The organism is Subtercola boreus, from assembly GCF_003399635.1.
GTDB lineage: Bacteria > Actinomycetota > Actinomycetes > Actinomycetales > Microbacteriaceae > Subtercola > Subtercola boreus_B.
The window spans coordinates 1-56,376 of sequence record NZ_NBXB01000037.1 but is presented as its reverse complement, the minus strand read 5'-3'; the positions used below and the strand labels follow the sequence as shown (position 1 = coordinate 56,376).

At 63.0% G+C, this 56,376-nt stretch carries 57 protein-coding genes and 2 pseudogenes (1 of these 59 only partly in view); 37 read left to right on the top strand and 22 right to left on the bottom strand.

The window, feature by feature from the left end; translation table 11 throughout:
- Together eda and B7R22_RS14335 are read right to left on the bottom strand one after the other, a co-directional pair.
- Positions 1–465, bottom strand: the 5' portion of a protein-coding gene (eda, locus tag B7R22_RS14340) for a bifunctional 4-hydroxy-2-oxoglutarate aldolase/2-dehydro-3-deoxy-phosphogluconate aldolase (protein WP_116412388.1). Its footprint begins 183 nt before the window's first position; only the first 465 of its 648 coding nucleotides appear in the window; it begins with the start codon at positions 463–465; the stop codon falls past the left edge of the window.
- Positions 462–1,076: a glucose-6-phosphate isomerase family protein gene (locus B7R22_RS14335; RefSeq protein ID WP_172582417.1), complete on the bottom strand. Its 615-nt coding sequence runs from the start codon at positions 1,074–1,076 to the stop codon at positions 462–464. The genes eda and B7R22_RS14335 overlap by 4 nt, the downstream gene beginning before the upstream one ends.
- A 157-nt stretch (positions 1,077–1,233) precedes the next feature.
- Here B7R22_RS14335 and B7R22_RS14330 point away from each other — a divergent pair, with 157 nt between their 5' ends.
- From B7R22_RS14330 to B7R22_RS14290, 8 genes are all read left to right on the top strand, one after another.
- Positions 1,234–1,968, top strand: coding sequence for an SDR family NAD(P)-dependent oxidoreductase (locus tag B7R22_RS14330; RefSeq protein WP_116412386.1), 735 nt, complete (start codon positions 1,234–1,236; stop codon positions 1,966–1,968).
- Between the two features lie 50 nt (positions 1,969–2,018).
- Positions 2,019–3,512: a xylulokinase gene (gene xylB / locus B7R22_RS14325; RefSeq protein WP_116412385.1), complete on the top strand. Its 1,494-nt coding sequence runs from the start codon at positions 2,019–2,021 to the stop codon at positions 3,510–3,512.
- Between the two features lie 5 nt (positions 3,513–3,517).
- Positions 3,518–4,462, top strand: a complete 945-nt coding sequence (locus B7R22_RS14320) for a phosphotriesterase family protein (protein WP_116412402.1) — start codon at positions 3,518–3,520, stop codon at positions 4,460–4,462.
- Between the two features lie 50 nt (positions 4,463–4,512).
- Entirely contained in the window at positions 4,513–5,529 is a 1,017-nt protein-coding gene (locus B7R22_RS14315; RefSeq protein ID WP_116412384.1) for a zinc-dependent alcohol dehydrogenase family protein, read from the top strand.
- 826 nt (positions 5,530–6,355) lie between these two features.
- Positions 6,356–6,991 (top strand): hypothetical protein, encoded by a 636-nt coding sequence (locus B7R22_RS14305; RefSeq protein ID WP_253259093.1) that lies wholly within the window; start codon positions 6,356–6,358, stop codon positions 6,989–6,991.
- Between the two features lie 103 nt (positions 6,992–7,094).
- Positions 7,095–7,499 (top strand): S26 family signal peptidase, encoded by a 405-nt coding sequence (locus B7R22_RS14300; RefSeq protein ID WP_367379197.1) that lies wholly within the window; start codon positions 7,095–7,097, stop codon positions 7,497–7,499.
- Entirely contained in the window at positions 7,496–7,918 is a 423-nt protein-coding gene (locus B7R22_RS14295; RefSeq protein ID WP_116412381.1) for a hypothetical protein, read from the top strand. The genes B7R22_RS14300 and B7R22_RS14295 overlap by 4 nt, the downstream gene beginning before the upstream one ends.
- Positions 7,919–7,929: 11 nt before the next feature.
- A complete protein-coding gene (locus tag B7R22_RS14290; RefSeq protein ID WP_116412380.1) occupies positions 7,930–8,370 on the top strand; it encodes a hypothetical protein in 441 nt (146 codons plus the stop codon).
- Positions 8,371–8,577: 207 nt separating this feature from the next.
- Here B7R22_RS14290 and B7R22_RS14285 read toward each other — a convergent pair whose 3' ends face one another.
- Positions 8,578–9,747 carry a sensor histidine kinase gene (locus B7R22_RS14285; RefSeq protein WP_116412379.1) on the bottom strand — a complete coding sequence of 390 codons (1,170 nt, stop codon included), beginning with the start codon at positions 9,745–9,747 and terminating at the stop codon, positions 8,578–8,580.
- Positions 9,734–10,474 carry a response regulator transcription factor gene (locus tag B7R22_RS14280; RefSeq protein ID WP_116412378.1) on the bottom strand — a complete coding sequence of 247 codons (741 nt, stop codon included), beginning with the start codon at positions 10,472–10,474 and terminating at the stop codon, positions 9,734–9,736. Before B7R22_RS14280 ends, B7R22_RS14285 begins: the two co-directional genes overlap by 14 nt.
- Before the next feature lie 111 nt (positions 10,475–10,585).
- Between B7R22_RS14280 and B7R22_RS14275 the strand changes: the two genes are divergently transcribed.
- Positions 10,586–11,170 carry a sigma-70 family RNA polymerase sigma factor gene (locus B7R22_RS14275; protein ID WP_116412377.1) on the top strand — a complete coding sequence of 195 codons (585 nt, stop codon included), beginning with the start codon at positions 10,586–10,588 and terminating at the stop codon, positions 11,168–11,170.
- 236 nt (positions 11,171–11,406) lie between these two features.
- On the opposite strand, the gene B7R22_RS14270 is transcribed toward B7R22_RS14275, so the two are convergent.
- The 7 genes from B7R22_RS14270 to B7R22_RS14240 all read right to left on the bottom strand — a co-directional run bounded on the left by B7R22_RS14270 (position 11,407) and on the right by B7R22_RS14240 (position 20,242).
- The gene (locus B7R22_RS14270) at positions 11,407–11,814 is read right to left on the bottom strand and encodes a RidA family protein (protein WP_116412376.1); all 408 of its coding nucleotides are present in this window, start codon (positions 11,812–11,814) and stop codon (positions 11,407–11,409) included.
- A gap of 237 nt (positions 11,815–12,051) precedes the next feature.
- Positions 12,052–13,524 carry a mannitol dehydrogenase family protein gene (locus B7R22_RS14265; RefSeq protein ID WP_116412375.1) on the bottom strand — a complete coding sequence of 491 codons (1,473 nt, stop codon included), beginning with the start codon at positions 13,522–13,524 and terminating at the stop codon, positions 12,052–12,054.
- A gap of 14 nt (positions 13,525–13,538) precedes the next feature.
- Positions 13,539–13,715 (bottom strand): twin-arginine translocase TatA/TatE family subunit, encoded by a 177-nt coding sequence (locus B7R22_RS20460; protein WP_253259096.1) that lies wholly within the window; start codon positions 13,713–13,715, stop codon positions 13,539–13,541.
- A 106-nt stretch (positions 13,716–13,821) separates the two neighbouring features.
- Complete coding sequence (locus tag B7R22_RS19885; RefSeq protein WP_116412373.1) at positions 13,822–15,828, bottom strand: hypothetical protein; 2,007 nt, start codon at positions 15,826–15,828, stop codon at positions 13,822–13,824.
- 70 nt (positions 15,829–15,898) lie between these two features.
- Entirely contained in the window at positions 15,899–17,380 is a 1,482-nt protein-coding gene (locus tag B7R22_RS14250; protein WP_116412372.1) for an FGGY-family carbohydrate kinase, read from the bottom strand.
- Entirely contained in the window at positions 17,377–18,897 is a 1,521-nt protein-coding gene (locus B7R22_RS14245; RefSeq protein WP_253259092.1) for a fucose isomerase, read from the bottom strand. The genes B7R22_RS14250 and B7R22_RS14245 overlap by 4 nt, the downstream gene beginning before the upstream one ends.
- Positions 18,898–19,210: 313 nt before the next feature.
- A complete protein-coding gene (locus B7R22_RS14240) occupies positions 19,211–20,242 on the bottom strand; it encodes a LacI family DNA-binding transcriptional regulator (protein WP_253259091.1) in 1,032 nt (343 codons plus the stop codon).
- 208 nt (positions 20,243–20,450) lie between these two features.
- On the opposite strand from B7R22_RS14240, the gene B7R22_RS14235 reads away from it, so the two are divergent.
- The 5 genes from B7R22_RS14235 (at position 20,451) to B7R22_RS14215 (ending at position 25,397) form a co-directional block, all read left to right on the top strand.
- Positions 20,451–21,488 (top strand): glycoside hydrolase family 172 protein, encoded by a 1,038-nt coding sequence (locus B7R22_RS14235; RefSeq protein ID WP_253259090.1) that lies wholly within the window; start codon positions 20,451–20,453, stop codon positions 21,486–21,488.
- A 242-nt stretch (positions 21,489–21,730) separates the two neighbouring features.
- Entirely contained in the window at positions 21,731–23,056 is a 1,326-nt protein-coding gene (locus B7R22_RS14230; RefSeq protein ID WP_216363469.1) for an ABC transporter substrate-binding protein, read from the top strand.
- Positions 23,056–24,057, top strand: coding sequence for a carbohydrate ABC transporter permease (locus B7R22_RS14225; protein WP_216363468.1), 1,002 nt, complete (start codon positions 23,056–23,058; stop codon positions 24,055–24,057). Before B7R22_RS14230 ends, B7R22_RS14225 begins: the two co-directional genes overlap by 1 nt.
- A gap of 16 nt (positions 24,058–24,073) precedes the next feature.
- The gene (locus B7R22_RS14220; RefSeq protein WP_116412368.1) at positions 24,074–24,985 is read left to right on the top strand and encodes a carbohydrate ABC transporter permease; all 912 of its coding nucleotides are present in this window, start codon (positions 24,074–24,076) and stop codon (positions 24,983–24,985) included.
- 4 nt (positions 24,986–24,989) lie between these two features.
- Positions 24,990–25,397 carry an RbsD/FucU family protein gene (locus tag B7R22_RS14215; protein ID WP_116412367.1) on the top strand — a complete coding sequence of 136 codons (408 nt, stop codon included), beginning with the start codon at positions 24,990–24,992 and terminating at the stop codon, positions 25,395–25,397.
- A 666-nt stretch (positions 25,398–26,063) separates the two neighbouring features.
- Here the strand turns inward: B7R22_RS14215 and B7R22_RS14210 are convergent.
- Positions 26,064–26,693: a TetR/AcrR family transcriptional regulator gene (locus B7R22_RS14210; protein WP_116412366.1), complete on the bottom strand. Its 630-nt coding sequence runs from the start codon at positions 26,691–26,693 to the stop codon at positions 26,064–26,066.
- Positions 26,694–26,775: 82 nt separating this feature from the next.
- On the opposite strand from B7R22_RS14210, the gene B7R22_RS14205 reads away from it, so the two are divergent.
- The 3 genes and pseudogenes from B7R22_RS14205 to B7R22_RS14195 all read left to right on the top strand — a co-directional run bounded on the left by B7R22_RS14205 (position 26,776) and on the right by B7R22_RS14195 (position 28,856).
- Positions 26,776–27,525: an SDR family NAD(P)-dependent oxidoreductase gene (locus B7R22_RS14205; protein ID WP_116412365.1), complete on the top strand. Its 750-nt coding sequence runs from the start codon at positions 26,776–26,778 to the stop codon at positions 27,523–27,525.
- A 130-nt stretch (positions 27,526–27,655) separates the two neighbouring features.
- A pseudogene (locus tag B7R22_RS14200) lies at positions 27,656–28,216 on the top strand (DeoR/GlpR family DNA-binding transcription regulator); the annotation flags it as partial.
- Between the two features lie 256 nt (positions 28,217–28,472).
- The gene (locus tag B7R22_RS14195) at positions 28,473–28,856 is read left to right on the top strand and encodes a VOC family protein (protein ID WP_116412363.1); all 384 of its coding nucleotides are present in this window, start codon (positions 28,473–28,475) and stop codon (positions 28,854–28,856) included.
- A 154-nt stretch (positions 28,857–29,010) separates the two neighbouring features.
- On the opposite strand, the gene B7R22_RS14190 is transcribed toward B7R22_RS14195, so the two are convergent.
- A complete protein-coding gene (locus B7R22_RS14190) occupies positions 29,011–29,646 on the bottom strand; it encodes a TetR/AcrR family transcriptional regulator (protein WP_116412362.1) in 636 nt (211 codons plus the stop codon).
- 143 nt (positions 29,647–29,789) lie between these two features.
- Between B7R22_RS14190 and B7R22_RS14185 the strand changes: the two genes are divergently transcribed.
- From B7R22_RS14185 to B7R22_RS14170, 4 genes are all read left to right on the top strand, one after another.
- Positions 29,790–32,363: a beta-glucosidase family protein gene (locus tag B7R22_RS14185; protein WP_116412361.1), complete on the top strand. Its 2,574-nt coding sequence runs from the start codon at positions 29,790–29,792 to the stop codon at positions 32,361–32,363.
- Between the two features lie 91 nt (positions 32,364–32,454).
- Entirely contained in the window at positions 32,455–33,765 is a 1,311-nt protein-coding gene (locus B7R22_RS14180) for an ABC transporter substrate-binding protein (protein ID WP_116412360.1), read from the top strand.
- Positions 33,765–34,754 carry a carbohydrate ABC transporter permease gene (locus B7R22_RS14175; protein ID WP_116412359.1) on the top strand — a complete coding sequence of 330 codons (990 nt, stop codon included), beginning with the start codon at positions 33,765–33,767 and terminating at the stop codon, positions 34,752–34,754. The genes B7R22_RS14180 and B7R22_RS14175 overlap by 1 nt, the downstream gene beginning before the upstream one ends.
- On the top strand, positions 34,747–35,586 hold the full coding sequence (locus B7R22_RS14170; RefSeq protein WP_253259089.1) for a carbohydrate ABC transporter permease: 840 nt from the start codon (positions 34,747–34,749) through the stop codon (positions 35,584–35,586). The genes B7R22_RS14175 and B7R22_RS14170 overlap by 8 nt, the downstream gene beginning before the upstream one ends.
- Before the next feature lie 220 nt (positions 35,587–35,806).
- Here the strand turns inward: B7R22_RS14170 and B7R22_RS14165 are convergent.
- From B7R22_RS14165 to B7R22_RS14155, 3 genes and pseudogenes are all read right to left on the bottom strand, one after another.
- Positions 35,807–36,217 (bottom strand): annotated as a pseudogene (locus tag B7R22_RS14165) (IS30 family transposase); the annotation flags it as partial.
- 540 nt (positions 36,218–36,757) lie between these two features.
- Positions 36,758–37,480 (bottom strand): SDR family NAD(P)-dependent oxidoreductase, encoded by a 723-nt coding sequence (locus B7R22_RS14160; protein ID WP_253259094.1) that lies wholly within the window; start codon positions 37,478–37,480, stop codon positions 36,758–36,760.
- 173 nt (positions 37,481–37,653) lie between these two features.
- Entirely contained in the window at positions 37,654–38,517 is an 864-nt protein-coding gene (locus B7R22_RS14155; RefSeq protein ID WP_253259088.1) for an oxidoreductase, read from the bottom strand.
- A gap of 95 nt (positions 38,518–38,612) precedes the next feature.
- Here B7R22_RS14155 and B7R22_RS14150 point away from each other — a divergent pair, with 95 nt between their 5' ends.
- Entirely contained in the window at positions 38,613–39,176 is a 564-nt protein-coding gene (locus tag B7R22_RS14150) for a TetR family transcriptional regulator (protein WP_116412357.1), read from the top strand.
- Positions 39,177–39,217: 41 nt separating this feature from the next.
- On the opposite strand, the gene B7R22_RS14145 is transcribed toward B7R22_RS14150, so the two are convergent.
- A complete protein-coding gene (locus B7R22_RS14145; protein WP_116412356.1) occupies positions 39,218–40,570 on the bottom strand; it encodes an amidohydrolase family protein in 1,353 nt (450 codons plus the stop codon).
- A gap of 148 nt (positions 40,571–40,718) precedes the next feature.
- On the opposite strand from B7R22_RS14145, the gene B7R22_RS14140 reads away from it, so the two are divergent.
- Positions 40,719–41,105, top strand: coding sequence for a winged helix-turn-helix transcriptional regulator (locus tag B7R22_RS14140; RefSeq protein WP_253259087.1), 387 nt, complete (start codon positions 40,719–40,721; stop codon positions 41,103–41,105).
- Between the two features lies 1 nt (position 41,106).
- On the opposite strand, the gene B7R22_RS14135 is transcribed toward B7R22_RS14140, so the two are convergent.
- Positions 41,107–41,982, bottom strand: a complete 876-nt coding sequence (locus tag B7R22_RS14135; RefSeq protein WP_116412355.1) for an SDR family NAD(P)-dependent oxidoreductase — start codon at positions 41,980–41,982, stop codon at positions 41,107–41,109.
- 95 nt (positions 41,983–42,077) lie between these two features.
- On the opposite strand from B7R22_RS14135, the gene B7R22_RS14130 reads away from it, so the two are divergent.
- The 3 genes from B7R22_RS14130 to B7R22_RS14120 are packed head-to-tail and all read left to right on the top strand — an operon-like array spanning position 42,078 to position 43,737.
- Positions 42,078–42,653 carry a TetR family transcriptional regulator gene (locus tag B7R22_RS14130; RefSeq protein WP_116412354.1) on the top strand — a complete coding sequence of 192 codons (576 nt, stop codon included), beginning with the start codon at positions 42,078–42,080 and terminating at the stop codon, positions 42,651–42,653.
- Positions 42,654–42,697: 44 nt separating this feature from the next.
- Complete coding sequence (locus B7R22_RS14125; protein ID WP_116412353.1) at positions 42,698–43,123, top strand: SRPBCC family protein; 426 nt, start codon at positions 42,698–42,700, stop codon at positions 43,121–43,123.
- The gene (locus tag B7R22_RS14120) at positions 43,120–43,737 is read left to right on the top strand and encodes an NAD(P)-dependent oxidoreductase (RefSeq protein WP_116412352.1); all 618 of its coding nucleotides are present in this window, start codon (positions 43,120–43,122) and stop codon (positions 43,735–43,737) included. The genes B7R22_RS14125 and B7R22_RS14120 overlap by 4 nt, the downstream gene beginning before the upstream one ends.
- Positions 43,738–43,785: 48 nt before the next feature.
- Here the strand turns inward: B7R22_RS14120 and B7R22_RS14115 are convergent, their stop codons facing one another.
- Complete coding sequence (locus tag B7R22_RS14115; RefSeq protein WP_116412351.1) at positions 43,786–44,385, bottom strand: nitroreductase family protein; 600 nt, start codon at positions 44,383–44,385, stop codon at positions 43,786–43,788.
- A gap of 167 nt (positions 44,386–44,552) precedes the next feature.
- Positions 44,553–45,191, bottom strand: coding sequence for an HD domain-containing protein (locus B7R22_RS14110; RefSeq protein ID WP_116412350.1), 639 nt, complete (start codon positions 45,189–45,191; stop codon positions 44,553–44,555).
- Positions 45,192–45,310: 119 nt separating this feature from the next.
- Between B7R22_RS14110 and B7R22_RS14105 the strand changes: the two genes are divergently transcribed.
- The 3 genes from B7R22_RS14105 (at position 45,311) to B7R22_RS14095 (ending at position 47,980) form a co-directional block, all read left to right on the top strand.
- Complete coding sequence (locus tag B7R22_RS14105) at positions 45,311–46,294, top strand: GlxA family transcriptional regulator (RefSeq protein WP_116412349.1); 984 nt, start codon at positions 45,311–45,313, stop codon at positions 46,292–46,294.
- A gap of 116 nt (positions 46,295–46,410) precedes the next feature.
- On the top strand, positions 46,411–46,998 hold the full coding sequence (locus B7R22_RS14100) for a TetR/AcrR family transcriptional regulator (RefSeq protein ID WP_116412348.1): 588 nt from the start codon (positions 46,411–46,413) through the stop codon (positions 46,996–46,998).
- A 142-nt stretch (positions 46,999–47,140) separates the two neighbouring features.
- Positions 47,141–47,980 carry an alpha/beta fold hydrolase gene (locus B7R22_RS14095; RefSeq protein WP_116412347.1) on the top strand — a complete coding sequence of 280 codons (840 nt, stop codon included), beginning with the start codon at positions 47,141–47,143 and terminating at the stop codon, positions 47,978–47,980.
- A gap of 10 nt (positions 47,981–47,990) precedes the next feature.
- Here B7R22_RS14095 and B7R22_RS14090 read toward each other — a convergent pair whose 3' ends face one another.
- The gene (locus B7R22_RS14090; RefSeq protein WP_116412346.1) at positions 47,991–48,575 is read right to left on the bottom strand and encodes a TetR family transcriptional regulator; all 585 of its coding nucleotides are present in this window, start codon (positions 48,573–48,575) and stop codon (positions 47,991–47,993) included.
- Positions 48,576–48,674: 99 nt separating this feature from the next.
- Here B7R22_RS14090 and B7R22_RS14085 point away from each other — a divergent pair, with 99 nt between their 5' ends.
- Together B7R22_RS14085 and B7R22_RS14080 are read left to right on the top strand one after the other, a co-directional pair.
- The gene (locus tag B7R22_RS14085; RefSeq protein WP_116412345.1) at positions 48,675–49,586 is read left to right on the top strand and encodes an alpha/beta fold hydrolase; all 912 of its coding nucleotides are present in this window, start codon (positions 48,675–48,677) and stop codon (positions 49,584–49,586) included.
- On the top strand, positions 49,583–50,626 hold the full coding sequence (locus B7R22_RS14080; protein ID WP_116412344.1) for a potassium-tellurite ethidium and proflavin transporter: 1,044 nt from the start codon (positions 49,583–49,585) through the stop codon (positions 50,624–50,626). The genes B7R22_RS14085 and B7R22_RS14080 overlap by 4 nt, the downstream gene beginning before the upstream one ends.
- A 7-nt stretch (positions 50,627–50,633) precedes the next feature.
- Here the strand turns inward: B7R22_RS14080 and B7R22_RS14075 are convergent, their stop codons facing one another.
- Entirely contained in the window at positions 50,634–51,224 is a 591-nt protein-coding gene (locus B7R22_RS14075; protein WP_116412343.1) for a TetR/AcrR family transcriptional regulator, read from the bottom strand.
- Positions 51,225–51,309: 85 nt separating this feature from the next.
- Between B7R22_RS14075 and B7R22_RS14070 the strand changes: the two genes are divergently transcribed.
- The 6 genes from B7R22_RS14070 to B7R22_RS14045 all read left to right on the top strand — a co-directional run bounded on the left by B7R22_RS14070 (position 51,310) and on the right by B7R22_RS14045 (position 56,085).
- Positions 51,310–52,065, top strand: coding sequence for an SDR family NAD(P)-dependent oxidoreductase (locus B7R22_RS14070; protein WP_116412342.1), 756 nt, complete (start codon positions 51,310–51,312; stop codon positions 52,063–52,065).
- Positions 52,062–52,838, top strand: a complete 777-nt coding sequence (locus tag B7R22_RS14065) for a DUF998 domain-containing protein (RefSeq protein WP_116412341.1) — start codon at positions 52,062–52,064, stop codon at positions 52,836–52,838. Before B7R22_RS14070 ends, B7R22_RS14065 begins: the two co-directional genes overlap by 4 nt.
- A complete protein-coding gene (locus tag B7R22_RS14060; RefSeq protein WP_116412340.1) occupies positions 52,835–53,809 on the top strand; it encodes a quinone oxidoreductase family protein in 975 nt (324 codons plus the stop codon). Before B7R22_RS14065 ends, B7R22_RS14060 begins: the two co-directional genes overlap by 4 nt.
- Positions 53,810–54,186: 377 nt before the next feature.
- On the top strand, positions 54,187–55,140 hold the full coding sequence (locus tag B7R22_RS14055; RefSeq protein ID WP_116412339.1) for an alpha/beta hydrolase: 954 nt from the start codon (positions 54,187–54,189) through the stop codon (positions 55,138–55,140).
- A gap of 38 nt (positions 55,141–55,178) precedes the next feature.
- Complete coding sequence (locus B7R22_RS14050) at positions 55,179–55,610, top strand: ester cyclase (protein WP_116412338.1); 432 nt, start codon at positions 55,179–55,181, stop codon at positions 55,608–55,610.
- Positions 55,611–55,623: 13 nt separating this feature from the next.
- Positions 55,624–56,085, top strand: coding sequence for a DUF302 domain-containing protein (locus B7R22_RS14045; RefSeq protein ID WP_116412337.1), 462 nt, complete (start codon positions 55,624–55,626; stop codon positions 56,083–56,085).
- Positions 56,086–56,376 lie beyond the last annotated feature (291 nt).

The following is a 56,376-nucleotide window of genomic DNA, read 5'->3' as shown; positions in this document are numbered from 1 at the left end:
AATGCCAATTGCGGCGAACGGGGCGGCGAAGGCCGAGATGACGGCGACGCCGCCCGACTGCTCGGCGGGGAAGAACTTTAGATGGGTATGGCCCAGCTCGACGGCCGCGAGGATCTCGGTCGGGCTGATGGCGCCAGGCACGAACGGCAGATCGGCGCCGGATGCCGCGGCGGAGAGAGCAGGCGTAAATCCCGGTGAGACGCCGAAGTGGGCCCCTGCCTCGACGGCGTCTTCGACCTGGGCGGGGGTGAGGAGTGTGCCCGCGCCGACCAGGAACCCGGGTACCTCTGCGTGGATTGCCTGAATGGCCTCGAGCGCGGCGGGTGTGCGCAGCGTGACCTCCGCGACGGGCAGACCGGCGGCGCTCAGGCAGTGGGCGAGCTCGACGCCCCGCGCAACATCCGTGATCTCGACGACCGGAACGATGCGCGCGAGGGTCAGCCGTTCGAGGGCGGTGCCGGTCACGACTGCTCCCTGCGGTAGCCCCGGTGCCGGGGGTTGGGAATGGTCGTCCAGCCCGATTGCGCGTCTGCGACAACGAGCGTCTTCATGCCTCCTGCTTCGGCGATGATCGCGTAGTTCTGTCCCGCGTCGGCGGCGTAGCAGAAAAGGGTAACGAAGGGTTCGTCCCCGACGTTTACGCTGCGGTGGACCCATTGGCCGGGTACGTTCACCGCTTTGCCGGGGGTGAGCTCCACTGCCTCTGTGCCTCCCTCGACGGTGTCGAGGAGCATGACACCGCGACCGCTCAGGCAGTAGTACAACTCGGCCCGGTCGGATGTTGCGTGCAGGTGGCCCCGGGTGACGGCGAACTCATCGCCGTAGGAGCCGGGGAGAACCGTGCTGGTTCCGACGATCAGGGCTCCTGGGCCGTCTTGGTACCTCTGCTCGTCGACCGAGTAGACAAGGCTGGTCTCGCCGTTGGACACCGCGTCACGCCACGCCTGCTCATCCAGATACACCCCCTGCATGTCACCGACGACTTTCTCGTAGTGGCGTGTGGCACCACTGAGCTCGCCTGACGTGAAGATCTCCAGCAGAGTGGGTTGGTCGATGGGAACGTCTGGTGGCGTCATGGGGTCTCCTCGTCGAGTGTAGGTAGTCATACTACAAGCATGGTGCCATCAACGGTCGTAATTGCGATACCAACGGATGAGATTTGCATTTTCCTGCGGTTGGTGACCGGATTGATGTAGTTTTACTAGGTACGCCGTTCGAGAATGAGGAATCACCGTGGATACAACTCGTTTTACAGACAGCCGCGTAGCCATTACCGGCGGCGCAGGCGGAATCGGGCAGGCGATCGCGCGCCGCCTCATCGCAGAGGGTGCTGAGGTCTACGCCCTCGACCGCCGCGGTCTCGACAAGCTACCGGAGGGCGTCGCGGGAATCGAGATGGATCTGGGCTCGCCCGCGTCAGTCGCTGCGGTTGTTGCCGGCCTCTATGCCGACGACGATCGCCCAGTGCACCTCGTGAACAGTGCAGGCATCGTCGAAGACGATGTCGCCGCCATCGACATGCCAATCGAACAGTTCGACGCCGTCATCGGAGTGAATCTGCGCGGGGTCTTCATCACCTGCCAGGCGTTCGGTCGGGAGCTCATCGCCCGGGGCGGCGGCGCCATCGTGAACATCGCATCGATGTCCGGAAACGCCGTCGTGAATTTTCCGCAGAAGCAGAGTGCCTACAACACCTCGAAGGCCGCCGTTACGGCTCTCACCAAGTCGCTTGCGGTCGAATGGGGCACCTCGGGCGTGCGTCTCAATGCGCTCTCACCCGGTTATGTCGACACCCCGCTTAACCACCTCAAAGCCGACATGCACGACATCTGGAAACGCGACGTGGTCGTGGGCCGCTTCGCCACGCCCGATGAGGTCGCGGCATCGGTCGCTTTTCTGCTCAGCGACGACGCGAAATACTACATCGGGGCCGAACTGCTGATGGATGGTGGCTACTCGCTGCGCTGAGCGGCCGTAGACCACCGCTCAGCGAGCGGCGAACTTCAAAGGAGAAGCATATGATCATCTCTCACGACCTCGGAACGACGGGTAACAAAGCGACGCTCGTCTCGAACGACGCTCGCCTCATCGCCGCCGTCTCGGTGAACTATGGCGCCGACTTCGGGCCGGGCGGCCGTGCCCAGCAGAACCCGCACGACTGGTGGAACGCCATGACGGAGGCCAACCGTACGCTGCTCGAGAAAGGCGGCATCACGAGCGCCGACGTCGACGCGATCTCGTTCTCGGGGCAGATGATGGGTGTCGTTCCTATGGATGCCGCGGGCGACGTCGTTCGTCCGGCCATCATCTGGGCTGACACCCGATCAGGAACACAGTGCGACACCCTCATCGAGCGGATCGGGATGGAGCGTGCCTATGCCATCACTGGGCACAGGCTCAACCCGACCTACTCTCTCTCGAAGGTGATGTGGCTGCGCGACACCGAACCTGAAGCATTCGCGCGCATCGACACCGTGATGCAGGCGAAGGACTACCTCGCCTACCGTCTCACCGGGGTGCGGGTCACCGACCCCTCTGACGCGTCAAGCACCAACGCCTATGACCAGGCAGCCAGTGCCTGGTCGACCGAGCTCATTGAGGCCGCCGAACTTGATCCCTCGCTCTTCCCCGAGATCGTCGAATCGACGACCGTCATAGGAACGGTGACGGCCGACGCCGCCCGGCAGACGGGGCTCGCTGCCGGCACCCCGGTCGTGATCGGCGGCGGAGACGGACCGATGGCAGCCCTTGGAGCCGGCATCATCGATGCGTCCTCCGGTGCCTATGCCTACCTCGGTTCATCCTCGTGGGTGTCAATAAGTGCCGATGCTCCGCTGCACGACCCGCTGATGCGATCGATGACTTTCAATCACGTCATTCCTGGTCGATTCGTGCCCACGGCGACCATGCAGGCCGGAGGGGCTTCGCTCTCGTGGGTGACCTCCCTGCTGGCGCCCGGGCAGAACGACCGCTACAAGGAACTGCTCGGAGCGGCCGCCTCAGCCGCGGCATCCGAAGACGGGCTCTTCTTTCTTCCCCACCTGCTGGGGGAGAGGTCTCCGTACTGGAACCCGGCCGCCCGAGCTGCGTTTGTTGGTCTGCTGATGCACCACGGTCGGGGCAACATGACACGCGCCGTGCTGGAGGGAGTGGCCTTCAACCTTCACACGGGGCTTCGTGCGTTCGTGGAGAACGGCACTTCCATTCCCTCGATCGATGCCATCGGCGGGGCTGCCAACTCAGGTTTGCTTCTCGACATTTTTGCTGACGTGTGGGGGGTACCGGTCAGCGCCAGGGACCTTGTCGATGAAGCCAATGCGATCGGAGCCGCCGTGGTCGCAGGAGTCGGTGTGGGCATCTTCGAAGGGTTCGACACCGCGTCGAAGTTCTCGAACCGCGCCGAACGCCGGGTGCCCGATCCCGCACGCCACGCCCGGTACGGGTCGGAGTACAGCACGTTCCTCGACGCCTACCGGCGCCTCGAGCCCTGGTTTGACGAACTGGCCAGGTGACGTCGATGAGCGTCATCCGCACAGTACTGGGTGACATCGACCCGGCATCCCTCGGAGTTCTCGACTACCACGAACACCTCTTTCAGACGTCGCCCCTGTTGCCCGGCGACGAACTCGACGACGAGAAGCGGTCCGGCGGCGAGGCCGGGATGCTCGTCGAAGGGGGGGTGCAGGCGATCATCGATGCGACCCCGACCGGTCTCGGCCGCGATGCCGAGGCGACGGCGCGCATCAGCGAGGCGACCGGATTGACCGTGGTGCACACAACTGGGGCGCACCATGGGGGCCACTACCGTTCCGGCGACGCGCTGCTCGAGATGAACGTGCGTCAGCTCATCGACCTGTTCACGATCGACGTGGCCAGCGGCTTCCGCCTCTCCGACGGAGCGCCGGCCAAGAGTCCCGGCGGAGCGCCTGTGCGGGCCGGACTCGTGAAAGCGGGCATCCGGTACTGGTCAATCGGAACCTTTGAGAGGCGCGTGATCGAGGCGGCTGCGGCCACCAGCCTCAACACCGGGTGCGCCGTGATGGTGCACCTCGATTTCGGCTCAGCAACGCATGAGGTACTGGACCTGATCGCAGCCGAAGGTGTCCAGCCCGACCGTGTCGTGTTGGCGCACGCTGACCGCAACCTCGACTCTGGCCTTCACAACGAGCTCGCCGCTCGGGGTGCCTACCTCGGCTACGACGGGATGGCCCGGCACCGTGATGCGCCCGACAGTGCGATTCTCGAGTGCCTGCTGCGGGTGGTCAAGGGCGGTGGTGCGGCCCGCCTCCTGGTCGGCGGTGATGTCGCCCGCCGAACGCGCTACATCGCTTATGGCGGAATGCCTGGGCTCTCTTATCTGCCCCTGCGCTTTCTTCCCCGACTGTCGGACGGACTCGACCCGGCGGACTACGAACTCGTGACGCGCTCGAACGGTGCGCGCCTGCTGACACTGCGTTCTTAGGCCGAACTTCGCGCCCCACCCCTTCCCGCGCTGCTCACCGAAAGGCACCTATGAAAGCCATCGTCTACAGTCAGCCCGGCAGCTTCGGACTGTCCGAGATCCCCACCCCGACGCCCGGCCCGCTCGACGTGCTGCTGCGCGTTATCGTCGCGGGTGTCTGCGGAACTGACCTGCACCTGCACGATGGGGAGTTCGGGCCTACCTATCCACTCATTCCCGGGCACGAGATTGTCGGCGAGGTTGTCGAACGCGGTGAGGATGTCGCGTCGCTCGACATCGGCGACCGGGTCACCCTCGACAACACGGCCGCCTGTGGGCACTGCGATGAGTGTCGCCGCGCTCGTCCGGCGTTCTGCCGCAAGCTGCTCGCACAGGGTGTCAACGCGCCGGGAGGCTTCGCGGAGTACGTCGTCGCATCGGCCGACCGATGCTGGGTGGTCAACGACCTCGACCCGGAGGTGGCCGTCTTCGCAGAGCCGATCGCGTGCGTCGTGCACGGCCTCGACGTGCTGGCCGTGACTCCCGGAGCGGACGTGCTGCTGTTCGGAGCCGGTCCCACCGGTCTGCTGCTCGCGCAGCTGCTGAAGTCGACGGGGGCCGGCAGGGTGACGATCGCGGCACCCACCGAAGCCAAACTCGAGCTGGCTGCTGAACACGGTGTCGATGTCACCGTACGAATCGAGCGTGGCTCTGACTTCGTCGAAGACCTGCGTGCGCGGACGGGCGGGGTCGGCTACGACATCGTTGTCGACGCCACGGGGGCTATCCCGGTGTTGGAGCATGCCATCGACCTGACACGCACTGGGGGAACGTTCTTCGTCTACGGCATGACGGCAGAGTCGGCGATACTCCCGATCGCTCCCTACGAAGTGTTCCGGCGCGAACTGACCATCAAGGGCTCGTTCGCGCAGCAGTTCTCGTTCGATCGTGCGGTCAACGCCCTTCGGAGCGGCCGAGTCGACACAGCGGGGATGATCACGCATCGCTTCACCCTCGAAGAATATGCCGAGGCCCTTTCGGCCGTGGGCTTGAGTGACTGCATCAAGGCCGTGATTCGTCCCTCCTAGTCACTTGGGCAGGTCGTCAGAGAGGAATGTCACGGAGATGCGTAGAACGGAGCATTGTGTCAGGGATGGGTCGCCATGCCCCATCTGGGTGGGGGAGGGTGTGCATGCAGAGCATGGCCGCATCAGGCGCAGTCTCTAGCGGAACGCCTTCACCGAAGGTGGCCACATCATCGGCGCGGCGGTGTTGCCCGGCTCTCCGGGCGCCTCGCACGATCTCGAGTTTCTCCGCGATCACCTTCGGGTCGCTGATTGGCCGGCCGAAACGGGTGCCGGCTGCCTGGGCGATGGCGATGCCGGCGTTGACGCCTTCGGCGATGAGTTCCCCAACCTGTTCCTTCGAAGAATGAGCTGTCTCAGAAACCTTCAGGTGTTCAGGTAGGGATCGGATCTATTCCGGGAGGATGAGGTTCCTGGTTGGCGAAAATAGAAGGGTGTGGCCGGGCTGCCGCGTTGTCTGGGCCATGAGTATCGTGGGCAGGTTCTTAGCCCGCCGAAGGGTTGCGTACCCGGACGTATTGGGTTACGAGCTCTCGGTAATTGTCGCGATCTTGTTGGTGATGATGTTGGCGATGTGGGTGACGCTTCGTACTCGTTGCGGGTGAGGCCAAGGTGGTCCGCGAATCCGGTGCTAGGAACGGAGGAGTTCGTACGAGCAGAGGTACACGGTGGGTGGGGGCGTCCCCCAAAACAGGGGTGTTGCGTTGAATGTGCTTCTTCTTCATAATGAAGGAGCTTGCCGATAAAGTAGATACCCGCCGGGTGTTCTCAGGCGCAACACACCAGCTTCTTTCATCCTTGGGGATTTCCTATGTCTAGTCACGCGTCCATGCCGAAGAACAAACGCCGCCGTTTCGCACCTGTCGCCCTCGGCGCCGGAGTGCTCGGGGCCGTCCTGCTTTCCCTGAGCCTCACGGGCACGATGTCCGGGTTCGTTGCGAGCATCACGAACTCGACCAACACCGCCGCGACCGGCGCTCTCGTGATGCAGGAGCAGAACTCCGGCGCCACGGTCACCTGCCTCAGCACTGATGGCGGTACGGTGTCGACGAACGCGGCGACGTGCGCGACGATCAACAAGTTCGGCGGCAGCACGACCATGACGCCGGGCAACACCGTCACCACGCCGATCACGATCAAGAACATCGGAACGGTCGCCGCGACCACGTTCACCCTCACGCCCGGGGCTACCTGCACCCAGACGAACTCGGGTACCCAGAACGGTACGGCTGCGGATCTCTGCGCGAAGATGAACGTCGTGATCACCTCCGGCGCGACAACTGTCTTCAGCGGTACCCTCGCGTCGCTCGCCGGCGCAGCGCCCGCTGCGTTCACGATGCCTACCGCGCCCGCTGCCGGCGTCTCGGTTCCTTTCTCGTTCGCCGTCACTCTCGCGTCGACCGCAGGCAACTCGTACCAGGGCCTGCAGGCTTCCCTCCCGCTGACCTGGGCCTTCAGCAGCTAACACTCCCGGAGTCCTCCTCACGATCGCGGGCTGCCTCCGATGGGGCGGCCCGCGATATTTCGTTTCATCAGCAGAACAACCATCAGCCGAAGGAAGTGATCCCGTGACGTCCACCCGAACGAATAGGAAGGGTTCTCATTCCGGGCCCCGCCAGTGGTTCCCGAACCAGCCCCCGCTCCCACGCCCCGTCCGAGTGCTTCTCATCGCCGCAGCAATACTGTTGGCTGTGCTCCTTCTTGCGGCGCTGGTATTCTTCATCACCGGCGGTCGCTGGTTCGTGGTGCAAACCCCCTCGATGGGCGAAACGGCGCCCGTCGGCACCCTCATCCTCACCACCCCCACGAACGGGCAGGTCGCGGTCGGTGACATCATCACCTTCCGCCCCCCAACGTCGCCGGGAGAGGTCTACACGCACGGGATCATCGCCATCAGCGCGGACGGCGCGATCAGCACCCGCGGCGACATCAACGGCGCAACCGACCCCTGGCAACTGCGGGCTGGTTCGTGAAAGCGGTCCCGATCGTCACGATCGGGACCCTGCTCATCCTCCGCCCCCTGATCGGTCTCGTGGTCCTCAGCACCACCGCAGACACCACCGGCGCGGACGCGACCGTCGTGTCCACCGGGATCCTCCCGATCAGGGTGGCAGCCGTCGGCGGGAACCACGCCGATCTGATCTCGGGGCAAGCCGGGACCCTCACCGTCCCGACCCTTGTCGATACCAGCCAGTACCACCTTTCCTCCGCCCTGAACCTATCCGTGATCGGCTGGGTCATCCTGATCGCGGTCTGTGCGATACCGCTGCTCTGGACGATCATCGTGGGTCTACCCGCAGACCCCGAAGACAACACTGCATTAACAACAACACCCTTGCTGGACGGCGCCCGACGAAACGAAACATCTCCGTCATCGCAGCGCTTGCTCTGATCCTGGCCGGGTTGTTCTGGGCGACAGCCTCCACCCCGGGAACGAGCTCCGCGTACATCGCGAAGGTCACGAACAACACCGACACTGCAGCGACGGCGGCGAACTTCACCTATACCGGCGCGTACGGCGTCGACAAGGGCAACGCGCTCTTCCAATACCCGCTCACCGAAGCCGCCAACGCGACAGCAGCTGCGGACATCTCCGGAAATAACGCCATCGGCACCTACCAGGGCTCCATGACGGCCAGCAGCACCACTCCAATCGCGTGCCCCCGCGACACCGGCACCTCGTACGTACTGAACGGCACCACCAGCTACCTCACCACCCCTACCCAGGTCACCAGCCCGGCAAGGTTCACCCTCGAGTCCCGGTTCAAAACGTCCCTCGAGAGAAACGGCTTGCGCCTTAAGCTGCAGACTCCGAATCCCCACGCCGCGCCGAACCAGAGGTGAATCGACTGAGGTATATTTACGCTGTAAAAAGCGAGACCCTCAGCCGGCCAAATCACGTCGGGCGGGCGGGCGGGTTCAGTCAACCATCTTCACCGATAGTCGTTGGAGCTCGGACTGCCCTCGAGAGCCGAGCCTGAAGAGCCGCTGATCAAACCTTGCCGTGCAGTCGACGCGTGCCGTGGAGGGATTGGTTTCCGGTGCTCGGCGTCACGCGGCCGTCGGTAGCGAGAGGTCGAATCGGCACCCGCCGGGCACGTTCCGAACGCACACTGTTCCGTTGTGTGCCTCGGCGATTCCCCGCACGATCGCCAATCCCAGGCCGGCTCCACTGGAATGCTGCCCGGTACGTGAGGTGGCATCTCCGCCTGCCGATGTTCGTGAGGCTGCGGTGGTGCGCGCGCCTGCTCCCCGCCAACCGGGTTCGAAGACCCGGGCGAGGTCGGCGTCGGGTATCCCGGCACCCCCGTCGATAACCGAAACAGATGCCCGGCCCTCGAACACGTCTGCGGAAACGGTGATCGGTGTTCCCTCAGGCGTGTGCTGCAGCGCGTTCATGAGCAAGTTCGTGATCGCGCGGGACAATTCCCGGGCATCCGCTCGCACGACGATGTCTCGCCGGAACGCTGAAGCCACACGTATCTCGCGGCCCGCCGTGAGCGGCTGCACGTCGGCGACAGCATCGCTGACGATGTCGTACAACGAGACGTCGTCAAGGTTGAGCTGCAACGTTCCTGAATCGATTTTCGAAAGCTCAAACAGATCGTCGACCATGCCGGAGAGCTGGTCGACTTGGGAGCGAATCTGACGGTAATAGCGTTGAGGGTCGTCGGCCAGCCCGTCTTCAAGCGATTCCGACATGGCGCGGAGGCCGGCGAGCGGGGTGCGGAGGTCGTGCGATATCCAAGCCACAAGCTCGCGACGGGAGGCTTCGAGCTGAGCGGATTGCGCCTGCGCTTCGGCCAGTCGCGTGCTGGCCGAGACGAGTTCCTCGCCGAGCGCTAAGAGTTCCGCTGAGAAGTACCGGCCCATCTCACTGACGCGTTCACCGGCACCGAGCTTGCGCGTCGCGGCAGACAAAGCGTGGGAGTTCCGAACGATCATCCAGCCGAGAAGGCCCGCAAGCGCGAGCGACACCACGCCTGCGATGCAGGCGACCCAGACGGCGACAGCGAGGTCATGGGTGGACAGGTACATCGCGTTTGCGACGGTGATCATGCTCGCGACAGCTGAGATCGTGACGGCTAGTATCACAATGCACAATTGCACGAACAATGACGCCCGGCGCATTGCCAGCAGGAGGCCGGCGGCGAGGCCTCCAATGATGAGCGTCGTGATGAGGGCGATGAGGGCGACATCTGCAAGGTCAGGCAACGGCATGCGTTTGCGCCTCGCCTTCGAGGCGGTAGCCGACGCCCCACACCGTCGACAACAACACCGGGTGGGTTGGATCGATCTCGATCTTCTCGCGGAGTCGGCGCACATGAACGGTAACCGTAGACAGGTCGCCGTGCGTCCAACCCCATACTGCACGCAAGAGCTCAGCGCGACCGAAGACCTGATCCGGTCGCTTAAGAAAGAAGGAGAACAGGTCGAACTCGCGGGCGGTCAGGCCCAGCGCCTCACCTGAGCGAGTCGCCGTTCGTGCTGACGGGTCGAGGATGAACTCGCCGAATAAGACCGGCGCCTGAACGGCGAATTCGATGATCGAGCGGCGCAGAATCGATTGAACGCGCAGCACGAGTTCGCGCGGTGAGAACGGTTTAGTGAGGTAGTCGTCGGCACCCGCTTCTAACCCGAGAATTCGATCTTCTTCTGCGCCGAGAGCGGTGAGAAGGATGACCGGCACCGCAGAGTTTGCCCGGATACGCCTGCACACCTGAACCCCGTCGATACCCGGCAGCATTCTGTCGAGAACAACCAGATCGGGCGGCGTTTGGCTCACGCGGCTGAGCGCGGCAAATCCATCAGCGACGGAGTCGACGATGAATCCGGCCGCTCGCAGGTACGTCGTGACCACCTCGGAGACCGTCGGATCGTCCTCGACGACGAGCACGCGCTTGTCGACCAAGGGATGGTCGTGCGACTCCGACGACAATTTACTCATTCCGTCACAGTACGTGCATGGTGCACCCCGAGCGAGGCATATCCGGAACCGTTCGCGTTCTGTAAGGGTTTCGCGGCTTCGTTGCGTGGGGCGTCGATCTACGGTGGAACTATGACAGGCGAAGCCGTGACATCGGAAGTGCTTCTTATTCGCACCTGCGGGAGAGACGACGGCGCCTTCGCAACCCTGTACACGCGCTGCTTCGGCCGGGTCTTCGAATCCGTGCGGCGCGTGCTGCGTGACCGGGCCCAGTCGGAGGAGGTCGCTCAGGAAGTGATGCTCGAGCTTTGGCAGAACGCCTCGAAATTCGACTCCGGGCGCGCCCAGGTATCGACCTGGCTGGAGGTCATCGCGCGCCGTCGAGCGATCGACCGGGTACGTGCCTCGCAATCCAGCCGAACCCGGGACCTCAGAATAGGCATCCGCGACTGGAAGGAGCACGACGACGACATCGCACTCGCAGTCGAAACGCGCCTCAGACTCGAGGCGGCGCTTCGCGCGCTTCGTACCATTCCCGTACTGCAGCGAAGGGCAATCGAACTGTTCTACCTCCGCGAATACAGCCGCGCCGAAGTTGCTCGCTCACTCAACGTGCCGCTCAGTACCGCCAACTGGCGCATTCGCGAAGGGCTCAACCAACTGCGCGCGCTCCTTGCCGCAGAGAGCGGTACCGATTCCGACGGTACAGCCGACTAGACACGACTCGCATCGCGACCACGGGGCCGCATACCCAGACGTCCCGACGGGGTCGCAGAGCGACTGCAGACCGGCCGCGCTATCTCGATCGAACTGACTTCGTCCGACCCAGCAACGTGATCCCGGTCACATTGCGAATGCAGTAGCCCTGAATGTTCTGACCCGAGGAGTCGAGTTTGCGCTCGACACCAGGGGCAACCCACGTTCCCACGACCGACCGACTCGAACGTGGTATTTCACCGACAGACGAAGCTTCCCTCAACCTCGACGAGTATCGACTCGGCAGCGAGTCCAGACACAACCACAATCGTGCTTGACGGGAACTCGTCTGTGGGAAACCATTCTGAGTAAACCTCGTCGCGCACGGCATTGAACTCGACGAGGGCGCTGCGCCCCACCGCGAAAGTGACGAGCTTGATCAAATCTGCCGGTGTCGCTCCCTGCGACCCCAGCAGGCCCAGGATCGCGTCGAAGATCAGCCGTGTCTGAGCCCCAGAGCCTGCCGCTGGCTTGCCTGTCTTGGAGACGCCGATTTGCCCAGAGAACACCGCAATTCTCGCGCCAGAGTGTGTGACGCTGAGATGACTGTATTTTCCCGATGGTGTGGGAACGCCAATGGGGGAGATTCGATGCACAACTGTCATTGATCAAACGATACTCGGCCGTCTGCGCGAGTGCTGAGTATGCGCAGTGGTGGGAGCTATCCGATATTGCTGCTCAGCGCCGCCGGTATTGCGGAAGAGAGGCAGCGACCCGCTTGCCTGGGAGCCGCCGGATTTCTTTCTGCTAGCTGGCGCGTTTCGCCAGTGCAGGTTCGTCGAGGGCTGTTCATCGATCATGACGAGGTCGTGGTCGAGGCCGTCTGAGGGCGAGCGCCTTGGTCACCGATGTTCAAGCTGCTGTGTGAGCGCCGCTTGCGCACCTTGCTCGTGCAGGACACGCAAGGCCTCGGCGTATTGCCCCGCGACGACGGGATGCGATGCCAGATCGCCGAAGACGCGCTCGTTCTGGAGGAATCCGAGCGGATTCTGGGGGTACGTGTTTGCGAGCGGAATCAAGCTCGAGGCGAGTGGGTCGACAACGTCGATCGGCTCTCCGAGTTCGTCGACGCCTTCGGCGTACCGCGCCCAACTGGCGATGATGGCGGCGGACAACAACGTCTGCCCACCATTGTCGATGTTGGAGCGAACGACCGGGATCAACCACTTCGGAATACGATCGGACGAGTCCTGACAGAGCCTCGCCAGCGTGTCCCGAATCTCGGGGTTGGCGAAGCGCTCGAGCAGCGTCGCCTTATAAACGGCGAGATCAATCCCTGGCACCGGGCTGAGAGTCGGAGTCGCCTCGTCGTCCATGTAGCGTCGCAGCAACTCGACGATGAACGGATCGGTGGCGGCCTCGTGAGCATAACGGTGACCCAACAGATAGCCGAAATAGGCCATCGCCTGGTGACTTGCGTTCAAAAGGCGGAGCTTCATCAATTCATACGGCTCGACATCACTGACCATTTGCACACCGACTTCTTCGTATGCCGGCCGCCCCAGCGTGAAGTCGTCTTCGAGTACCCATTGCACAAACGGTTCGGCCATCACCGGCCACTGGTCGTTGATGGCGAACCTTTCGGTCACGAGCGAGCGGTCGGCCTCGGTGGTGACAGGGGTGATGCGGTCGACCATAGAGTTCGGAAAGGACACATGGGTGGTGATCCACGATGCTAATTCGGGATCTTTCGCCTCAGCGAATGCACCGAACGTCTGGCGCGCGACGTGTCCGTTGCCCTGGATGTTGTCGCACGACATGATCGTGAACGGTTCTACCCCTGCGTCTCGGCGTCGTCGAAGGCCCTCGACGACCAACCCGAAAACGGTCAGCGGATGCTCGACGGTACCGAGATCGTGCACGATGTCAGGATTCGTCAGGTCGAACTCGCCCGTGGCCCGGTCGATGTTGTATCCGCCCTCAGTCACCGTCAGTTCAACGATGCGGGTCGCCGGGTTGGCGAGCGTCGCGAGAACCTTCTCCGGGTCATCCGGAGCGTAGAGGTACTGGTGAATCGACCCGATCACCCGGGGTTCGAGGGTTCCGTCGGCGTGCTTCAGAACCAGGGTATACAAGTTGTTCTGAGCGGCTAGCGCGTCACGCATGCGCACGTCGGCCGGCATGACCCCGACTCCGCAGATCGCCCAGTCGAGGGCTTCGCCCCGTTCCATCAACCTATCGAGGTACATGGCCTGATGCGCGCGGTGGAAGTTGCCTAGGCCGAAGTGCACGATCCCGGTTGTCAGCGCCGAGCGGTCGTAGTTGGGGGCGGCCGGTGAGGCGGTGTGGTCGGTCTGATCTGCGAAGAAGGTCATTGTCGTTCTTTCCGTCAGTGGATTGAGGTGTCCCGTTGAATATGGCCGGTCTCGTTCGTGGTCTCAGACTCAGCAACGGGTTGATCGGTTTCTGTGTGCATTGTGTTGACTTCTGTCTTCAGGATGCGCATGGACTGCCCAACGCTTCGCGCGAGCGCGGGCAGCTTGGGTGCTCCGAAAAGGAGTAACACGATGGCGAGGAGCACGATGAGGTGCCAGCCTTGGAGGTTTGCTAACAAGGAGTTCTCTCTTCTGTCGATCTTGCTGATTGTGCTGGGGTTGATCGCGGGCAGAGCGTCAGATGACGGTGCCGTTCGAGCGATAGGCCGTCGCCACACCGTTGGAGGAGTTGAAAATGATGTAGCCGTTCTGGAAAGTGCTTCGACGACCGAGCGGGTCACTGGTTTCGTCAGTGGTGGGATAACCGAGGACGCCCTGCTCATAGCCAAGAGAGGCCCACTTGCTGTAGATCAGTCCATAGACCATCTGGGCGCCGGTGTTGGGTGTCCAGTAAATGGCACCGTTCTGGAAGGTGTTGAAACGCCCGATTCCGTCTGCGGTTGTCGTCTCGTTCGAGGTGATGCCACCTTCTGGGCCAGCCGCGCCGCCAGAGGAGTTGTACTTCGTCGCGATCGCTCCCTGCACTGTGAACCCGCCGGTGCTGTAGTAGGCGCTGACCTCGCCGACAGAGGTGAAGGTCGAACTGCCTCCTGGAACCCCGATCACCCGCACGCCATCGCCTGACACCGGGGTGAAGGTGAAGGTGTAGCTGGCGTTCGTGCCAGCGGCCGAGCTATAGGGATATGCTGGAACCGTCGACGGGCTAGCGACATCGGTCCAGGTGTTACCGTGGCGAACTTGTACCCTCACGTTCGACGAGAACCACCCACCGTCTGGGTACATCGCGCCAGTGGTGTAGACGACCTTGTTGATCGTGTACTGGCGCGGCCAGGTGTAACCCCACCAACTGCTGTCACCCGACTTGTGTTCATTGTTCCAGTCGTCTTCGGAGTTGGTCAGGTTGCCGTCGTTGTAATACGAATTGTTCGCGAAGTGGGCGACGCGTTCGATCGGTACCGTTCCCGGGGTCTGCGCCACGTTGGTGCTGCCTGTGCTGTTCGTGGCCGCTGCGGTGGGCGCCACAGTGAGGTTGAGGGAGCGCAGAGCATAGTTGTACACCGAGGTGCCGGCTCCGCCACAGCTGCAGACGTTGGACTGCACGTACATGCTGAGTCCGTCGCTGCTCAGGAACTTTGACGGGATCGTCGTCGCGTAGCCGCCATTCTTCGACTGGGTCCACGGGTACCCACCGAAGTCCTTGGTCAAAAAATGAGACCAAGGCCCCGTCGGACTGGGCGATTCGTAGAACTCGTAGGTGTACTCGGTCCACGAGCTGTAGATGTATCGGTTCAGCGGCTTGTCGTAGAGCACTCCGCCCTGCCCGAGAACCGTAAGGTTGTGCGTCCCGGCGTTGATCAGACTTGGGTAGATGGTGCGGTCGTCGTGCAGCACGGGCTGCTTCAGAGCGATGTTCGTCGACCAGGTCGGCGTTCCACCGCTGGTTCCGGTGTAGAACTGCCAGGTGCTCCGGGTCTGAACGCTCGTCGAGGGCACCCGCGCCAGGAAAAGGTCTGTCGGGTTCGGGACGCTGCCATCAAAGGAAGTTCGCCAGTTGTTGTCGAGGCCGTAGACGTAGACGTATCCATCGGAAGCGTTTGCGCTGTTCTGTCCGAAGTCCGCGAAGAACATCGTGGTGAAGACGTGATTGTTGAACATCGGAGCGGAATGGTCCCACGTCCAAGTGACTCCATGATCGGTGGACTTCACCACGGTCGCGGCAGGAGCATCGTTGAACGAGGTGCTGAGGTCTTGTACCGCGAGGTAGATCGTGCCGTTTACGCAGACCATTCCTGTCGGTTTGCGGTTGTAGCTTCCGGCCGTCCAGGTCTGTGAGATGGCATTCCCGGTGGCCAGCGTCGACCCGGTGAGGCTTCCAGGCGTGCCGGCGATGCGGCTCACCGCAATGTCAGAAGATGGTCCGGATGTGCTGAAGCCTTTCCCGTCGCCGTTCGCCGCGTAGAGGTTGCCATCGTCGGCCCAGCACGAAGCCCAGAGGTCGCCATCACTGGAACTCTGGATCGTCGAGCTCTCCTGCGCGTTGGCAGTGGAGAAGAACGTGCTTTCGGGCGGGGGAGTGCCGGTGGCCCTGGCCGAGAGCGATCCCGCCCCGGTCAGGCCCGTCACGATGACGAGGCCGGCGATGAGGCCTCCGGCCAGCGTGCCTCGGCTGGATGATTTCTTCATTGTTCTCCTTTGAACGGTGAGGGACTGGACGAGTGAGCGACGGGGCGGTGCGGGACAGACAGAGAGACGGTCAGGAAGGGTTCAGCTGAAAATCGGCGAGCTGGTGCGAGATCTCGGAGACCTGCTCCGACAACCCGCGATAAAGGGCATACCGCTGGTCGTAGAGTGCGCTCAGGCACGGGTCGGGCTGACATACCTCGAGTTCGGGGTTCCAGCGGGTAATGTCGACGGGTTCGATGCTCGATGCCGCGAGCAGCGCTGCGCCGTAGCTTGCGCCGATGGTGATGCGCGGTATGACCTGCTGCAGCCCGGTCACGTCGGACACGATCTGGGTCCACACGGAGCCTTGGGTTCCGCCGCCGACGGCGACGATACGCGTGATGGCCACCCCGGCGGCGCGCATCGTTTCCACGTTGTGCCGCACCCCGAACGCCACCGCCTCCAACGCGGCGCGGTACAGATCACCCCGAGTGTGTTCGACGGTCAGCCCGACGATCGTTCCCCTTGCCCGCGGGTCCATGATCGGTGTGCGCTCGCCCGCGAAGTACGGCAGCATCGCAATTCCCCTGGCACCGGCCCCGGACGCTGAGGCTTCACGTGTCAGGCTCGCGAAGTCGGGCGACCCGAAGAGCTCTCTGAGCCAGCCGGTGATCGCGCCGGATGTCGCCATGCCTCCGGCGAGACTGAACGTGCCGTCGAACGCGCCCACCGTTCCCCACAGGGTCGGATATGACGTGCGCGCATCGGTCGTCGCGACGAGGAACATCGTTGTTCCGTACATGAGCATCAGGTCGCCGGGGTTCGCGGCGTCGACGCTCACGGCCTCCATCCATGCGTCGATACTTCCACCCACAACCGGGATGCCCGCGGGCAGCCCGGTCTGACGTGCCGCCTCGGCGGTCACCGAGCCGACGACGTCGCTCGGCCAGACGAGTTCCGGCAGCTCGAGCCCGGGTGCGATGGCCGACACCCACGGGTGGTACCAGTCGTTCGAGTGCGCGTCGTAGAGCGGCGTGCACTGGCTGGCGGAGTGGTGGTCGAGCACGTAGCGGCCTGTCAGGTTCCACGCCAGCCACGAGTTCGGCATATACAGCCGGCCCATGGCCTGATAGGTTTCGGGTTCCGTCTCCCTGATCCATAGCAGCTTCGGACCGATCGCCTGCGATGAGAGGTACGAGCCGCACCGCTCGAAGATCGCATCAGCATCGAGGGCGGCGTTGAGAGTCGAGATCTGTGCGAATGCTCGCGAATCTATCCCGTACAGGATCGCGGGGCGGAGCGGGTGCGACGCCGAGTCTGTAACGAGCGCGCATGGGCCCATGCCGCTGACGCCGACCGCGGTGATCGAGAACTCGTCGGAGACTATCTGTCGGGCGATGGCGCAGAATTCGTCCCACCAGACCGCGCCTTCCATCTCGACCCATCCGGGGTTCGGTCGCGTAACTTCGTGTGCAAGCACCACCGTCGCGACGATTGTGCCGGCGAAGTCGACCAGAACGCCTTTCGTGCTCGATGTGCCGATGTCGACCCCGAGCACGACGGGAGTCGTCACGGGTTCACGTCTCCACAGAGGAAGACACGAATACCCAGCCGATCGAACATCGTGGCCTTCACTCGGAGTGCTCTGTCAGCCGTCTCGGCATCGGGCGCGTAGAAGATCTGAGCGTGATTTGCCTTGTGCCTGGCCATGAACTGGTCTCGGTTCACACCGTGCAAAACGACCGAAGCCAAGGGCCACTCGGGATTCGTCAGCTGTTTGCGACGCTCGGTCTCGCTCGCCGGTAGGTCGACTACGCTCGCTCGTCCGATATCGACATTGAGGACGTTGTCGGCGATGTAGACCCGCGACCAGACAATCTCTCCGGGCTGAGAAACTCCATTGATCGTGCTTCCACCCGCGGGGAAGAAAACCGGGTCCTGGCGCCAGCCTTCTGCATTCTGGTAGCCCCCGAGGTGCGCGGGCGGTACGGAACCTGAAATCTCGTAGACCCAGACGAATTGTCCGTCGAAGTCTTCCCCCCAACGGACGTCGTGCAGCGTGGTGGCCGGGTCGATGCCCATCGCCAGGCACACCCGGTTGGTGACGAGCGCGTCGACGGCGACACCCTCGTCCGCCTCATTGAAGTGTGGGAGCGCCTTGCCCTCCCACAAGATTCTCGAGCCGTCGCGGCTTCGAACAGGCGGCCGGTCGACGTTGTTCAGCAGCCCTTCGACGAGGTCGCTCGCCGGGGAGAGGTCTTTCAGGCCCTGCTGATACTGGATGCCCACCGCATCGAGACCGAAATCGTCGCTGATCCGCAGTGCGGCGATGTACATCTTGTACTGCAGGCAGAGCTGGGCAGCGGTCAGGTCGGTCGCCTCGTTCGTGCCGACCCGAAATCTCATGCCGCGCCTGACGAGCCACGCACCGACCTCAGCCGCCTCATCATCATCGATAGTCAGCATCTCGGCCCACAGTGCACTCTGCGACAGGCGCTCTTTATACACGCCGATAGGGTTCAGGAGTTCGTCGTCGATGATCGCGTTGTACATGCCCATGCACCCCTCGTCGAAGACTCCGATGATCGCCTTCTGGGTGAGAAGCTCGTCGGCCAGCGCCTCGCCCAGCTCCTTCTCGTCGCTTCTATCCAGCGTCGGCAGGGCGAAAACGTGCGAGGCGTCGTGTGTGATCGTTCCGGTCTCGGCCCATTCGCGGATTCCGTTCAAGAACCAGTCATCGGTGAAGTCGACGCTCCAGATCGTCGAGTAAGCGACGTTCATCTTCGTCAGGCCCGCGTTCAACCCGAGCAGCCCGACCAGTCCGGGCCAGTCGGGTGCGAAGTTCGCCACCGTGAGAATGGGGCCGCGGTGCGAACGCAACCCGGCGAGCACGTGATGGCTGTACTGCCACACCGCTTCGGCCACAATCAGCGGCGCGTCGGCCGGAATGTTCTGGAAGACACTCATGCCCATTCGCTGGCTGCGGATGAAGGCGTGCCCGAGGAGGGGGTCGACGTCGTTGGCTCGTACGATTGTCCAACCCAGTGTGCCGAACGCCGTTGCCAGGTCGGTCTCGAGCGCAGCCTGCACGGGCCAGCCGGCTACGTTCGCCGACTCCCTGAGATCACCGCTTGCAACGAGATAGGCCGTTTTCTCTGCAATCTTCTGACCGGCGGCTCTTGACCGCGACGAGGTGGGCGGCAATGTGTACGTAGTAATAGGAATCTCCTCGAATTGGTGCGGCAACGAGACCGAAGAGCTCTATGGAGTTCTTTTCACGCAATCGGTTTCAAGCTAGTACTACGGCTTAAATCGACTCTGACGTGCGGCCGTTTCCTACGATTACAGAAATCGATTTCAAACGCAAGCCGCACGGTAACCTTCCGCCTGTATTCGATCCCGGTCAGCGGGTCGGGACTCCGCCGACGGCGATCGCGACCTCGTTGCGCAGAACGACAGTGCGGGGCGATTGCCGGTCGCCATTGATCCGTTCGATCAACATCGATGCGGCGGTCACACCGAGATTCCGGGCCGGCAGATGCACGATCGTCACCGAGGTGGGATCGAGAGTCGTGAACGGAAGGTCACCGATGACGGCGACGCCGAAGGCGGGGGGAGCCATACCCGCTTCAGAGAGCACCTGCAGGGCTCCGACGCCCATGAGATTGTTCGTGACGACAACCGCGTCGGGAGGATCGGCGAGGGAGAGGAGTTCAAGCATCGCAGCCCGACCGCCGTCGACACGGTAGTTCGCGTGGCAGAGATACGTCGGGTCGGCCGCACGGTCCGCGAGGTTCAATGCGTCCTGCCAGCCGCCACTGCGGTCATCGGCGGTCTCGATTCCACGTGGGCCGGCGATACAGGCGACTCTCGAGTACCCGCTGGCGAGCAAGGCGCGGGTTGCAGACAGCCCGGCTGCCCGGTTCTCCATCGTCACGACGTCGATGTCGTGGCCCGTACTGCGGTCGACTGCCACGACGGGGCGGTTGCGGGAGAGAAGCGGAGAGAGGTCAGTGTGGTCAGCCGCAGGCACCAAGATGACTCCGGCCATGTTCTCCGATACGGCGATCTCGAAGTATTTCGCTTCAGTTTCGGTGTCGTCGTCGGTGTTGCACAGCACCAGCGAGAACCCTGCCTCCCGCAAACGATCCTCCACCCCGCGGGCGAGAGCCGTGAAGAACGGATTCTCGATGTCGGGAATCACGAGAGCGATTACCTCGGAGTTCTGCTTGCGTAATGACCTGGCTGTTTTGTTCGGCGAGAACGACAGCTCTGCCGCCGCCGCTCGTACCGCGTCAGACTTGGCCGACGAGACTTTGAGCCCGTTGAGCACCCGCGACACTGTCGCCGGTGAGACTCCGGCTTTGGCGGCAACTTCGTAGATCGTCGACATAGTGACCCCTGCAGATTCGTTGTTCGAGTCGAGGATGTGCATCCGCATCGTGTCAAGATGGGCTGGCGCGTCCTCGCGGTTGACACCCCTATGGACTCACTCTACAGTGATGAAATCGATTGCAAAAGTCGGTTCCCCACACCCTTAGAAAGCCAGGAAAGTGCCCCTCCCCAGCCCAGAATTCAGCAGCATTTCCCAGCTCCGAACTCTCTCGACCCGCTCTATCAGCCCCGAGAATTTCGATGGATCCGTGGGCGGTGGTGCACGTGCGACGAGCGGAACGGGGGCCGCCAGCGCCCGTGATCTCGGCCCGGGGTGGAAGATCTCGCCGAGCGTCGACATCGCACCGGGCGAGACATTCGATCTGGCGAGCATTGCCGGGCCCGGCAAGATCACCCACATCTGGATGACCACGCACACCGACAACTGGCGCACGCTGTTGTTCCGTGCATTCTGGGACGACAGTACTGAGCCGGCCATCGAGGTTCCTCTGGGCGATTTCTTCTGCAATGGTTGGGGCGTCTTCAGCCAGGTGAATTCGCAGGCCATCGCCGCGAACCCGCACGGCGGCTTCAATTCGTACTGGCCGATGCCCTTTCGTGCTGGAGCGCGTTTGACTCTCGAGAACACTTCGGTCGTCGAGACCCGGGTGTACTACCAGATCACTTACGAAATCGGCGGGGATTATTCGAACGACGCCTACTTGCACGCCCAGTGGAGGCGGAGCAATCCGGTCGAATACCTGAAGACCCACACTCTCCTCGATGGCATCGAAGGCGCCGGGCACTATGTCGGCACGTATCTGGCGTGGGGTGTGAACAGCAATGGCTGGTGGGGTGAGGGTGAGATCAAGTTCTACCTAGACGACGATGACGAGTATCCGACCATCGCCGGAACGGGAACCGAAGACTATTTCGGCGGGGCGTGGAACTTCGACGTGCCCGGCGCTGGTTATACGGAATTCTCCACGCCGTACCTCGGGATGCCGCAGGTGCTGAAGCCTGACGGGCTGTACTTCAGCCAGCAGCGGTTCGGGATGTATCGGTGGCACCTCCTCGACCCGATCTTCTTCACCGATCGGTTGCGAGTCGACATCCAGGCGCTCGGTTGGCGCAGCGGTTGGCGCTACCTGCCGCTACAGGACGACGTGGCGTCAACATCACTTTTCTATCTCGACCGACCGGCGACGAATCGGCCACCCGTTCCCACCCCAGACGCCATGGAGATCCACATCGGCACGGATGCCGTTCCCGATGTCGGAGCGACCCCTGCACGCTCTCCCCAGTGAGCGTTGGAACGATTTGTGCAATCGATTTCAGTCGAACTGGGCCGATTGGGATTGACCTTCCGGCATGCTTATGTTTCAATGTTCAAGACCCGCTTGAAATCGATTACAAAGCCTGACAAAGCTTTTCGATTCACTTGGGGTGTTCGTAATCCTGATTCAAACTTTGTACCAATGGAGGCACAACAGTGAAGTCACCATCGTCGCAGGACGGCCCCTTTTCCGCTCTGGTAAGTCGCCGCAGCTTGCTGCAGGGCACCGCCGGAATCTTCGCACTCGGTGCTCTGGCGCCGCTGCTCTCGGCGTGCAGCACGGGTGGCCCGGCAGGAGGCGGAACAGCCAAGGAGATCACCTTCTGGAACTTCTACGGCCCGGCTCCCGACAACAACCCGCAGAGCCAGTGGTTCGTCAAGCTGGCAGACGACTGGAACGCCACCAACGAGGTCAAGATCAAACTGCGCTACATCGCTCAGAATGATTACGTCAACGGCAACACCCTTCAGACCGCGTTCGCGAGCGGCAGCGGCCCCGATGTCTTCCTGCTGAGCCCCGGCGACTTTCTTCGCTACTACAACGGCGGCGTGTTGCAGGAACTGACACCCAAGCTCGACCCGGCCGTCGTCTCGGACTTTCTGCCGGGAACTCTCGATACCCGAAAGGTCGACGACAAAGTCTTCGCGCTGCCGATGGAGAGCGAGCCGCTGGCGATGTTCTACTCGAAGTCTGCCTTCGCCGAGGTTGGGCTCACTGACGCCGATGTTCCCAAAACGTGGGACGACCTGCTGACGGTCGCCAAAAAGCTCACCACCCCGTCTCGATTTGGGGTGGGCTTTGAAACGACGCCCGGCTACTACCAGAACTTCACGTGGTACCCCTTTATGTGGGAAGGTGACGGGCAGCCCGTCAGTGCCGATGCCAAATCAAGCACGTTCAACTCGAAGGCCGTCACTGACGCCCTGACGTTCTGGGGAGACTCGATCTCCACCGGCGTGGCACCGAAGAAGCTGCTCGGCAATGGAGGCCCCGACCTGCCAGCCAACCTGGGCGCCGGGTACGTCGCGATGCAGCAGTCGGGCGTATGGAACATCGCGGCGATGAAGCAGATGGCCCCGAATGTCGACTACGGTATCTTCGAGATACCTACCCCGTCCGGCGGTACGTCCGCCACAACTCTGGGTGGCTGGTCGTTCTGCGCCAATGCCAAGGGAGGAAACCCCTCGGCGGCCGCCGACTTCATCGCCTGGGCGCTCGGTTCCATGTCGGCTGACAGCATCGAACGCGGCAGAACCTGGAACACTGTCGCCAAGACCAACATCCCCGTTCGTTCCTCAGTGCAAGACGCCGCGAACGCCAAGGGCGCCTTCTCCGACCCGAACATGGCCTTCTTTCTGAACGTGGTCGCACCCAATGGCCGCGGCGAGCCGCGGTACCCCCCGGAGATCATCAAGCCCATCGAAGATGCTATCCAGGCTGTTCAGCTCGGTGGCAAAGATGCCGCCAGTCAGGCCGCTGCGGCCTCCGACACGATCAACGCTTACCTGTCGTCCTACTCGGGAGCTCCGATCGTATAGTGTCGACAAACCTTGCCACCCGCGCTTCAGGCGTTTCCAACCCGGCGGGCGCCACCGCGCCCGCCGGCAACCATTCGGCACTGCCCGTGAAGGCCGGAGGAATGGCGAAACGCCGCCGGCGCCGAGAGGCGCGCGCAGCGTTCCTGTTCCTTCTGCCCGATGGGATAGGGCTCACGGTCTTTGTGGGCATTCCCATCCTGCTCGCGATCGGAGTCTCGCTGTTCAGCGTGAGCGGCTTTGGTGACTATGTATACGTGGGGCTGAAGAACTTTCAACGCATGGGCTCCGACACGCTGCTCTGGCAGAGTGTCGGAGTCACCCTCACCATGCTCATCGTCTTCGTTCCGGTGACCTTCGTGGTGGCCCTCGCCCTAGCGATGCTCGTCAAAGACCGGTTCCCGGGCGTCGGAGTCGTCAGGGCGATCTTCTTTCTTCCGAACGTGCTCAGCCTTGTCGTCATCGGTGTTCTCTGGCAGTTCATGTTGGTCGACAAGCAGGGCGTTCTGACAAACCTCGGGGGTATTTTCGGACTTCAAGATGTTTCCTGGCTCGGCACACCGAGCCTCGCGCTCGGCACCCTCATCGTGATCAGTATCTGGTTCACGATGGGGTACCAGATGTTCCTGTTCCTCGGCGGACTGACTGACATTCCGAACGAATACATGGAGGCAGCGAAAATCGATGGCGCCTCCGCATGGCAACGGTTCACGAAAATCACCTGGCCGCTGCTCGCTCCGACGAGCTTCTTCGTCCTCGTCGTCTCGATAGTCGCCGCAGTGACCGGCGTGCAGGCGTTCGACCTCGTCTACATACTGACGAAGGGTGGGCCAGCCAACGCGACCACTACCGTCGTCTTCTACATCTACCAACAGGCATTCACCTTCGGCGACTACGGCTACGCAGCCGCGATAACGACCCTGCTTGTTGCGTTCCTTGTCATCGTGACCGGCGCCATGTTGCTGGTAACGAGAGGCGGTCGCTTCAATGCCGACGCAGACTGAAACGGAAGTCCCAAGCATGACGCAAGCAGAATCAGCGCAAGCCCAAATCAGCCACCACGCTCCCCGCACTCTCGCCGCATCGGTTCCCCGGGCACGGCGGCGCGCCAGGTTTGCGAGTTCAGAACGCAGGTCCACGATCATCCGGGCTGTCATTGCGTGGATACTCGCCCTGATCACGATGTTCCCGATCATCTGGCTGATCATCGGGGCGCTGCGACCTGCAGACCAAACGTTCTCGCCTGGGTTGAGTTCCTCGTTCACCTTCGACAATCTCAGCCAGGTGCTCACGCAAGTGCCGTTCCCGCTCTACCTGATGAACAGCGCTATCGTCTCGATCGCGGTGACGCTGGCCGCATTGCTCTTCCACTCGATGGCGGCCTACGCGCTGGCCCGACTGCGGTTCACAGGCCGCGGCACGGTGTTCCTGCTCATGATCTCTACGATGCTGGTCTCGCTGCCGGTGATTCTCGTTCCGCTGTTCATGATCGTGAAGCAGCTCGGGCTCGTCGACACCTACGCGGGCCTGATCGTGCCGGTCATCTTCAATGCGTTCGGCATCTTCCTACTCAGGCAGTACTACCTGAACATTCCAAAAGAGCTGGAGGAGGCCGCGGAACTCGACGGTTGCGGTTATGGGGGGATATACCTTCACGTCATCCTGCCCCTCAGCAAGCCAATTCTGGCTTCGCTGGCCGTGCTCTTCTTTCTGGCAAACTGGAACTCATTTCTCTGGCCGTTGACGATCACGCAGAGCCCCAATCTCGACGTCATCCAGCTCGGCATCTCGACCCTGCAGGGGCAGTACTCCTCGGCTTGGGGCCTCATCATGGCGGGATCGCTCGTGGCCGCTGTACCGACGATCATCGTCTTTCTTCTCGGCCAGCGCTGGCTTGTGGACTCCCTCAAGACCACGGGCAGCAAAGGATGACGCATTGCTGATCGGCATCGACCCGCTCCTCACCGGGGAGCTGCTCTGGCGACTCGATGCGATGGGGCACGGCGACACGCTGCTTGTCAGTGACGCCCATTTTCCGCTTTTCGAGAATGTCGGCAGTCGACTCGCTCTGCCAGGCATCCGCGGGCCGCAAGCCGTGCGAGCGGTCACGTCGGTCTTCCCTCTGGATGAGGGCATCTGTGCTTGGGTGATGGACGCTCCATCAGCCGCTGACGCTGTGCTGAGCGAACTTCGGAATGCGGCGCATCTGCAGCCCGAAAACGTCACTTCTCTCGGCCGCGAAGCCTTCTATGCACGATCAAGAACAGCCTCGCTCCTCGTCCGAACCGGCGAGACGCGACCCTTCGGCAACATCCTGCTCACCAAGGGCCTCGTCACCAGTTAGAAGCCCTGAGCTGAGCTGCTTCCCACGGCAAAACCCGCAGGGCTGAGAAATGCATTCCGCCGCCTACCGCCTCGATCGTTTCGCGCTCGCGCAACGCATGCACCCGGCAATGCGGACGGCGAGTGGCGCGAGGATCGCGCCGGTACGTTCGAATGCGCGCGCCGGTCCCCGTGAGTGGGGTCGAACGATGATCAGACTAAGTTGGCCTGCCGACCCTCTCGTAATCGCGCTGATTGCTGCGGTTCATTTCGCCCCACCTAAGCCGATCTCGAATCACGCGGTGCGAAGCTTCTGGTGGGCGAGCGCTCTCGCTGAACACGAAGAGATCACGACGGATCCGGACTGCAGAGGAGGAAGTCCGCGCCCGGTGGCTCCGCAAGAATGCCGCCGCTACGCTCGTCGACGCAGTTGTGGAGCACGCGGGTAGAGCTGCTGTCGTGTTGACCCCGTGGACGCCCCTAGGGAGCCGCCTCGGGAACGGAACGAACACAGAACTACCCGCACGGAACAAGCAGCCCTACACTCACCCGGGGAAGCACGGGAAGACCGGTACCGCCATGTCGATTAGGGGCGTCGGGCCTGCCTAGGGGCTGAAGGGGCGTCTCTTTTGGCCGGCGTCGCGTGAGTCGGAAGAGGTCCCTTCAGAGCGCGCTCGATATTCAACGTTCAGGGGCGCAGCGTATAAAGGTAGGCGATGGAGGAGTCGAGGGCGATGCGCACGGCGCTGGAGTCGCGGCGCGTTTGACTGAGCAGTAGGCCGCCTTGAACTGCGGCGAGCAAGCTCACGGCGAGTCCTTCGGTGTCGGTGTCCTTCCGTAGCTGCCCTCGTTCGCGCATTGCGTTCAGCCCTGTGCGGAGGAGGCGTTCCCACTCGGTAAAGGAGTTCTTGAGCGCTTGGCGGGCGAGCGGGTTCGACTCGGCGAGAGTGCCGGTCAGAGAACCGAGCGGACACCCGCCCACACAATGTTGCGCTTCAAGTGAATCGACAATCATGTCCCGCCACTCGTGCAGAGCCTGGAAGCTGTCCAGGTTTTGCAGAAGCGCGCGATGTGAGCCGAGGACAACATCGGTCTGGTCCTCAACGACCGCCAGAATCAAGGCGCTCTTGTCTGCGAAGTAATGGTACAGCTGCGACGCGCTCACCCCCGCCTCGCCTTGAATCTCTTCGAGAGTCGCCCGCTCCATACCTTGTTCCGCGATCAGCCGGGACGCGGATTTGACGATCCGGGTGCGTGTCGCCTGCCCCTTCACGGTGAAAGTACGGGCGCCATGATCTCGACCTGCTGTCTTCGTCATGACGCAAGGCTACCAGTTTTGTAGTTGACACTCCATTTTTGGCGTACGACCATGGCAGTATTCACCCTTTGAGAGGATCGAAATGACCAACAACTTGACCGGCAAGACAGCCCTTGTCACCGGCTCGACGAGCGGTATCGGCCGGGCAACGGCGCTGAAACTGGCTGCCGTGGGCGCACACGTCATCGTCAGCGGGCGTGACGCCCAGCGCGGAGACGCGACAGTCGCGTCCATCCGAGACGCCGGCGGGAAGGCCGACTTCGTGGCGGCAGACCTATCTAAGGCGGGGAGCGTCCATAAGCTTGCGGAGCAGGCCCTAGGTCTCGCGGGCGGTCGGATCGACATTCTCGTGAACAACGCAGGCGTCTTCCCCTTCGGACCGACGACCGAGGTGTCTGACACAGATCTCGACACGGTCGCCGCCGTCAACATCAAGGCTCCGTTCCTGCTGGTCGCGGCACTGGTTCCGGCGATGACCGCCAACGGGGGCGGCGCGATAGTGAATGTCACCACTATGGTGGCTAGTTTCGGGATGGCCGGAATGGCGCTCTACGGCGCCAGCAAGGCGGCCCTTCAGCTGCTGACGAAATCGTGGGCAGCCGAGTTCGGTCCCGGCGGGGTGCGAGTGAATGCCGTAAGCCCTGGTCCGACCCGGACCGAGGGAACCGTCGGCATGGGCGAGGGCCTTGACCAGCTCGCCGCGACTACTCCCGCGGGTCGGCCGGGGAACCCAGAGGATGTCGCCGACGCGATCGTCTTCCTTGCCTCCGAGCAGGCCAAGCACATCCACGGCGTTGTCCTCCCTGTCGACGGAGGCCGGCTCGCCGTTTAGCGACGCCTCGTAGGTTAGCGACGCCACGTAGGGCCAGTGCGCGACCACGCTCGATGTCGACCGTTGGTTTGGCTGGGGACACCCCGAGCCCGACCGTGCAAGTCGAACCGTCTTCCAGCGCGCTGAGAAGCGCGAAATCGCACTAGCGGCCGTCGAGCTGATCCAGCCCACCGACGCCCTGTTCCTCGACGTCGGAACCACCATCGAAGCGATCGCAGAAGCGCTGCCGTCAAGCTTTCACGGAACGATCATCACCAACAGTCTGTACGTCGCCTTCATCCTCGGGGAACGCGGGAACATCCGGATTGAACTGCTCGGGGGCACCATCCGCGTCGGAGAGTTCACGACGTCGGGTCCCGATGCAGAAAAACAGACCCGCGCATTCCATGCCGACGTCGCGTTCATTGGAGCTGGCGGCGTCAGCATCGAGGACGGCGTCACGGACTATTCAGTTGAAGACACCGCCGTGAAGCAGAGCATGATCGCGAACGCCACACGCGCCTTCGTCGTAGCCGGCAGCGAGAAGATCGGCAAGAAGGCGCTGCGCTCGGTATGCGCACTCACCGACCTCGCCGGAGTCATAACCGACAGCGGCATTGAACAGCCAATGGTGCAGCGATTTGAAGACGCAGGGCTCCTACTCTTCTCACGCCAGACCCGCCTCGACACGGTCGCCCGCATCGGCGGCTAGGAGCGGCGCCCCCGGCGTATCTCTTCGTCGAATTGCAGGAACGACACGAACTCCGCAAACTCCTACCGACAACCACCGAGACCTCTACCGGCGGCTCTTCGTTCGGTGACACTGTCGGTGATGCATTCCCGCTTGATGCCGAGCTCCCTGCTTCGCTGACACCGGGCTCTCGCTGGGCTGTATTGGCACCGATGAGTCATTTCGAAAAATACCGGTTCGACTCGCGCCACGTGGCTGTCTGGCGTAGGGTCGCACCATGACTCGGCCTATAGTGCATTTCGAGATTATCGGGAGGGACCCTGAGGCCCTGCGTGCGTATTACGGAAGGCTGTTCGGTTGGGAATCATCGCCCGCGGACGCGGCATCCAGCGTCTCCGAACCAGGGCGCTATAGCTTCCACGATAAGGTCGAGACACCTGATCACACCGGAATCCCCGGTGGGTTCGGAGGGGGGTCCAGTTTCAGCCCGCGCACCCTCTTCTACGTCGGGGTCGAAGATGTCGAGGAGGCACTGCAGCGCGCGGAGAGCCTGGGCGGGACGCGAACGATGGGCCCGGCGGCCAATCCCAACGGAAGCGTGACGGTCGGCCAGTTCACCGACCCGGAGGGCAATCTCATTGGCGTCGCCGGACCGAAATAGCTGATGTCGTCCTCGGTGTGCCCGCAAAGCGGACTACCGCTACCCGTAAGCCGGTCAGTCATCGTGCACGCTGGCAATCCTCCGGCGGGTGTCAAGCAAACCGGACGCCAGGGATCATCTGCACAAAACGAATGACCCCGGAGCCCCCGGGCTGTCAGGCGGCGCTCAACCGATCGAGCAGCATGTCGAGAGTGCGTTTGACCGTGCGGGTCATGTCCACCTCGTCGGGTGAGAGCAGCCACTGCACCTGCAGCCCGTCCATCACCGCGACCAGTGTGTTCGCGGCGTCGCGCAGCTCGGCGGGATCGGAGTTCCCGGTCACCTCGGCAAGGGTGCGCTCTATCTTGTGCCGCAGCGTGCGCAACCGTTCCCTGAAGTACTCCTGGGCAGGATGCCCGTCGGTGACACTCTCGCCCGAGAGCACCGTATAAGCCTGCACCACACCGGGTCGCTCGGTGTTCTCCTTCACCGTGTCGAGGATATGACGAAGGAATGCCGGGCCTTCGACCTGCTCGCGGGCGTCGAGGCCAGCCACCGCCTCGCCGTCGCGGTACTGCAGCACGGCGACCAGCAGGCCTTCCTTGCTGCCGAAGTGGTGCAGCACGCCCGCGTGGGTCATGCCTGCGCGCTCGGCAACCTCGACCAGCGCGCCCTTGTGATAGCCGTAGGCGCCGAACACGGCCATGGCGGCCTCGAGGATGCGTTCGCGCTTCGCCGCCGTCGGCCCGTGGGGCTTCACAACGCGGTCCGCCGCGGCGGGCTGGCGGGCGGTTGCCCGGGTCGCTGCCATTGTGGCCTCCCTGTAGCGTCTGCTGCGCGCACCGCCACGCGAATTGGTGGTCCAATACTTACTGACTCATATGTAAGTATGGCGGTAGTGTGAACGCGAATCAACGCGACGAAGCGAAGACTCACACAACTTGGAGTATAGACATGAACGCTTTCGCAGCGACTACAGCCGCTTCCCGGTCGAGCGCCGCAGACGGCGACGGTCTCCGCTCGCGCATCGGGGCGCTGTCGCTGATCGAGAAGGTGCGCCTGCTCACCGGAGAAACGTCGTGGACTCTCTTCGCCGTTCCCGAGCTCGATCTCTCGCCCATCGTGCTCTCAGACGGGCCCATCGGCATCCGGGGCATCGAACAGGTCTCGACCGACGCGGCTCAGCTGCCGAGCCCGAGCGCGATCGCCGCAACCTGGAGCACCGACCTCTCTTCCCGGCTCGGCACCCTCATCGCCGGCGAAGCTCGTCGCAAGGGCATCGATCTGGTGCTCGCTCCGGTCGTCAATCTGCAGCGCACCCCCGTCGGTGGCCGGCACTTCGAGTGCTACTCCGAAGACCCGCTGCTCACGGGGGTGATCGCGTCGAGCTACGTGGCCGCCGTACAGGCGGGCGGCGTCGGCATGTCGGTCAAACACTTCGTCGGCAACGAATCGGAGACCGACCGAACGACCTACATCGCGAAGGTCAGCGAGCGGGTGCTGCGCGAGACCTACCTCGCTCCCTTCGAGACCGTCGTTCGCGAGGCGAAGGTGTGGTCGGTGATGGCTGCCTACAACGGGGTGGACGACGGCACGACAGCGGGGCCGGCGACCGAGCACGACCACCTGCTGAACGACGTGCTGAAGGGCGAGTGGGGCTTCGACGGTGTCGTCGTTAGCGACTGGCTCGCGACGACCTCGACCGTCGAATCGGCTCTCGGCGGACTCGACCTCGTGATGCCCGGGCCGGGAGGTCCGTGGCAGGAGAAGCTCGTGCGGGCCGTGACGGACGGACTGGTTGACGAGTCGGTCATCGACGAGAAGGTGGAGCGCATCGTGCGTCTCGGCGAGCGGGTCGGTGCCGTCGGCAGGCGTGCGAAGCTCTCCTCGGCCTCGGCCTCGGCCTCGGAGCGGAGCGAAAGCCGCGATGCTCCGGATGCCCTGCACTCTGCCCCCGCGACGCGCGCCCTGCTGCGGGAGACGGTTGCCCGGTCGATCGTGGTGCTCGGCAACGACGGCATCCTGCCGCTCGACCCGCACGTGGTCGAAAGCATCGCGCTCGTCGGGCCGGCTGCGGTGCAGCCCTTCGTGCAGGGCGGGGGCAGCGCCTTCGTTCAGGCACCCTACGCCTCGACGCCAGAAGCGGCGCTGCGGGAGACATTTCCGGCCGCTCGGCTCGAGGTGCTGCGTGGCGGCACGAGCAGGGTTCACGCGCCGGCAATCGTTCCCGCCCTCGTGACGACGCCAGATGGGCGGCCGGGCTACGAACTGTCGCTGTTCGACCAGCACGGGCATCCGCTCGGCGAATCACGCCTCGTCGACGGATCGGAGTCGTGGAATCGCAACGTACCGATCGAGGCGCGGTCGGCGCGCATCCGTGCCGTCATCCGGTTGACTCATCCCGGCTCGAACCGGCTCGAGGTCGGCGTCTCCGGTGCCCACGAGGTGCGGTTCGACGGTGAGCTCGTTTCCAGCGCGGCCGGGATCGCGAACGCGAACGTCATCCTGAACTCGTCAGCCAATCATCCGGTCGGCCCCGCGCGCCGATTCGTCGTCGCCGAAGACCCCGTGACAGTCGACATCGACGCCCGGCTGCAGGTGGTCGACGCAGAGGCGTACGGTACGTTCGTGCGCTTCGAACTGCGACACGAGAGCGCTGATCTCGACCTCGATGTCGAAATCACTGCGGCTGTCGACGCGGCCAGGCGGGCCGAGGTGGCGATCGTGCTGGTCGGAACCACCGAGGAGACCGAATCTGAGGGCTGGGATCGCCCCTCGCTCGACCTGCCCGGCCGCCAGAACGAGCTGGTCAGGCGGGTACTCGAGGCCAACCCGCGAACCGTCGTGGTGGTGAATGCCGGCGCGCCCGTGCTTCTGCCATGGCTCGACGAGGTTGCTGCGACCCTCTGGTGGTGGCTGCCCGGCCAGGAGGCGGGCAACGGCCTGGCCGACGCCCTCGTGGGGCGTATCGAGCCGAGCGGGCACCTGCCGTGGACGCTGCCGGGCCGATTCGACGATGTGCCGGTTCCGGATGCCCATCCCCTCGACGGCGTGATCGACTACGCCGAGGGTGGTGACGTCGGCTACCGCGGCTGGGATCGCCTCGAGCGCACCCCGGCCCGCCCCTTCGGCTTCGGAATCGGCTATGGCGCCTGGAATACTCCCGCCGTCGACACCGTCGAATGGCACAGCGACGGTTCGCTGGCGGTCTCGGTTCACCTCACGAACGTGGGGGAACGCGATTCCCGGGCTACCGTGCAGGTGTATCTCGAGTGCCTGAACCCCGACCCCGAGCGGCCGGTGCGCTGGTTGGCGGGGTTCGCTCTGCTCGACATCGGGGCCGGTCAGAAGGGGGAGACGTGCATCCGTGTTCCCCGTCGGCAGGTCGAGATCTGGAGCGTTCAGCGCAACGGATGGCTCATTCCCGGCGACGATCTCGCCGTGCGAGTCGGCCTCTCGAGCCGCGATCTCTCACCCGTCACGCCGTTACCGGATCGTGATGTATTTCATTTACAAACAAGTCAGTAAGTATGTCTAGACTGCTGACAGCACAACGACACGCATCACCGGGCCGATCACAGGAACCACCGTTGTACACACACCGACAAAGGAGTCACAGATGAAGAAACGCGTTCTCGGCGCAGCAGCGATTTTCGCCGCCGCCGCACTCACGCTCGCAGGTTGCTCGGGGTCGACCGGCTCCGGCTCGGGCGGCGACGCTGGAGGCTCGATCACCTACTGGGCGAGCAACCAGGGCACCAGCCTGCAGAACGACAAAGACGTGCTGCAGCCGCTGCTCGACAAGTTCACCGCACAGACCGGTGTCAAGGTCAACCTCGAAGTCATCGGCTGGAACGACCTGCAGACGCGCATCCAGACCGCCGTCACCTCGGGTGTCGGCCCCGACGTCGTCAACATCGGTAACACCTGGGCCACCTCGTTCCAGGCTACCGGCGCGTTTCTTCCTTTCGATGACTCGGCCATGGGCGCCATCGGCGGTGCCGACAAGTTCGCGTCGACTGCCCTGAGTACCGGCGGCGCGGCGGGCCAGACGGCCACATCAGTTCCTCTCTATGGGTACGCCTACGGGCTCTACTACAACAAGGCTATGTTCGCCGCGGCCGGCCTGACCCCGCCGACCACCTGGGAGGAGATGGTCGCCGACGGCAAGAAGCTGACCGACCCCTCGAAGGGTGTCTGGGGCACCTCGATCGAGGCGGGCAGCTACACCGAGAACAACCACTTCGCCTTCATCACGTCGGCACAGAACGGCGGCTCGTTCTTCGACGGCAGCGGAACCCCGACCTTCACCGAGAGCCAGAACGTCGACGGCATCAAGCGTTACCTCGACCTGATGCAGACCGACAAGATCGCTGACCCGGCCGATGCGCAGTACAGCACCGGCACCGAGTCGATCGCGAACTTCGCCAAGGGTACCGCGGCCATGATCTTCAACCAGAACAACGCCGAGGCGAATCTCACGGCCGATGGAATGGATGCCAGCCAGTACGGTGTCGTGCCGATTCCAGCTCCGTCCGCAGGCAAGCCCGCCGCCAGCTTCATCGCCGGCATCAACCTCTCGGTCTTCAAGAACACGAAGAACAAGGATGCTGCCCTGAAGTTCGTGAACTTCATCACCAGCGCCGACACCCAGTCGGCCCTCGGCAAGCCGTTCAGCTCCATCCCCGTACTGAAGGACGCCACACCCACGTTCACGACCGACCCGGCCATCGCCACGACGTTCTCGAACATCTACAACAACCTCTCGGAGCCGTTGCCGACGGTTCCACTCGAGGCCTCCTTCGAGACCGAGGTGGGCAATGCGATGAACACGCTCTTCGCCACGGTGGCAACGGGCGGCTCAGTGAGCACGTCTGACATCGAGAGCGCACTCAGTACCGCGCAAGAGAAGGTTGCGGCATCCAACTGATGGTGCTCACGACCGAGAAGCCGGAGGCCGCCCCCATGCGGGCGGCCTCCGGGCCGAACCGGGTGAAGCCATCCGCAAAAAAGCGGCCCAAGGGCTGGTGGCTGCCTTTCGCCCTGATCGCCCCTGCGATCGTCTTCGAACTGCTGATCCACGTCATTCCGATGGTCGTCGGAATCTGGATGAGCTTCATCAAGCTGACCCAGTTCTACATCGCCAACTGGTCGGCAGCGCCCTTCGTCGGCCTCGGCAACTATCAGATCGCGGTGAACTTCGACGGCGCCCAGGGCCAGGCCCTGCTGTCGTCGTTCCTCATCACCTGCGGGTTCACCGTTCTGGTCGTGGGCCTCTCCTGGGGTCTCGGCATGGCCGCCGCCGTGGCGCTGCAGAAGGCCTTCCGCGGCCGGGCGATCTTCAGGACGATGTTTCTGATTCCCTACGCCGTGCCGATGTACGCCGGAATCATCACCTGGAAGTTCATGTTCCAGCAGAACACCGGTGTGATCAACCAGATCCTCGGCAGCCTGCATCTCATCGACCCGAACAACCCGCCGTTCTGGTTGATCGGCAACAACGCCTTCGGTGCGATGGTGATTGTGGCGATCTGGAAGCTCTGGCCGTTCGCCTTCCTCATGCTGATGGCGGGTCTGCAGACCATCAACGAAGACCTCTACGAGGCCGCATCCCTCGACGGAGCGAAGCCCTTCCGGCAGTGGCGCAACATCACGTTGCCGGGTCTCGGTGCCGTGAACAACGTGCTGCTGCTCGTGCTGTTCCTCTGGACCTTCAACGACTTCAACACACCGTTCATCCTGTTCGGTGGCGGCGAGCCGCCCGCGGGCGACCTCATCTCGTTCCACATCTACAACACCTCGTTCATCACCTTGAACTTCGGTTTCGGCGCGGCGATGTCGGTGCTGCTCCTGCTCTTCCTGATGCTCGTCTCGGCGATCTATCTCGTGTCCATCAATCGGAGGTCCCGTCGTGCGTGAAACAACAGGATTCAAGACATTCCGCATCGTCACGCTGGCCGTCCTCGCGGTGTTCGTGGTGCTGCCGCTGTATGTCATGGTCACCTCGGCGATGAAACCGCTGGTCGACGTTCAGGGCCAGTTCACCTGGTGGCCGACGAACTTCACCATCCAGCCGTTCATCGACATCTGGTCGACGATCCCGCTCGCGTCGTACTTCGTCAACAGCGTCATCGTGTCGACCTCGGCCAGCGTGATCAGCGTCATCATCGCGGTCTTCGCCTCGTACGCGGTGTCGAGGTACAGGTTCCGTGGGCGAACTGCGTTCACCACGACCATCCTGTCGACCCAGATGTTCCCGGGCGTACTCTTCCTACTGCCGCTGTACCTGATCTTCATCAACATCTCGCAGACCCTCGGCGTGCAGCTCATCGGCAGCTACCTCGGTCTGATCATCACGTATCTGACGTTCACACTGCCGTTCGCCATCTGGATGCTGACGGGTTACTTCGACAACATTCCGCGCGAACTCGACGAAGCCGCCAAAGTCGACGGCGCCTCCGCCATCGGCACCCTGCTCAGGGTGATCCTGCCCGTGGCACGCCCCGGAATCGTCGCGGTGCTGGTCTACTCGTTCATCACGGCCTGGGGTGAGGTGCTGTTCGCCTCCGTACTGACCACGCAGACAAGCCGCACCCTCGCGGTCGGACTCGGCGAGTACTCGACCCAAGTCAACGTGTACTGGAACCAGATCATGGCGGCCTCTGTCGTCGTCAGCATCCCGGTCGTCATCGGCTTCCTGCTCCTGCAGCGCAACTTTGTCGCCGGACTGAGCGCCGGCGCCGTCAAGTAGCCCCTCTTCACCCGCCCAGCCACACGTCTCGCCCCCCGCGGCGCACGCGCCGGTGCTGGCGGCGAACGGCCATCACGGAGGATGCCGCGCGGTCGGTCGGATGCGGTTCGCGGGCGCAGGTGACCCGGCGCAGCTTGAGGGCACGAGAACGCGCCGAAGGTGAGTGCGAGTTCGTGGACTTCATACATGCCACCGATGTCCACAGCATCGCGGACCACTCCAGGAGCCCGTTCGTGTTCTCATTGCTTCCGCGCTGCCAGGGACTCGCGGGATCGCAGAAGTACACGTCCATGTCGGTTGCTACGCGGAAAGCGACGTGCTCGGACATCTCGGAGCCTTGATCCCAGGTCAGCGACCGGCGCAACGTGATGGGGAGCTGGCTTACGGTCTTCACGAGGCCATCGCGCACCGTTTCGGCGGTGTGGTCGTGGAGAAGGTGAACGAGGCTGACGAAGCGGCTGGAGCGCTCGACCAGGGTCCCGATCGCTGACCGGCTCATCGTCCCGATGATGCGATCCCCTTCCCAATGCCCAGGGATCGCGTGGTCGTCGGCTTCCGAAGGCCGTTGGGCGATGGGGACCATCGTGTCGACGAAGCGGCCGGTTCGTTGCGCGGGATCGCGGTTCGGTTTTGAGTGCGGGACTGACCGGCAGGGAGTCATCGAAGCCGATAAGATCGGCGTACCTCGGCCGGCAGGTCGCCCAGGTACGCCGGGCTACTCGCGAAGTAGACGGAAGCTAACAGCATGGGAACCGACGCCCAATTTTTCGTCTCGGGCACGGGCGCGGGCGCCGGCAAGTGCACCGTGACATTTTTCTAGTCACGGCCAGGCTGGTCTGGCCGAGCTGTGATACGGGCCCGATGCGCTGGACGTGGCCACACGGGATGACCTGCACGCCGCCGTCAGAAGGCGAAGCGTGGCGCGTGGACCAAACATTTCTTCAACAGACGCGTACCAAATACGAACGAAGCATCGCAGCGGGGGAGAGCCAGTAACGCTGGCCCCTATCCGCTGTCTGCCGTCACCGGAAAGATGAAACCACGAACACCAACCCGGCATGAACGCCCCGGCCAACTCTCTGTTCCTGGCCGGCGCGTTGCTTGTGGGGTGTCGTGTGGAGACGCCTGCCGGGCCTCGGTTTGCGGGGCTCGGCAGGCCATCGAGGGCGGGTCAGACTCGAACGAAGTCGGTCGACGAGGCGATCAGGCGGGATGCGTCGTAATCCGCTTGGAGGTCATCGATCTTCGTGCCGATTCGGTCCATCGCGTCGGAACCAAGGATGATCCGGTGCGCGGTTGCGTTATTCGTGAGCTGCTCGAAGATGACCTTCGCCGCCAACTTCGGGTCACCCGGGAACATGACGTCGCTGAGGGCTGCCACGTTCTGCATTGCGCGGTAGAAGTTGCCGGAGGACGCGTCGTAGTCGGGGATGAGGTCGCCAGAGAAGTGGGTGCGCGCGTCGATGCCCGTCAGGAAAGAACCTGGCTCGATGAGAACAGCTTTCAGGCCAGCAGGCTCGATCTCCTGCCAGAGGGATTCGGTGATGCCTTCGAGCGCGAACTTGCTTGCAGAGTAGTAGGCGTTTCCGGGGAGGCTAGCGATTCCGTCCATGCTCGAAACGTTCACGATCATGCCTGACTTACGTGCCCGCATTCCGGGAAGCGCAAGGCGCAGCAGCGCGACGGCTCCGAAGAAGTTCACTTCGAAGATCTTCCGGTAGTCCTCCTCGCGTTGCTCCTCGATTGCGCCGAGGAAGTCGATGCCCGCGTTGTTGACGAGGAAGTCGATCTTCCCGAACCGCAGCTCGGTCTGCGCGACGAGGTTCGCCCGCTGGTCGGCATCGGTGACGTCAACGGAGAGGACGAGGGCCGTCTCCGGGTACTTCGACGCCAGCTCATTTTCATCGAGGATGCATTCCGGGCCGCGAGCGCTACTTCGTGGCCTTGGCCGAGGACGTGCTCGGCGAGGTCAAATCCGAGGCCGCTGGAGGCGCCGGTGATGATCCAGGTTGATGTGTCGTTCATCGTTTTCTCGTTCCTTTTCGTTTACTCGTTGGGTGGTCGGTTCTAGGAGGCATCGACGGGGAAGTCGGCCGATGCGCTTACGTCCGCCCACTTCTCGGTCTCGGCGGCACGTTGTTCGGCGGCGGTGCGGATCATGGCAACGGCGCCGGCGCCGAGGACGAGGCGCATGGGGAGATCTCCGGCCGTAACGGTTTCGACGATCACGTCGGCGGCGCGGGCTGGGTCGCCGGGCTGGTTGCTCGCATTCGCAGCACGGTATGCGTTGAGCGCGCCCACGGTGTCTTCATAGTCCGCACCGACTGGGTGCAACGTCATCGACGATCCTTGCCAATCCGTCCGGAAAGCACCGGGCTCGACGATCATTACTCGGATTCCGAGGGGTCGGACCTCGTTGGCGAGAACCTCGGAAAAGCCTTCGACAGCGAACTTGGCCGTCTGATACGCCCCCATTCCCGGAGTGCCGCCGACGCGGCCCCCGACGGAGGAAAACTGGATTATGGTGCCGGAGCGCTGGGCTCGCATCACCGGCAGAGCGGCCTTCGACACGTTGACGGTTCCGAAAAGGTTGGCCTCGATCTGGGCGCGGAAGTCGGCGTCGGCAGTCTCTTCGATGGGCGAACTGTTGGCGAAGCCGGCGTTGTTGACGACGACGTCTAAGGAACCGAATTGCTCCACGGCGTAAGCCACGGCGGCTTCAGCGGCATGGAAGTCGGTGACCTCCAGGGCGAATGACCGCACTCGGGCGCCATAGAGGGCGAAGAGGTAGTCGAGCTGCTCAGGTTTGCGGGCGGTTGCGACGAGGTTATCGCCGCGCTCCAGGACAGCTCGGGAAAGTTCACGGCCGAAGCCACGAGAGCTTCCGGTAATAAGCCAAGTCTTCGTCATTAAAGCAATCCAATCGATCATGGTCGAAGCAACTAACCGTTTGGATGGTTGCTGCTGCCCACTCAACACCTATCGGCTTCATCTGTCAACCATCTAGTTGGTTGTATAATCGACGGATGATCCGAGATTCAGAACGCACTAAAAAACTGCTGCTCGACGCCGCGACTTCCGAGTTCGCAGCCTCTGGCATTGCCGGTGCGCGCGTTGACCGGATCGCGGCAATCGCCGGTGTAAACAAGTCCATGATTTACAGCTACTTCGGCAGCAAGGACGATCTGTTCGACATCGCGTTCAGCATCATGGTCCGTGGCGCGCTCGAGGAGGTTCTCTTCGATGTAACGGACCTGCCTGGCTATGCGGGACGTCTGCTCGACTCCTTCGAGGACAACCCGGACATGGTCCGCCTTACCACCTGGTACCAGCTTGAGCGGCCGCACGGGGTGCCGCTTCAGGCTGTGGAGGCTTCCAACCAGTCGAAGCTGGAGAAGTTGCGCGACGCCATCGACGCGGGAGTCCTACCTGCCCGGCTGGAACCGGTGGAGATCCTTGCGCTCGTCCGGGCCGCGGCGTTGTCCTGGTTCACTACCGTGCCGGAACTGGACAGCGTCTTGCCCAAGTCGCGCGAGCGGCGGCGTGCTGTCGTCGTGGAAGCCGTGCGGCGGATGGTCGCACTGAACTGACTGTTAGGCCCGGGGGGCCGTGCCCCTCGGGCCCGTTTGGGTCAGAGGGCGGCTATGCCAGCCCGGATGCGCCGCCGCGACTGCAGCATCAGTTCGCGGGCGGTTTCCGCTGCTGGTCCGACCAGGAGGCCGTTCTCCTTCAGGATCTCGCCGGCGACGACGACCGTCTCGACGTCCGACGGACCTGCTCCCATGACGGCTGTTGCTACCGTGTCGCTGAATCCGTCGAGGTGTGGGCTTCTCATGTCCACAATCGCCACGTCGGCTTGTTTTCCAATGGCAAGCGTTCCGATCTGATCATCCATCCACCAGGCGCGGGCGCCGCCAGCAGTCGCGAGTTCGAGCATGTCGCGATGATCGAGGCTCACCTCGGTGGCGGCTTCGTGCTGTGAGGTCAGGTGTGCGTTCGCTCTGGAACGCTCTGCGGCCAGGGCGATCCTCATCTCGCTGAACAGGTCGCTGCCGGTGCTCGTCGTGGTGTCGACGGCGAGTCCGGCAGGTATCCCGCGCCGCAGTACCTCGCCGGTTGCGGGATGCGCCCCGAGCGCCATAAGCATGTCGACCGCCGGGGAGATGGCTATCGACCCTCCGGTCTCGGCGATGAGGTCGAATTCGTGGGGGCTGAGTTGGTTCGCGTGCGCGTAGTTCACGTCGGCGCCGAGAAGGTCGAGCCGCGCCAGGGTGTCAACGGAGTGCGGGAATCCGGCCATGCCCACATGGACCGACATCGGGAGCCCGAGCGCCCGTGCGTAGTCGAAGTCGGCTCGGGTGTTTGCTTCGTTGCTGAATGCAGGTCCTCGGAGCGCGAGGCCCATCGTGAGCCTTCCGCGGTTCCCGTTGGGGAAGAGTTCGTCCCTGACGCGGCGCGCATCGTCAGGGTGCCGTTGAGCATCCGGGCCGAAGAACGCTGCCGCATCAGCTCCGGGTCCTCCGAACAGGAATATGCCGCGGATGCCCGAGTCTTCCAGTGCACGAACGTTCGCGTCTGCGTGGTCCGGTGTAGGCAGGTTGTGAGACCAGTCAGCGACGGTTGTGATCCCTGCGTTAAGGGCCTGGAGGGCACCCCAAAGGGTGCCGGCATACATGTCGTCGGGAGTGTAGAGCGGAGCAACTTGGCCGATGATTTCTGCGGAGTAGCCGAGGAGGGATGACTTCCCTGTGGCCCCACCGAGTGCGCCCTGCCACAGGTGGCGGTGTGAATCGACCATGCCGGGTATCACGAGTCGGCCGCGGGCGTCGATGACCCGTGCCGAGCCGGCTTCGGCAGAGAGGTCGGTACCGATGGCGGCGATGACTCCGTACCGGATAAGGACGTCACCAACAGGCAGGTCGCCCATGGACGGGTCGAGGGTGGCGATGTAGCCGCCTCTGATGAGCAGGTCGGGTTGTGTCACTGTTGATCTCCGTTATGTGCGTATCCGGCTCGCAGGGAGTACGGATGACGCCTAGGTATACTGTTTATACTGCCCAATCAGTGTTCGCCGTTCGGGCGGGGCCCCGCAAGAGGGCAGTTTGGACTGCCCAGGTATCACCGGAGGAACCATGCCCACGTCCACGACGATGCTTCCGTTCCGGAATGCGCACCCTGAAGGATCGGGTCCGCTGCTCAGGGAGATCCTCGGCAGGATCGGGGACAAGTGGTCGGTCATCGTCATCTGCCAGCTCGATGGCGGGCCGGCGCGCTTCAACCAGCTCAAGCGTGCGGTCGATGGGATCACGCAGAGGATGCTGAGCGCCACGCTCCGCCACCTCGAACGCGACGGTTTGGTGACGCGGACCGTCTACCCGACCGTGCCGCCAGCCGTCGAATACGAACTGACGGCCAGCGGACACAATCTGCACGAAATTCTTTACGCACTCGTAGGGTGGACAGACAACAACGCCGACGGCGTCCAGATTGCCCGGGCGGAATACGACCGGAGACAGTGACTCAGGAGCCGGTGTTGCCCATGTTGGTGAGGGTCTCGAAATCGATCGGGGTACCGTCGGAAACGCTCAGGCTGAGCTCGCTCCACTTCTCATCGCTGGCCGCGAGTTCGGCGGCCACGATTCGCGCGATCGGCACCGCATCGCTGCCGAGAAGGAGGCGCACTGGGGCGTCATCTCGTCCAGCGAGGTTGCGGATGGCTTCCGCGACTCGGTACGTGTTGGTGGGTTCGCTTCCTGAGGCGGCACGCAGCATCTCAGCGAAAGCGCCCATCATCGGTTCGTACGGCGCACTACTCGGCGGGATCGTCATCGACGAACCGGCCCAGTCGGTACGCATGCCGCCCGGCTCCAAGGTGGTGACCTTCACTCCGAAGGGCGCCACTTCCTGGGCCAATCCTCCCGAGAATCCGCCAACGGCCCATTTCGCCGCCTGGTACGCGGTCAGGCCCGGTCCCGACATGCGGCCGCCGAGCGAGGAGATTTGGAAGATGTGTCCGCTCCCCTGCTCGCGCAGCACCGGGATGACAGCCTTGGAAACGTTGACTACGCCGTAGAAGTTCGTGTCGATCTGAGCTCGGAACATCTCCATCGACTGGTCCTCCACAGAGGCGAGGTCGCCGTATCCGGCGTTGTTGACCACGATGTCGATGCGGCCAAACGCGGCGACCGCGTCTGCGACGACAGCGCGGGCCGAGTCGTAGTCGGTGACGTCGAGCTGGAGGGGCAGGATCTGGTCGCCATAGGTGGCGACGAGGTCGGCGAGGCGCTCAGGGGTGCGAGCGGTTGCGGCGACGCGGTCGCCGGCAGCGAGTGCGGTTTCTACGATCGCACGGCCGAGCCCCCGAGAGCTTCCGGTGATAAACCAAACATTGTTCATGGGATTCCTTTTTGTTGAACGGTCATTTATTAGTAAGACCGTAAACCCGTTCGATCCGGGTTGTCAAATGACTGTTCAATAACTAGCATCGGGGAATGCGAGTAAGAGACCCCGAAGCGAAACAACGACGACTCCTCGACGCTGCGCTCACCGAATTTGGTGAGCGCGGCCTTGAAGGTGCCAGGATCGACGCCCTCGCGGCGCGTGCAGAGTGCAGCTCGGGGTTGGTATATACCTACTTCGGCAGCAAAGACGGGTTGTTCGACGCCGTCATGGAAGATATTTCGACACAGATGGTCGACCAGATCCCCCTGATGCCCGAAGATCTTCCTGAATATGCGGTGCGCCTCTACGACGCGCACGCTGCCAACCCCGACGTCGGGCGGTTCGTGTCCTGGTACCAACTCGAACGACGCGAGGCTGGCGCAGCGTCTATGGCCGCCGAACTCATCACAGACGAGAAGACCGGCAGAATAGCGGCCGCCCAGCGCGCCGGAATTCTCTCGAGTCGTCTCACCCCGGCAGAAATCGTGTTGGCGGTGCAGACCATTGCCCGGACCTGGTTCACGCTTCCTGCAGCCACGTTGGCCGCACTCGAACCCACCGGCTCCGACGAAGCGCGTCGCGAGATCGTCCGTCGCACCGTCGCCGCGCTCCTCGCAGCACCCTGAAACCATCCACGGCGCACAAACTGCGCCCAGTCGAAAGCAGTCCAATGAAGAAGACCTACTCTGCCCACAGTCGCATCGAGGCATCCCCCGAAGTCCTCTGGGCTTACATCACTACGCCATCGGATTTTTCCTGGCGGTCGGACGTCCAGTCGGCCTCGGACAACGGCAATTCCTACTCGGAAACGAACGCGCGTACCGGTTACGCCACTACGTTCACCGTGCTTAGTGAAGACCGTCCGCGGCACCGAATCCTCTCCATGAAGCACGCCGACGGGAACGGTTCACGAGAATTCCATCTCGTCACCGCCGATGGGGATGGCTCGGCGGTGAACGTCGAGATCGTCGAAGAGTTCGACTTTCACGGGCCCAGACTCGTGCAGCCGCTCATCGACCGGTTCCTGCGGCGTCAGCAGAAATCATTCCTGCAGGATCTTGAAGCGGCTGTGGCGCAGGACCGTGTCCCCTCATGAGAATCGCGATTTTCGGCGCCTCCGGCAGCGTCGGGCGCTACCTTGTGCCGGCGGCGCTTGACCGCGGGCATGAGGTCGTTGCGGTCACGCGACGTGCTGCCCGGATCGGCGACCATCGTCAGGGGCTGCGGGTCGTTGAGGCGCAACTGGACGACGCTGCGGCCATGGATCGGGCGCTGCTCGGAGTAGACGCGGTGATCGTATCTCTCGGCGACGCTGTCGTCGACAGCGGAACCGACGCGGTGCTTGCGGCAATGCAGCGCACAGGCGTCCCTCGGATCGAGGTCCTCACCGGATTCGGCACGAGCGCGGCAAGTCGTCGTAAACTTCCGCCGCCGATGCGTGCCGTCGTGGCGGCAGTTCGAGCGGTCACCTTCCAGGGGTTTGTGGCCAAAGAGCGGCAGGACGACGCCGTGCGTCGCTCGGACCTTCTCTTCACCATCGTCCAGCCCCCGACGCTTACCGACGGTCCGAGGTCCGGCAGCTACCGGTCCGGCGACTACTCGGGCAAGTCCATCTTCGGCAGCATTTCCCGAGGAGACCTAGCAGACTTCATGCTGGACAATCTTGATCACGACCGCTTTGTGAACGAATCGACGTTCGTTCAGTCCTGAACTCGGGCCGCCACCCAAACCGGATGGCGGCAATCCATATTCGCGCGGTCAGTCGCGGGTCAGGACGATCTCGTCGAGCGCGAGACGCGTCCGCGGCGCGGTCTCCCGGGCAGCTGCCTGTTCCCCGAGCAGGTGAGCAGCCGCCACCGTTCCTATCGCAGTCACCGTCATCGGAACGAAGTGGGACGGGAGCTCGAACGCGAGGCTCAATTTGTCGGCGTCGATTCCGCCCATCTGGTGGATGTGCAGCCCTTCGGCATGAGCCTGTACGGCGAGGCTCGCCATCGACTGGCCGAGGTCGTACTCGGCATAGCGTTGCGGCTCACCCTCGGCGTTTTCCGAAACCGCGATGCCGACGATGAGAGCGCCGGCGTTGCCAGCCCAGACCTGGTTGAACCCGAGAAGGCTGTCGTGGATCGCCGTGAAAATCTCGCCGCCACGGACGCCTGCGATGAAACGTCGGGATTGACTGTTGCCTGCCGAGGCCGTCCATCTGGCGGCTTCGAGCATTGCGGTCACGCTCGTCTCGGGGATGACGGCGGCAGGGTCGAAGGAGCGGGGGCTCCATCTCTCGTTGAGCAGGTCGACGAGAGGTACGCTGCTTTCGGCGTGACGCGCGGTTGAGGAATTGGCGGTTGCTACGGACATCAGTGTTTCCTTCTCCAAGTAGTTATCAGACCGTGAACACGCACCGCGGAATGGTTATTCCGCACGTATGTACTGCCGGTTCCGCGCTCGACAAAAATCAACTCGATTTGATCACAGCCCGGACGGGCGTGATCGACGGCTGATCGGGGCCGAACAGATTGCTTCTGCTATTCGCTCCAATCGGAATTGTTGATGACGTCGACAAAGCTGGTGTGGTGGAACGTCGGGTCGAAGTGCTCCAGGACGTCCGAGTTGACGGTGCCGAATGTGCTGTCGCTGCGATGGGCGAAACCTTCGTAGAACGCTTCGAGGATGCGCCGTTTGAAGTGCGGCCTGGGGTGCACTGCGGTAATTTCGGCGAGCTCGATGTTGCTGATCTTGTAGAGATGCAGGCCGAGGACATCGGTCTCGACGCCCGCAGTCGTCGCCGCGATCACGGGGGCCATCCTGGTCGGCACCTCCGGCGTCGTGTGCAAGGCAATCGCCGCCCAGACAAGATCGCCGTCGGCGGGGGAGAATCCGTGGGACGCGAGGAACGCGCGGGCCTGGTCGGCGCCGTCGAGCTCGAATCGCTGATCCGCGGTCCTGTAGGGCTCGACCAGGCCGAGGTCGTGGAACATCGCCGCGATGTACAGCAACTCCGGATCGGGGGTCGTGCCGAGCGCGCGAGCTTGGAGGCTGCCAAACAAAAACACGCGTCGTGAGTGGTTGAAGAGGAGTTCGTTCGTCGTCTCGCGGACCAGCTCGGTCGCGTCGATTGCGATCTTACTGTCCGGGATGTCGATACCGGCGATAGTGTCAGTCATGGCAGAAGGATCCTAACTAGGTGGTTGTCTCGTCAAGGTTGCCGCTCGTGAGGCCGTCGGCGCCCCGCTGCAGCGGGCACAAACCCCACGTATCCAGACATTGCCGGAAGGGGTGCGACATGAGTGCAACACCGCACAGGGTGGGTATCCTGGTATTCGACGGCATGAAACTGCTCGACGTCGCCGGGCCCGCAGAGGTATTCGCCGAGGCGAACCTGTCGGGGACGGGATACCAGATCAGCATGATCTCCGTTGATGGTGCCGACGTCCGCACATCCATCGGCCTGCGACTCCCCGTCGACGCAGCCGCGTCAGCACCCGGCCGAATCGACACACTCCTCGTGTCCGGTGGTGAGGTGTTCCCGAAGAAAAGGGTGTCAGAAACTCTCGCCTCGGCGGCGTTCGATCTGTCCGACAGGGCGAACAGAACTGCGTCGATCTGCACCGGCGCTTTCATCCTCGCGGATGCCGGGCTGCTGGACGGGCGGCGGGCTACGACCCATTGGAAGCACACCCATGAGCTTGCTACCCGGTATCCGGCGATACGAGTGGAGCCCGATGCGATCTTCGTCAAGGACCAGTCGACGTACTCCTCCGCCGGCGTCACTGCCGGCATCGACCTGGCCCTGGCTCTTCTAGAAGAAGACAGGGGAGACGTGCTGACGCGGAGCGTCGCTCGGTCTCTGGTTGTCTACATGCAACGGGCCGGAGGACAGTCACAGTTCTCGGCGAACCTCGAGGGTCCCGGACCCCAGACACCCGCGCTCCGACTCGTCGTCGACACGATCAAAGCAGATCCCGGCGCAGAGTACACGGTGCAGCACCTCGCCGACCTCGCCCACCTCAGCTCACGACATCTCACCCGCTTGTTCCACGAGGAGTTGGGGACCAGCCCGAGGAGGTACGTCGACCTCGTCCGCTTCGACGCGGCGAAGGCCCATTTGGATGCCGGACACAGTGTGACGGCAGCCGCGGAGCGCTCGGGGTACGGTACCGCCGAGTCGCTGCGCCGCTCGTTTATCTCGCACCTGTCGATACCTCCGTCTAAATACCGGGGCCGGTTCGCCTCTACGACGTCGGACATCTCGCCGTCCACTCGCTGACCTCTTCTGAGGGCGGGCCTGGTGTGTCGGCCTCTTCTCTCGTATAGTGTTCTAACCAGACGGTTAGAACACGCGTCTGTACACAACGCTGAGTATGAGGAAATAGGTGAGGCACAATGGTTCGAAACGCCGATGCAACACGTCAGAGGTTGATTACGGCCGCGCGATCCGAGTTCGCCGCATACGGCCAGGCCGGCGCCCGCGTTGACCGGATCGCCCGCAATTCCGGATCGAACAAGGCTCAGATCTATCACTACTTCGGCAGCAAGGAAGCGCTCTTCGATGCCGTCTGGGAGGACTTCCTCGTCACGGTGATCGGAGACCTGGAGCTCGACATCGACAATCTCGCGGCATATGCCGTCGGGCTTGCCGCGCTCTACGAGGAGTTCCCGGAGTTTGCCCGGCTCGTCGCGTGGCAACGACTCGAAGGCTCGGACAGTCCGCCTATGGAGATCTCCACTCGAAGCATCCGGCGCCACACAGACGTGATCGGGGCAGGCCAGGACAGCGGGGTGGTAGCCACATCCTTCGAACCGAAGATTGTCTTTTCCCTGATCTGCCACATCGCCTCCCTGTGGTCCGACATGAATCCTGATGTGCGTTCGGTGGTCGAGCCTTCATCTCGCTTGAGAAGACTGGAAATCATCGGGCAAGCCGCGGCCCAGCTTCTGGGCCGGACGTCGCGAGAATCAGTCGTCCAATAACCGGGAATGAAGTTCCTAACCTTTTAGTTGACATTTTTGCGCCCCACTGCGAAACTCCTAACCAGCCAGTTAGCTGAAGCGGATAACCACCGATCGCTGGGCCGGCGCATCCCTGTCAACTGAACAAGAAAGCACCGGTACCATGTCCCAATACTCGACGCCTAATCTCACGCTCCACTCCGCGCAGGGCTTCGCCTACAGCTACCGCCGCTATGGCAAGAAGGGGACAGTCCCAGTTCTGTTTCTGCAGCACTTCCGCGGCAACCTCGACAACTGGGATCCCGCGTTGGTGGACGCCATCGCAGAGGAGCGCGAAGTGATCCTGGTCGACGCCCGTGGCGTTGGTGGGTCCGGCGGCGAGGTGCCGACGACTGTGCGTGATTTCGCATTGGACGCCATCGACTTCGCTGACGCGCTGGGTATCACCGAGCTCGACCTGTTCGGGTTCTCGCACGGCGGGTTCGTGGCCCAAGAGTTCGCCCTCCTCCGGCCGCAACTCGTACGACGTCTCATCCTCGCCGGGACCGGGCCTCAGGGCGGCCGGGAAATGCACGGGTGGAACGAAGAAACGCGTGGACACGCCTACAAAGACGTGCAGGGAGCGGAAGACGTGCTGTACCTGTTCTTCAGCCCGAGCGCACAGAGCCAGGCGAAGGGCGTGGAGTTCGTGGGCCGCATCTACACGCGCCAAGACGGTCGCGATGTGGCGCCGACACTCGCGGTCCGTGACGCCCAGGCAGCCGCCATTGTCGAATGGGGAATTCGCGACTACAGCAAACTGTCACGGCTGGAGAACATCGTTCAACCGACTCTGGTGGCGAACGGTGACGACGACATCCTTGTCCCGACCGTCAACTCTTACCTCCTGGCCGGTCATCTTCCTCATGCGCGGTTGCTCATCTATCCGGATGCCGGACACGGATTTCTTTTCCAGTATCCGGTGGAGTTCGCTCGTGAAGTGAACAGCTTCCTGGCGGAGTGACAGCAGCCGACTAGCCAACTCCGGGCTCGGACGGTGGCGCCAGAATGCTCGCCACCGCCCGAGACACCGTCGACGCCCTTTCGGAGGCCTCCGGCGTGCCTACCACAACACGAACATCAGGGCTCATGTCGCCCCATAACGTCGCCAGGTGCAGGATCATCGCATAAAGAGTTCCCGCCTCGAATCGATCCGTCACGATTCCGTCGGCCTGCGCCTGGGCGATCGCTGCGATATGGGCCTCGATGTTGGAAACCGAAAGCGGCAATGAACGCCCTTCGGAGCGCTCGAGACGTTGCCATGCAATGAGACGAATGAATTCCGGATGGGCTGCGTAAAGATCCGCCAGCCTTGCCGCGTATCCGGGGAGGTCCCTGACATCAATCGTTGTCTCGGACAGAACCTGGGACACAAGATTTTGCCAGACGGCGTCGTAAAGCGCGTCCTTGTTGCCGAAGTAGTGGTAGATCTGCGCCTTGTTCGATCCGGAATTCAGTGCGATCCGGTCCACTCGGGCACCGGCTATTCCGAACGCGGCGAATTCGGTTTGGGCAGCGGAAATGAGGCGTTGACGTGTTGCATTCGCATCACGGATCATGGAACTACCTTACTTTCTAACTTTTTAGTTGACAGAATCATCGACCGGTGGCAGTCTTCTAACCACCCGGTTAGTCCAGTCTTGGAAGGATAACTTAGTATGTCTGTCACGGAAACCCGCCTCGTTCGAGAAAGCGCCCCCAATGTCTACCACCGCTGGACGGAAATAGGCGGCCACAGACTTTTCTATCGTGAAGCCGGAGACATTTCCGCCCCCAGCGTTGTGTTGCTGCACGGGGCACCGGCGAGTTCGCACATGTACCGGACGCTGATCCCCCTGCTCGCGGCGAAGTACCACGTCGTAGCCCCGGACTACCTTGGCTTCGGGAATTCAGACTCGCCCACGGTGACAGATTTCGACTACACCTTCGACTCGATCACGAATCTGACCTCTCGGCTCTTGGACGAGATCGGCGTCACCGAGTTCGCCATGTATGTCCAGGACTACGGAGCTCCGGTCGGGTGGAGACTGGCCCTGGCCCGGCCCGAGGCGGTCACCGCGATAATCAGCCAGAACGGCAACGCCTATGAGGACGGGTTCGGCGCCATTTTCTGGGACGACCTGTGGAAGTATTCCGCCTCGCCCAACGACGAGACCGAGGCGCCGCTGCGTTCAGCGCTGACCGAGGCCAGCATTCGCGATCAATACGTCACAGGTACCAGAGACATCGAACTCGTCAGTCCCGACGCCTGGCAGAACGACTACGCGAACCTGCAGCGGCCGGGGAACCGAGACGTGGCACTGGCCTTATTTCGAAACTACGTCACCAACCGTGTGCTCTATCCCGCCGTGCACGAATACTTCCGCACGACGCAGGTCCCCGCTCTGATCGTCTGGGGCGAAAACGACCCGATCTTCGTCCCTGCCGGTGCGCGAGCGTTCCTGGAGGACCTCCCGGACGCAGAACTGCACCTCGTGGATGCCGGCCACTTCGCCCTCGAAAGCGATCTCGCCCAGATCGCGCCCCTCATTCTCGATTTCCTCGAACGCACTCTGAAGGACACTCCATGAAACCCGGCACTCGAATACCGCTGAACACTCTCGCCGTCGCATTCGGCCTCGCCGGCCTCGCCGGCGTCTGGTCGCTCGCCGTGACAGACCTCGGAGCTCCAGACGGTATCGCGGAGTTCCTCTGGGTCGTCACGGCAATAGCGTGGATTTGGCTGGTCGTTGCTCACGCCCTCCGCGGACGACGCACGACTGACCGGCTCGTCGATCAGCTGCGCCATCCCGCCCAGGGACCGATCGCTGCACTCGTGCCCATCGTCATGATGCTGTTGGGCGCCCACCTGCACTCCTCCCTGCCGGCCGCCGGGTTCTGGGTCGTCGTCGTGGGCTTGGCCGCTACTGTGCTCTTCGCGGGATGGATCGTCGCCCGATGGATCGGCGGAGGGCTCGAACCCGACGCAGTGCACGGCGGCTACTTCCTACCGACAGTCGCGGCCGGCTTCATCGGCGCGACCGCGGCTGCGAAAATCGGCCTTCCGACTGTAGCCCTCGGCGCCTTCGCCATCGCCACACTCTTCTGGGTGGTCGTGTTCGCGTTGCTTCTGGCGCGTCTGGCGCTGCGCCCGTCACTTCCAGCGCCGCTGATGCCGACGCTCGCCATCATCGTCGCCCCTCCTGCAGTCGGCGGCACGGCGTGGCTCACCATCACCGGCGGCCACACCGGCGCGGTCGACTACAGTCTCGCCGCGCTGACCGTACTGATGGTCGTGGTGCAACTGGCCCTCGCGCGCTCCTACCTCGCCTTGCCGTTCACCCTCGGATTCTGGTCGTTCACCTTCCCGTTCGCCGCGGTGTCGGCATACGGCGTGGAATGGCTGGCCCTCGAGCGGCCCGCCGGCTGGCAGGTCGCGGCATGGGTGATCGTGACTCTGATCACCCTCTTCATCATCGGGATCGCCGCGCGCACACTGCGGCTCGTGTTCACCTCGGCGACGATCCTTCCCGATCTGGCCCAAGCCGAAGAGCAGCTGCAAGCCGCGGACGACGAGTCGGAAATCACAGCAACACCGGTTCCCGTCGGCTCACGAGGCCAAGGCGAATGACCAGCATCTACGGCTTCAGTCGCTCCAGCCCGGCATCGAGAGCAGCCTTCAGATTGCGGGTAGACCCCGTTGACAGCATCATCACGATGCCGCCCTGGATGCCTGCAAGCAGGGATGCGGCCGCGTCCGCCGGATCAAGAGCAGTGTCCGCACTGCCGTCCGCTTGCAACGCGGATATGCCACGGGCCAACGCGGCTTCCCATGTGTCGTACATCCGGATCACGATCGCCCGGAACTCAGGCTCGTTGGGATCCAGCTGGCTCATCAGTCCGGCAATCGAACACTTCGACCCCTTGGCCTCGTAAGCGGCAAGGAGGTCTTCCGACCACCTTCTCCACGCGTCCCACGTAGTCAGCTCGTCCAGATCGGGGCGCTGTTCTTCAAGCACCTGCTCGGCCTCGAACTCTGCGACCGCGAGCATCAGCTGCGCCTTGCCTCCGGGAAAGTAGTGAAACAGCTGACTACCGCTGGTGCCGGACGCTGCCCGGATCTGCTCGAGGCCGGCGCTGGCGGTGCCCTGTGTGATGACGACGGACGCCGCCGCCTCGACGATCCGCCCACGTGTTGCTTCGCCTTTACGGGTCAAGGGTCGGTTCATCACACGACCATATCAAGAATGGGTTTGACAATCCATTTCAAACGGTAATAATGGGTTGAAGAACCCAATTTTGAGGAGAATCACCATGGCATGGAATTTCGAAGGCAAGACCGTCTTGGTCACCGGAGGCACGGGAGGCATCGGTCGCGCCGTATCCGAGGCGTTCGGCACAGCCGGGGCGCACGTGTTGATCACAGGTCGCAACGCCGGATACGGCGAAGACCTCGTCGGGCGCCTGCGGATGGACGGCCTGTCTGCCAGCTTCATCCGCGCCGATCTCTCGGGCGGCGGCGCGGCCGTTCGCGATCTGGCATCGAAGGCACTCGAGGCGGCGGGCGGGACTGTCGACATTCTCGTGAACAATGCCGCCGCACTCGTGGCCGGCCAATCGATGCTCGACGCGACGGAAGAGCAGATTGACGATGCTCTGGCCATCAATGTCAAGGTTCCGTTTCTGCTGACAGCGGCACTCGTGCCAGCGATGATCGGCAAGGGCGAAGGCGTAGTGGTGAACATGGGATCGATGAATGGCTCGGTCGGAATGTCCATCGCGGCGCTTTACGGGGCCACAAAAGCGGGCCTGCACTCGCTGACCAAGTCTTGGGCGGCGGAACTGGCGTCGCAGGGCGTACGGGTCAACACTGTGGCGCCCGGCCCGACTCTCACCGAACTCAATGAAGCCGCGTGGCCCATGCAACGCGCCTTCACGGCAGCGTTCCCTGACGGCCGGCCGGGGACAGCGGCGGAAGTCGCCTCGGCCGTGCTCTTCCTGGCAAGCGCCGACGCGGCGCACATCCACGGGGTGACACTCCCCGTCGATGGCGGGGCGACGACACGATGACCAACACGAAACCCTCAGCCCCGGTCGTCCTCGCTATCGGAGTGCAGCGCGCAGGCGCAGTGCTGCTCATCCTCGCCGGCCTCTGGTACTTCCTGTCCGAAGCCATCGCGGCATCGGCGTGGCACAGCCCCACGTACAGCTACATCTACGGATTCATCAGCGACCTCGGGTCGTCTGAAGTCGGGACGCGGTTCCAGGGGCGGCTGGTCGACTCACCACTTCACGACGTGATGAACCAAGCGTTCATCGTTCACGGCGTGCTCTACATCATTGTCGCTGCGATCCTGTTCCGCATCATCCCGGGAAGAGCTCGCTTTACCGTGCTCGCATTCGCGCTCGTGCACAGCGTCGGCATCACGATGGTCGGTCTCTTCCACGAGTCGCCGGCGGCCCTCACGAACGGAGTGATCGTGCTGCACAGCCTCGGCGCAGCCAGCGCGATCATCGGCGGAAACGCCACCGCGATCACCGTGGGCCTGGTCTGGAAACGGCTCCTAGCACCGCGCTGGTTCGGGATCGCCGTAACCACCGTCGGCGTGATCGGAATACTCAGCTTCATCCTCTTGCAGATCATCGGCACACCTCCGGCCATTCCTATCGGCGGCCTCGTCGAGCGTGGGGCGGTGGACACCATCATGATCGCCGAGATGATCGTCGGCGTCGGTCTGCTCATCAGGCTCGGCAGACGCTCGACCCGCGCCAGTCTGCCCGTCGGCCAGCCTCACGGCCGAGTGACGACAGAGAACCGCTCATCACTACGAGGAAAACCATGAACAGTCACGCCGCCATCGTCATCGACAGACCGGGCGGCCCTGACGCGCTGAAACTGCAGTCGGTCCTCACGCGTGCGCCGGGGGAGGGCGAGATCCTCGTCGAAGTTGTGGCAGCCGGTGTCAACTTCATGGATACCGGCACGCGAACCGGGCAGAACGGGCCAGGGCCGTTCCCGGTCATCCCCGGCGTGGAAGGAGCCGGCCGCGTCCTGCAACTCGGGCAGGGCGTCGATTACCTGCACGTCGGACAAAGGATTGCCTGGCGCTTTGCGTGGGGGAGTTACGGCGAGAAGGTCACTATGTCAGCCGCCCAGGCCGTGCCGCTACCAGACAATATCGACTTCGAGACCGCCGCCGCGATTCTGCTGCAGGGGCTCACTGCCCAACACTTCACCAACGGCTTCTATCGTGTGCGCGAGGCAGACACGGTTCTGCTGCACGCCGCAGCCGGCGGGGTCGGCCTTCTCGTCGCACAGTTGGCGAAGAGGCAAGGCGCACGGGTGATCGGGCGCGTATCCGACGAGCGGAAAGTCGCCAGCGCACTCAGCGCCGGAGTGGACGACGTCATCGTCAACTCCGACGGCCACTTCCTCCACAGCGTGATGGAGCTGACAAGCGGCCGGGGCGTAGACGTCGTCTACGACGGTTCGGGAACCACGACGTACGTAGACTCCATCGCTTCGCTCAAGGTGCACGGAGTCATGGCTTACTACGGGCCGGCCGTCGATACTGCCCCGCCTGTTCAGCTCGCATCTCTGCCGAACAGCATCCTGATCGGATATCCCACAGTCGACGACCACGTACGAACGCGCGGCGAACTGCTCAGGCACTCAGCGGAACTGTTCGAGTTGGTCGCCCGCGGCCAGCTGGCGGTCGCTGTCGGGCAGACATATCCATTGCGTGATGCGGCGCAGGCACATCGCGACCTCCATGGACGACTGACGACCGGAAAACTGCTGCTCGTGCCGTAAGGCCCGCTGTTGCTATCTCGGCCAGCGACCCGCTCCAGTCTGGGGCGGAGCACCCGTCGCCGGTACAGCGTAAGAGCGCAAAACGAACGGCAACCCGATAGAAATTCGAGGAGCAATCCTCGGATCATCCACGTACACAAGGAGAAAATCATGACCGAGGATGGAGCCAGCACCGGACCGCCGACTGATGACCCGGCTTGTGATCGTCCACGATCTCTCATACGTCTTCCCGAGCCGGTAAGCATCAGTCCAGCGGGGCGATTCGAGGGTCGAAACCGCTGGCGGAGAATTCAACTAAACGCTTAGTTGACAAGCTGATCCTCGCGGGTGTACTTTCTAGCTAACCAGTTAGCTTCTTCGAAAAGAACGGAATTCCCATGCTCGGTGCAGACTCTCGAATTGCCGCCCCATCGGTGGTTTCGGCCCGGATTATGCAGGCCGCTTTCCCCTTGGCCTTTCGCCTTCAATCCATGTCGCCCGACGTGCAGTTCGCGACCAGGACTGTCGCGCGGCCGTCAGCGATCCAGATCCCCACCCGGCACGGCATCGTGAAGGCGTTTGTCTATACGCCCGCAGCGGAAGCGACGGTGGCCTTCACCTCAGCCGGTGAACGCCCCCCGGTTCACCTCATCCTCCACGGCGGCGCTTTCATCGTCCGACGGCCACTGCAGGAAGACAACGTTGCCCGCTATCTCGCTTCGGAAGTCGGAGCGTACGTCGTCGTCCCCGATTACGACACCGCGCCGAAGGTCATGTTCCCCGTGTCCGAAGAAGAGAGCTACGACATCTTCATGTGGGTGCACGAACATGGGGCCGAGCAGGGATGGGACGGCGACAGGCTCACCGTAGGAGGCCCCAGCTCCGGCGGCAAGATGGCGTTCAGTGTCGTCACACAGGCCATCGACGCCGGCAGCTTCATCCCTCTCGCAGTGTCCTCGGAATACGGAGTGGCTGATCTGTCGAGGTCGAACGAACGTCGGCAGTCGCCCAAGGAACGCCCCGTCGTGCCTCAGCAGATGATGGACCTCGTCAAAAACACCTACTTCGCCGACGCCGACGTGCAGGATCCCCTGGCTTCCCCCGCGTACTACGACCGCTTTGCCGAGTTCCCGCCGACTCTGATCATGACCGGCGAGCTGGACACCCTCAAGCACGAGATGAACGAGATCGCAATCGTGATCGCTCAAGCCGGCGTCCCTGTCACCCACCGCGAGTTCGCGGGCGTTGACCACGGTTTCACCCACTCGAAGCCTGCGGACGTAGCTCGCCAGTCGATCGTCATGATCGGGGATCACCTCCGCGCTGCGTTCGCTAGAACGACCGCCAACTAGTCCGACAACAACGCTCCAAACCAGAAAAGAGAGACACCATGAATGCAGAAGACACCAACGTCGCCGTCGTCAGACGGTTCCTCGACGAGATCGTGAACGGCGGCAAGACCGAGCTCCTCGGCGATCTGTGGGCCGATGATATGACTTGGAACGGAGGGAGCATGGGAACCTTGCACGGCATCGATGAATTCAAAGCGTTCAATGCGGCGAATTCGGGAGGTGCTTGGGAGAACATGCACCTCGCCGTCGAAGAGATCATCGCCCAAGGCGACAAGGTTGTGGTGCGCTTCACCAACAGCGGAAAGAACGTCGGCGCGTTCATGGGCTCACCCGCAACGGGGAAGACGGCGACGTGGCTCGGCATCGCGATCTACACCGTCGTCGACGGCAAGATCACCGAGGGATGGTTTGGCGAGGACATCCTCGGCATGTTCCTTCAGCTCGGCGTAGTAACGCTGCCCACGCCCTGACCGGTTCAGGCACATGCAGACCGATCATCTCGTCACCCGCACAGTCCCGGGAACCGTCGCAGAGGCCGCCGAGCGTCTCATCGGGTCGCTGACCCGTCGCGGCATAGTTGTCTTCGCAATCATCGACCACGCGGCGAACGCGCGATCGGTAGGTTTGGACCTGCAGGACGAGGTGGTCGTGATATTCGGCGACCCACAGGTGGGAACGAGCCTCATGCTGGAGGACCCCGCAGCGGGCATCGATCTGCCGCTGCGGATGGCGCTTTGGGACGACCATGGAACGACCAAGGCGGCATACCGAAACCCCGCCGTCATGGCCGAGCAGTTCAACCTCTCCGGGCACTCTGGCGTTCCGCAGAAACTGGCCGGCCTGCTGGCGCAACTCGCTGAGGAATTGGGGCAACGCCTGTCGTTGAACACCCGCGACAGCAGCCGTTCCGCCGGCGCAGGTCACGACAACCCAGCCCGTTCCTGATCTTCGGGCAGCGTCGCCGTATCTGCCGGTAGGTTGAGGACGCCCTTTGTGTCGACTGGAAGTGCCGGTCATCGGGGCCAGCCCCAATCGGGGTGACCCGACTTTCCGGTCATCTTCGCGGGAGGGCCCCAGGCGAACAGACGCCGCCCAGAAGATGTCTGTTGACGCCGACCGAAAATGGTACCAATGTTGCCGATTGAAAACGGTGCCACGTGGTGTGTTTAGTTTGTCGTAGTGGTGAGGGTTTTGTGTCCTCGGAGCCGGTAGCTGGTGCCTTTGAGGCTGAGGACG

Coding starts and splice junctions, on each gene's coding strand:
- B7R22_RS14335 (WP_172582417.1), bottom strand. CDS start 1,076: ATGACGCCACCAGACGTTCCCATCGACCAACCCACTCTGCTGGAGATC.
- xylB (WP_116412385.1), top strand. CDS start 2,019: ATGATCATCTCTCACGACCTCGGAACGACGGGTAACAAAGCGACGCTC.
- B7R22_RS14320 (WP_116412402.1), top strand. CDS start 3,518: ATGAGCGTCATCCGCACAGTACTGGGTGACATCGACCCGGCATCCCTC.
- B7R22_RS14315 (WP_116412384.1), top strand. CDS start 4,513: ATGAAAGCCATCGTCTACAGTCAGCCCGGCAGCTTCGGACTGTCCGAG.
- B7R22_RS14305 (WP_253259093.1), top strand. CDS start 6,356: ATGCCGAAGAACAAACGCCGCCGTTTCGCACCTGTCGCCCTCGGCGCC.
- B7R22_RS14285 (WP_116412379.1), bottom strand. CDS start 9,747: ATGCCGTTGCCTGACCTTGCAGATGTCGCCCTCATCGCCCTCATCACG.
- B7R22_RS14280 (WP_116412378.1), bottom strand. CDS start 10,474: ATGAGTAAATTGTCGTCGGAGTCGCACGACCATCCCTTGGTCGACAAG.
- B7R22_RS14275 (WP_116412377.1), top strand. CDS start 10,586: ATGACAGGCGAAGCCGTGACATCGGAAGTGCTTCTTATTCGCACCTGC.
- B7R22_RS14270 (WP_116412376.1), bottom strand. CDS start 11,814: ATGACAGTTGTGCATCGAATCTCCCCCATTGGCGTTCCCACACCATCG.
- B7R22_RS14265 (WP_116412375.1), bottom strand. CDS start 13,524: ATGACCTTCTTCGCAGATCAGACCGACCACACCGCCTCACCGGCCGCC.
- B7R22_RS19885 (WP_116412373.1), bottom strand. CDS start 15,828: ATGAAGAAATCATCCAGCCGAGGCACGCTGGCCGGAGGCCTCATCGCC.
- B7R22_RS14240 (WP_253259091.1), bottom strand. CDS start 20,242: ATGCACATCCTCGACTCGAACAACGAATCTGCAGGGGTCACTATGTCG.
- B7R22_RS14220 (WP_116412368.1), top strand. CDS start 24,074: ATGACGCAAGCAGAATCAGCGCAAGCCCAAATCAGCCACCACGCTCCC.
- B7R22_RS14210 (WP_116412366.1), bottom strand. CDS start 26,693: ATGACGAAGACAGCAGGTCGAGATCATGGCGCCCGTACTTTCACCGTG.
- B7R22_RS14205 (WP_116412365.1), top strand. CDS start 26,776: ATGACCAACAACTTGACCGGCAAGACAGCCCTTGTCACCGGCTCGACG.
- B7R22_RS14195 (WP_116412363.1), top strand. CDS start 28,473: ATGACTCGGCCTATAGTGCATTTCGAGATTATCGGGAGGGACCCTGAG.
- B7R22_RS14190 (WP_116412362.1), bottom strand. CDS start 29,646: ATGGCAGCGACCCGGGCAACCGCCCGCCAGCCCGCCGCGGCGGACCGC.
- B7R22_RS14185 (WP_116412361.1), top strand. CDS start 29,790: ATGAACGCTTTCGCAGCGACTACAGCCGCTTCCCGGTCGAGCGCCGCA.
- B7R22_RS14180 (WP_116412360.1), top strand. CDS start 32,455: ATGAAGAAACGCGTTCTCGGCGCAGCAGCGATTTTCGCCGCCGCCGCA.
- B7R22_RS14175 (WP_116412359.1), top strand. CDS start 33,765: ATGGTGCTCACGACCGAGAAGCCGGAGGCCGCCCCCATGCGGGCGGCC.
- B7R22_RS14155 (WP_253259088.1), bottom strand. CDS start 38,517: ATGATCGATTGGATTGCTTTAATGACGAAGACTTGGCTTATTACCGGA.
- B7R22_RS14150 (WP_116412357.1), top strand. CDS start 38,613: ATGATCCGAGATTCAGAACGCACTAAAAAACTGCTGCTCGACGCCGCG.
- B7R22_RS14140 (WP_253259087.1), top strand. CDS start 40,719: ATGCCCACGTCCACGACGATGCTTCCGTTCCGGAATGCGCACCCTGAA.
- B7R22_RS14135 (WP_116412355.1), bottom strand. CDS start 41,982: ATGAACAATGTTTGGTTTATCACCGGAAGCTCTCGGGGGCTCGGCCGT.
- B7R22_RS14130 (WP_116412354.1), top strand. CDS start 42,078: ATGCGAGTAAGAGACCCCGAAGCGAAACAACGACGACTCCTCGACGCT.
- B7R22_RS14125 (WP_116412353.1), top strand. CDS start 42,698: ATGAAGAAGACCTACTCTGCCCACAGTCGCATCGAGGCATCCCCCGAA.
- B7R22_RS14120 (WP_116412352.1), top strand. CDS start 43,120: ATGAGAATCGCGATTTTCGGCGCCTCCGGCAGCGTCGGGCGCTACCTT.
- B7R22_RS14115 (WP_116412351.1), bottom strand. CDS start 44,385: ATGTCCGTAGCAACCGCCAATTCCTCAACCGCGCGTCACGCCGAAAGC.
- B7R22_RS14110 (WP_116412350.1), bottom strand. CDS start 45,191: ATGACTGACACTATCGCCGGTATCGACATCCCGGACAGTAAGATCGCA.
- B7R22_RS14105 (WP_116412349.1), top strand. CDS start 45,311: ATGAGTGCAACACCGCACAGGGTGGGTATCCTGGTATTCGACGGCATG.
- B7R22_RS14100 (WP_116412348.1), top strand. CDS start 46,411: ATGGTTCGAAACGCCGATGCAACACGTCAGAGGTTGATTACGGCCGCG.
- B7R22_RS14095 (WP_116412347.1), top strand. CDS start 47,141: ATGTCCCAATACTCGACGCCTAATCTCACGCTCCACTCCGCGCAGGGC.
- B7R22_RS14090 (WP_116412346.1), bottom strand. CDS start 48,575: ATGATCCGTGATGCGAATGCAACACGTCAACGCCTCATTTCCGCTGCC.
- B7R22_RS14085 (WP_116412345.1), top strand. CDS start 48,675: ATGTCTGTCACGGAAACCCGCCTCGTTCGAGAAAGCGCCCCCAATGTC.
- B7R22_RS14080 (WP_116412344.1), top strand. CDS start 49,583: ATGAAACCCGGCACTCGAATACCGCTGAACACTCTCGCCGTCGCATTC.
- B7R22_RS14075 (WP_116412343.1), bottom strand. CDS start 51,224: ATGAACCGACCCTTGACCCGTAAAGGCGAAGCAACACGTGGGCGGATC.
- B7R22_RS14070 (WP_116412342.1), top strand. CDS start 51,310: ATGGCATGGAATTTCGAAGGCAAGACCGTCTTGGTCACCGGAGGCACG.
- B7R22_RS14065 (WP_116412341.1), top strand. CDS start 52,062: ATGACCAACACGAAACCCTCAGCCCCGGTCGTCCTCGCTATCGGAGTG.
- B7R22_RS14060 (WP_116412340.1), top strand. CDS start 52,835: ATGAACAGTCACGCCGCCATCGTCATCGACAGACCGGGCGGCCCTGAC.
- B7R22_RS14055 (WP_116412339.1), top strand. CDS start 54,187: ATGCTCGGTGCAGACTCTCGAATTGCCGCCCCATCGGTGGTTTCGGCC.
- B7R22_RS14050 (WP_116412338.1), top strand. CDS start 55,179: ATGAATGCAGAAGACACCAACGTCGCCGTCGTCAGACGGTTCCTCGAC.
- B7R22_RS14045 (WP_116412337.1), top strand. CDS start 55,624: ATGCAGACCGATCATCTCGTCACCCGCACAGTCCCGGGAACCGTCGCA.